Source organism: Acinetobacter sp. ANC 5378, from assembly GCF_013004315.1.
Classification (GTDB): Bacteria; Pseudomonadota; Gammaproteobacteria; order Pseudomonadales; family Moraxellaceae; genus Acinetobacter.
Genome location: NZ_JABERK010000044.1, coordinates 1 through 55085, shown reverse-complemented (window position 1 = coordinate 55085; position 55085 = coordinate 1). Strand labels below are relative to the sequence as shown.

The 55085-nt window shown below is 38.2% G+C and carries 54 protein-coding genes, 1 tRNA gene and 3 pseudogenes; 44 read left to right on the top strand and 14 right to left on the bottom strand.

What is annotated here, in order from left to right:
• Window positions 1-565: 565 nt before the first annotated feature.
• The gene (locus HLH16_RS09990; protein ID WP_171529196.1) at window positions 566-1138 is read left to right on the top strand and encodes a DedA family protein; all 573 of its coding nucleotides are present in this window, start codon (window positions 566-568) and stop codon (window positions 1136-1138) included.
• A 64-nt stretch (window positions 1139-1202) separates the two neighbouring features.
• Here the strand turns inward: HLH16_RS09990 and coq7 are convergent, their stop codons facing one another.
• Together coq7 and HLH16_RS09980 are read right to left on the bottom strand one after the other, a co-directional pair.
• Window positions 1203-1838 (bottom strand): 2-polyprenyl-3-methyl-6-methoxy-1,4-benzoquinone monooxygenase, encoded by a 636-nt coding sequence (gene coq7, locus HLH16_RS09985; protein ID WP_131292124.1) that lies wholly within the window; start codon window positions 1836-1838, stop codon window positions 1203-1205.
• A gap of 4 nt (window positions 1839-1842) precedes the next feature.
• Window positions 1843-3165 (bottom strand): MFS transporter, encoded by a 1323-nt coding sequence (locus HLH16_RS09980; RefSeq protein ID WP_171529195.1) that lies wholly within the window; start codon window positions 3163-3165, stop codon window positions 1843-1845.
• Between the two features lie 178 nt (window positions 3166-3343).
• Here HLH16_RS09980 and HLH16_RS09975 point away from each other — a divergent pair, with 178 nt between their 5' ends.
• The 16 genes and pseudogenes from HLH16_RS09975 to HLH16_RS09900 all read left to right on the top strand — a co-directional run bounded on the left by HLH16_RS09975 (window position 3344) and on the right by HLH16_RS09900 (window position 19394).
• Window positions 3344-6070 carry an autotransporter assembly complex protein TamA gene (locus tag HLH16_RS09975; protein WP_171529194.1) on the top strand — a complete coding sequence of 909 codons (2727 nt, stop codon included), beginning with the start codon at window positions 3344-3346 and terminating at the stop codon, window positions 6068-6070.
• A gap of 22 nt (window positions 6071-6092) precedes the next feature.
• Window positions 6093-10607 (top strand): translocation/assembly module TamB domain-containing protein, encoded by a 4515-nt coding sequence (locus tag HLH16_RS09970; protein ID WP_171529193.1) that lies wholly within the window; start codon window positions 6093-6095, stop codon window positions 10605-10607.
• Window positions 10608-10759: 152 nt separating this feature from the next.
• Window positions 10760-11965, top strand: a complete 1206-nt coding sequence (locus HLH16_RS09965) for a tyrosine-type recombinase/integrase (RefSeq protein ID WP_171529192.1) — start codon at window positions 10760-10762, stop codon at window positions 11963-11965.
• Between the two features lie 285 nt (window positions 11966-12250).
• Window positions 12251-12874 (top strand): hypothetical protein, encoded by a 624-nt coding sequence (locus tag HLH16_RS09960; RefSeq protein WP_350643871.1) that lies wholly within the window; start codon window positions 12251-12253, stop codon window positions 12872-12874.
• A 157-nt stretch (window positions 12875-13031) separates the two neighbouring features.
• Window positions 13032-13268 (top strand): hypothetical protein, encoded by a 237-nt coding sequence (locus HLH16_RS09955; RefSeq protein ID WP_171529191.1) that lies wholly within the window; start codon window positions 13032-13034, stop codon window positions 13266-13268.
• 1358 nt (window positions 13269-14626) lie between these two features.
• Complete coding sequence (locus tag HLH16_RS09950) at window positions 14627-14800, top strand: hypothetical protein (protein ID WP_171529190.1); 174 nt, start codon at window positions 14627-14629, stop codon at window positions 14798-14800.
• An 89-nt stretch (window positions 14801-14889) separates the two neighbouring features.
• The gene (locus HLH16_RS09945; protein WP_171529189.1) at window positions 14890-15114 is read left to right on the top strand and encodes a hypothetical protein; all 225 of its coding nucleotides are present in this window, start codon (window positions 14890-14892) and stop codon (window positions 15112-15114) included.
• Between the two features lie 40 nt (window positions 15115-15154).
• Window positions 15155-15594, top strand: a pseudogene (locus tag HLH16_RS09940) (hypothetical protein).
• Complete coding sequence (locus HLH16_RS09935) at window positions 15551-16195, top strand: putative metallopeptidase (protein WP_171529188.1); 645 nt, start codon at window positions 15551-15553, stop codon at window positions 16193-16195. The pseudogene HLH16_RS09940 and the gene HLH16_RS09935 overlap by 44 nt, the downstream one beginning before the upstream one ends.
• Window positions 16196-16253: 58 nt before the next feature.
• Entirely contained in the window at window positions 16254-16955 is a 702-nt protein-coding gene (locus HLH16_RS09930; RefSeq protein ID WP_214646673.1) for a phage tail tube protein, read from the top strand.
• 39 nt (window positions 16956-16994) lie between these two features.
• Window positions 16995-17498, top strand: a complete 504-nt coding sequence (locus HLH16_RS09925) for a hypothetical protein (protein WP_171529187.1) — start codon at window positions 16995-16997, stop codon at window positions 17496-17498.
• A 92-nt stretch (window positions 17499-17590) separates the two neighbouring features.
• Complete coding sequence (locus HLH16_RS09920) at window positions 17591-17752, top strand: hypothetical protein (protein WP_250850266.1); 162 nt, start codon at window positions 17591-17593, stop codon at window positions 17750-17752.
• Between the two features lie 160 nt (window positions 17753-17912).
• Window positions 17913-18212 carry a DUF4258 domain-containing protein gene (locus HLH16_RS09915; protein ID WP_171529186.1) on the top strand — a complete coding sequence of 100 codons (300 nt, stop codon included), beginning with the start codon at window positions 17913-17915 and terminating at the stop codon, window positions 18210-18212.
• Window positions 18213-18220: 8 nt separating this feature from the next.
• Entirely contained in the window at window positions 18221-18679 is a 459-nt protein-coding gene (locus tag HLH16_RS09910; RefSeq protein ID WP_171529185.1) for a helix-turn-helix domain-containing protein, read from the top strand.
• Between the two features lie 95 nt (window positions 18680-18774).
• Complete coding sequence (locus HLH16_RS09905; protein WP_171529184.1) at window positions 18775-18987, top strand: hypothetical protein; 213 nt, start codon at window positions 18775-18777, stop codon at window positions 18985-18987.
• 80 nt (window positions 18988-19067) lie between these two features.
• On the top strand, window positions 19068-19394 hold the full coding sequence (locus tag HLH16_RS09900; RefSeq protein ID WP_171529183.1) for a hypothetical protein: 327 nt from the start codon (window positions 19068-19070) through the stop codon (window positions 19392-19394).
• 111 nt (window positions 19395-19505) lie between these two features.
• Here HLH16_RS09900 and HLH16_RS09895 read toward each other — a convergent pair.
• Window positions 19506-20384, bottom strand: a pseudogene (locus HLH16_RS09895) (phage tail tape measure protein); the annotation flags it as partial.
• A gap of 122 nt (window positions 20385-20506) precedes the next feature.
• Between HLH16_RS09895 and HLH16_RS09890 the strand changes: the two are divergent.
• Genes HLH16_RS09890 through HLH16_RS09845 form a run of 10 tightly spaced genes read left to right on the top strand, consistent with a single transcriptional unit; the run spans window position 20507 to window position 27690 of the window.
• Window positions 20507-20851 carry a hypothetical protein gene (locus HLH16_RS09890; protein WP_171529182.1) on the top strand — a complete coding sequence of 115 codons (345 nt, stop codon included), beginning with the start codon at window positions 20507-20509 and terminating at the stop codon, window positions 20849-20851.
• Window positions 20852-20877: 26 nt separating this feature from the next.
• Window positions 20878-21468: a hypothetical protein gene (locus HLH16_RS09885; protein ID WP_214646671.1), complete on the top strand. Its 591-nt coding sequence runs from the start codon at window positions 20878-20880 to the stop codon at window positions 21466-21468.
• Between the two features lies 1 nt (window position 21469).
• A complete protein-coding gene (locus HLH16_RS09880; RefSeq protein ID WP_171529181.1) occupies window positions 21470-22519 on the top strand; it encodes a baseplate hub domain-containing protein in 1050 nt (349 codons plus the stop codon).
• Complete coding sequence (locus HLH16_RS09875; protein WP_171529180.1) at window positions 22519-22737, top strand: hypothetical protein; 219 nt, start codon at window positions 22519-22521, stop codon at window positions 22735-22737. Before HLH16_RS09880 ends, HLH16_RS09875 begins: the two co-directional genes overlap by 1 nt.
• Window positions 22738-22744: 7 nt before the next feature.
• Window positions 22745-22975, top strand: coding sequence for a hypothetical protein (locus tag HLH16_RS09870; RefSeq protein WP_171529179.1), 231 nt, complete (start codon window positions 22745-22747; stop codon window positions 22973-22975).
• On the top strand, window positions 22968-25673 hold the full coding sequence (locus HLH16_RS09865) for a phage tail protein (RefSeq protein WP_171529178.1): 2706 nt from the start codon (window positions 22968-22970) through the stop codon (window positions 25671-25673). Before HLH16_RS09870 ends, HLH16_RS09865 begins: the two co-directional genes overlap by 8 nt.
• Window positions 25666-26514 (top strand): LamG-like jellyroll fold domain-containing protein, encoded by an 849-nt coding sequence (locus tag HLH16_RS15650; protein WP_214646670.1) that lies wholly within the window; start codon window positions 25666-25668, stop codon window positions 26512-26514. The genes HLH16_RS09865 and HLH16_RS15650 overlap by 8 nt, the downstream gene beginning before the upstream one ends.
• 56 nt (window positions 26515-26570) lie before the next feature.
• Entirely contained in the window at window positions 26571-26831 is a 261-nt protein-coding gene (locus HLH16_RS09855) for a phage holin family protein (protein WP_171529177.1), read from the top strand.
• Window positions 26818-27321: a lysozyme gene (locus tag HLH16_RS09850; RefSeq protein WP_171529176.1), complete on the top strand. Its 504-nt coding sequence runs from the start codon at window positions 26818-26820 to the stop codon at window positions 27319-27321. Before HLH16_RS09855 ends, HLH16_RS09850 begins: the two co-directional genes overlap by 14 nt.
• Window positions 27322-27690: a hypothetical protein gene (locus tag HLH16_RS09845; RefSeq protein WP_171529175.1), complete on the top strand. Its 369-nt coding sequence runs from the start codon at window positions 27322-27324 to the stop codon at window positions 27688-27690.
• A 172-nt stretch (window positions 27691-27862) separates the two neighbouring features.
• On the opposite strand, the gene HLH16_RS09840 is transcribed toward HLH16_RS09845, so the two are convergent.
• Both HLH16_RS09840 and HLH16_RS09835 read right to left on the bottom strand, forming a co-directional pair.
• The gene (locus HLH16_RS09840; RefSeq protein ID WP_062034526.1) at window positions 27863-28696 is read right to left on the bottom strand and encodes a hypothetical protein; all 834 of its coding nucleotides are present in this window, start codon (window positions 28694-28696) and stop codon (window positions 27863-27865) included.
• A gap of 926 nt (window positions 28697-29622) precedes the next feature.
• On the bottom strand, window positions 29623-29832 hold the full coding sequence (locus HLH16_RS09835; RefSeq protein WP_053577989.1) for a cold-shock protein: 210 nt from the start codon (window positions 29830-29832) through the stop codon (window positions 29623-29625).
• Window positions 29833-30417: 585 nt separating this feature from the next.
• Here HLH16_RS09835 and HLH16_RS09830 point away from each other — a divergent pair.
• The 7 genes from HLH16_RS09830 (at window position 30418) to HLH16_RS09800 (ending at window position 37413) form a co-directional block, all read left to right on the top strand.
• Window positions 30418-30494 (top strand) — tRNA-Met (locus tag HLH16_RS09830).
• Between the two features lie 156 nt (window positions 30495-30650).
• Entirely contained in the window at window positions 30651-31010 is a 360-nt protein-coding gene (locus tag HLH16_RS09825; protein WP_171529174.1) for a hypothetical protein, read from the top strand.
• A gap of 156 nt (window positions 31011-31166) precedes the next feature.
• Window positions 31167-31436 carry a hypothetical protein gene (locus HLH16_RS09820; protein ID WP_067726239.1) on the top strand — a complete coding sequence of 90 codons (270 nt, stop codon included), beginning with the start codon at window positions 31167-31169 and terminating at the stop codon, window positions 31434-31436.
• A gap of 297 nt (window positions 31437-31733) precedes the next feature.
• Window positions 31734-34373 carry a bifunctional aconitate hydratase 2/2-methylisocitrate dehydratase gene (locus HLH16_RS09815; protein ID WP_171529173.1) on the top strand — a complete coding sequence of 880 codons (2640 nt, stop codon included), beginning with the start codon at window positions 31734-31736 and terminating at the stop codon, window positions 34371-34373.
• Between the two features lie 128 nt (window positions 34374-34501).
• Window positions 34502-35557 carry a putative phage abortive infection protein gene (locus tag HLH16_RS15930; protein ID WP_171529172.1) on the top strand — a complete coding sequence of 352 codons (1056 nt, stop codon included), beginning with the start codon at window positions 34502-34504 and terminating at the stop codon, window positions 35555-35557.
• Between the two features lie 122 nt (window positions 35558-35679).
• The gene (locus tag HLH16_RS09805; protein ID WP_171529171.1) at window positions 35680-35901 is read left to right on the top strand and encodes a hypothetical protein; all 222 of its coding nucleotides are present in this window, start codon (window positions 35680-35682) and stop codon (window positions 35899-35901) included.
• Between the two features lie 384 nt (window positions 35902-36285).
• Window positions 36286-37413: a hypothetical protein gene (locus HLH16_RS09800; protein ID WP_171529170.1), complete on the top strand. Its 1128-nt coding sequence runs from the start codon at window positions 36286-36288 to the stop codon at window positions 37411-37413.
• A gap of 322 nt (window positions 37414-37735) precedes the next feature.
• On the opposite strand, the gene HLH16_RS09795 is transcribed toward HLH16_RS09800, so the two are convergent.
• A complete protein-coding gene (locus HLH16_RS09795) occupies window positions 37736-38596 on the bottom strand; it encodes an alpha/beta hydrolase family protein (RefSeq protein WP_171529169.1) in 861 nt (286 codons plus the stop codon).
• A gap of 117 nt (window positions 38597-38713) precedes the next feature.
• Here HLH16_RS09795 and HLH16_RS09790 point away from each other — a divergent pair, with 117 nt between their 5' ends.
• Window positions 38714-39178 (top strand): hypothetical protein, encoded by a 465-nt coding sequence (locus HLH16_RS09790; protein WP_171529168.1) that lies wholly within the window; start codon window positions 38714-38716, stop codon window positions 39176-39178.
• 76 nt (window positions 39179-39254) lie between these two features.
• Here the strand turns inward: HLH16_RS09790 and HLH16_RS09785 are convergent, their stop codons facing one another.
• A complete protein-coding gene (locus HLH16_RS09785; protein WP_171529167.1) occupies window positions 39255-39497 on the bottom strand; it encodes a hypothetical protein in 243 nt (80 codons plus the stop codon).
• Between the two features lie 487 nt (window positions 39498-39984).
• On the bottom strand, window positions 39985-41271 hold the full coding sequence (gene brnQ, locus HLH16_RS09780) for a branched-chain amino acid transport system II carrier protein (protein ID WP_171529166.1): 1287 nt from the start codon (window positions 41269-41271) through the stop codon (window positions 39985-39987).
• Between the two features lie 359 nt (window positions 41272-41630).
• On the opposite strand from brnQ, the gene map reads away from it, so the two are divergent.
• Window positions 41631-42425: a type I methionyl aminopeptidase gene (map, locus tag HLH16_RS09775; protein WP_171529165.1), complete on the top strand. Its 795-nt coding sequence runs from the start codon at window positions 41631-41633 to the stop codon at window positions 42423-42425.
• Window positions 42426-42845: 420 nt separating this feature from the next.
• Here map and HLH16_RS09770 read toward each other — a convergent pair whose 3' ends face one another.
• Window positions 42846-43745: a LysR family transcriptional regulator gene (locus HLH16_RS09770; RefSeq protein ID WP_171529164.1), complete on the bottom strand. Its 900-nt coding sequence runs from the start codon at window positions 43743-43745 to the stop codon at window positions 42846-42848.
• Between the two features lie 252 nt (window positions 43746-43997).
• Here HLH16_RS09770 and HLH16_RS09765 point away from each other — a divergent pair, with 252 nt between their 5' ends.
• Window positions 43998-44912 (top strand): LysR family transcriptional regulator, encoded by a 915-nt coding sequence (locus HLH16_RS09765; RefSeq protein ID WP_171529163.1) that lies wholly within the window; start codon window positions 43998-44000, stop codon window positions 44910-44912.
• A gap of 26 nt (window positions 44913-44938) precedes the next feature.
• Here the strand turns inward: HLH16_RS09765 and HLH16_RS09760 are convergent, their stop codons facing one another.
• The gene (locus tag HLH16_RS09760) at window positions 44939-45847 is read right to left on the bottom strand and encodes an alpha/beta fold hydrolase (protein ID WP_171529162.1); all 909 of its coding nucleotides are present in this window, start codon (window positions 45845-45847) and stop codon (window positions 44939-44941) included.
• Window positions 45848-45865: 18 nt separating this feature from the next.
• Window positions 45866-46408, bottom strand: coding sequence for a PadR family transcriptional regulator (locus HLH16_RS09755; protein ID WP_171529161.1), 543 nt, complete (start codon window positions 46406-46408; stop codon window positions 45866-45868).
• A gap of 141 nt (window positions 46409-46549) precedes the next feature.
• Between HLH16_RS09755 and HLH16_RS09750 the strand changes: the two genes are divergently transcribed.
• From HLH16_RS09750 to HLH16_RS09735, 4 genes are all read left to right on the top strand, one after another.
• Window positions 46550-48574, top strand: coding sequence for an FAD-dependent oxidoreductase (locus HLH16_RS09750; protein ID WP_171529160.1), 2025 nt, complete (start codon window positions 46550-46552; stop codon window positions 48572-48574).
• Window positions 48575-48735: 161 nt separating this feature from the next.
• Entirely contained in the window at window positions 48736-49101 is a 366-nt protein-coding gene (locus HLH16_RS09745; protein WP_171529159.1) for a nuclear transport factor 2 family protein, read from the top strand.
• An 82-nt stretch (window positions 49102-49183) separates the two neighbouring features.
• Window positions 49184-50275 (top strand): YheT family hydrolase, encoded by a 1092-nt coding sequence (locus tag HLH16_RS09740; RefSeq protein ID WP_171529158.1) that lies wholly within the window; start codon window positions 49184-49186, stop codon window positions 50273-50275.
• A 255-nt stretch (window positions 50276-50530) separates the two neighbouring features.
• Window positions 50531-50761, top strand: coding sequence for a hypothetical protein (locus HLH16_RS09735; RefSeq protein ID WP_131292374.1), 231 nt, complete (start codon window positions 50531-50533; stop codon window positions 50759-50761).
• A gap of 525 nt (window positions 50762-51286) precedes the next feature.
• Here the strand turns inward: HLH16_RS09735 and HLH16_RS15925 are convergent.
• A pseudogene (locus HLH16_RS15925) lies at window positions 51287-51448 on the bottom strand (lipocalin family protein); the annotation flags it as partial.
• A 616-nt stretch (window positions 51449-52064) separates the two neighbouring features.
• On the opposite strand from HLH16_RS15925, the gene HLH16_RS09725 reads away from it, so the two are divergent.
• The 3 genes from HLH16_RS09725 (at window position 52065) to HLH16_RS09715 (ending at window position 53010) form a co-directional block, all read left to right on the top strand.
• Window positions 52065-52286 carry a hypothetical protein gene (locus tag HLH16_RS09725; RefSeq protein WP_171529157.1) on the top strand — a complete coding sequence of 74 codons (222 nt, stop codon included), beginning with the start codon at window positions 52065-52067 and terminating at the stop codon, window positions 52284-52286.
• A gap of 13 nt (window positions 52287-52299) precedes the next feature.
• The gene (locus HLH16_RS09720; protein ID WP_235942475.1) at window positions 52300-52509 is read left to right on the top strand and encodes a hypothetical protein; all 210 of its coding nucleotides are present in this window, start codon (window positions 52300-52302) and stop codon (window positions 52507-52509) included.
• A 132-nt stretch (window positions 52510-52641) separates the two neighbouring features.
• Window positions 52642-53010: a hypothetical protein gene (locus tag HLH16_RS09715; protein ID WP_250850263.1), complete on the top strand. Its 369-nt coding sequence runs from the start codon at window positions 52642-52644 to the stop codon at window positions 53008-53010.
• A 103-nt stretch (window positions 53011-53113) separates the two neighbouring features.
• On the opposite strand, the gene HLH16_RS09710 is transcribed toward HLH16_RS09715, so the two are convergent.
• Together HLH16_RS09710 and HLH16_RS09705 are read right to left on the bottom strand one after the other, a co-directional pair.
• Complete coding sequence (locus HLH16_RS09710; protein WP_171529156.1) at window positions 53114-53347, bottom strand: DUF2171 domain-containing protein; 234 nt, start codon at window positions 53345-53347, stop codon at window positions 53114-53116.
• A 375-nt stretch (window positions 53348-53722) separates the two neighbouring features.
• Window positions 53723-54352, bottom strand: coding sequence for an SOS response-associated peptidase (locus HLH16_RS09705; RefSeq protein ID WP_171529155.1), 630 nt, complete (start codon window positions 54350-54352; stop codon window positions 53723-53725).
• Between the last annotated feature and the right edge of the window lie 733 nt (window positions 54353-55085).

Below are 55085 nucleotides of genomic sequence, written 5' to 3'. Positions count from 1 at the left end.
ACATACAAGCGTGTCGAAATCATATAGTCAAAGGCTGATTCTGATTCACAGAAGCGTAAATGCTGCAATTTGCCTGTGGCATCATCGATAAAGACTAGCAGACAGCATTTAGCGGCTCTTCCTTGGACTGACCCCTGTTGAATACAGAAATCAGTCCTTAAAAACCGCCTAACTTACTGTCTAACTTTTGGGGGTCAGATCAGGAAGTTGGGCTTTTTTATGATTGATCAATTACTGTGTAATGCAGGTTGCAGACAATCTTAACGATCTTCCAGATGGTAAATATAATCGATTATGTTCTGACTCATGATTTTAAATTGAGTTTTTTTTAGGCACATAAAAAGATTCATCTGCATAACAGCTGACTCTGTCGATTATGCCTAATTTGAACCAGACATTTGTCTGAAACAATTTCTATGCATTGAGTAACTTGGGTTTCAAATAGGCAGAGAAATCACTTTATTTTACTGATGAAATATAAATGCTTAAAAAAGCAACCAGAGTTGTCTTGGCAATCAATAGTGATATGGCGAACATAGTAAAACTGTGATCAGACATATAAAAAATGATGAACTGGACCGATCTCATCCAACACTATGGTTATTTTGCCATTTTGATTGGCAGCTTCTTTGAAGGTGAAACTGTTCTTATGCTGGGAGCCTATGCTGTACATCAGCATGTCTTTAATTTCTGGTTATTAATTATCGTTGCCATGTTGGGTGGGTTTTTAGCTGATCAAATCTATTATCAGATCGGTAGGCACTATGGCATCGACTTTATTCAAAAAAAGCCAAAATTGGCGCAGAAGTTTGAGCAATCAAGCCAGTTTATTGAGCATTATCCTGTTTTGACTATTTTTCTGATGCGGTTTGCCTGGGGGTTGCGTACGATTTTACCCATTTCGATTGGGATTAAAGGCTATCCTTTATTGAAATATATATTGGTGAATATCGTTGCCTGTTTTATTTGGGCATTTGTGGTTGTGAGTGTTGGCTTGCAGCTAAGTCATTGGTTGCATGTGTTTTGGCAGAAAATTTTACCTTATCATCAAGATTTTTATATTGTAGGAAGTGTTATCGCTTGTATTTTCATATTGCGTATTACATACAGCATCTGTGTTTATTGCCACCAAAAATAATAATTTAAATAAACAGCATAAAAAAGCCCGCAATAATGCGGGTGGTTAATCATGTGAAAACCAGTTAAATATAGTAACTGGTCTTGGTCATCAGTTTGGAAATTGCCGTCATGGTAATACGCACAGGGGCAGGTAAATCCACACCGCCAGCATTTAATGCTGTATCTCTATGATGCAACTCATCTTCATTCATCTGTACCAAAATTTTACGCGAACGTTCATCTTGTTCAGGCAACTGTTTGATATGGTCTTGTAAATGCAGACTAACTTGACGTTCAGTTTCAGCCACGAAACCTAGGCTGTATTTATCGCCGGCAATTCCTGCAATGGCACCCATACCAAATGATAGACCATACCAGACCGGATTTAATAAGCTGGTATGGCTATCCAGTTCTTTTAAGCGGTCTTCACACCAGGCCAAATGATCTTGCTCTTCAATCGCAGCCTGTTCCATTTCACGGCGTACATTCGGGAGTTTTGCAGTCAGTGCCTGACCATGATAAAGCGCTTGTGCACATACTTCACCGCTATGATTCACCCGCATTAAGCCGGCAACATGACGTGCTTCACTGACACCAAGTTGGGTTTCCACAGCACGGCCGGGATTTTCACGATGTGAAGAGGTTGTTCCCGGAACCAAACTGCGAAGCGCCTGGTCAAACGAATGAATAAATTTGTCGATACCGGTATATTGACGCATAAAATTAATCCTCTAAAGCTTCGTGTTGATGTGCTGCAAGTATGGGCTTGAGTTTAAACAAAAGCCATGTAGTGAAAATGGCGCTGAGAATAGCTGTAATACTGAAAAGTATTTTAATATCAATATTGAATATACTTAAGATGATAATGGAAAATATAGCAGAGGATACCATGAATACGGCATTTAAGATGTTGTTTGCTGCTACTACACGCGCACGATGTGAGCGAGGAGAAAAGGCCTGCATCATGGCATATAGAGGTACGATGTAAAAACCGCCACTAATGCCGAGTAATGTCACGGCAAGCATCACATGATAATAGCTCCAGCCTTGGGTAAAGACATCTTTTAAACCCAACATTTCACCGCTACGTTCAGGTACAAAAGCCAAACTGGCGGCCAGATAAAAAGCAAAAACGGTTAGGCCGATTGCACCAATCGGTACCATCTTTAAATTAACCTCTGTACCGCCAATTCTACGGCACAATAATGAACCTACACCAATACCGACAGAGAAGAAAGTTAACAGCAGACTGACGACATTTTCAGAGGCATGCAAATTTTGTTGGGTGAGTTGTGGGATCTGGGTCAGATAGGTGGCGCCATAGAACCAGTACCAGGAATTACCCAATAAAATTAGAAAGATAATGGGTAAGCTTTTGGCATATATTAAAGTCTGAAAACTGGTTCTGAAAAAGTTCCAGTCAATTTGAATATCAGGTGAGGTTACATTTTGCTTTAATACAAAGCGACTGGAGGTGTATCCGAGAACAGCAATGGTGACCACCGTCAGGCTAATCCAGAACAGATTGCCGTCTGAAGCAGAAATCACTGCACCGCCTAAAATCATACCAACCAAAATGGCAATGGATGTGCCAGACTGAAACAAGGCATTTCCGGACATGAGCTCATTTGGCTTTAAAATTTCAGGTAAAATAGCGTATTTAATTGGCCCAAAGAAGGTCGAATGCACGCCCATCAAAAATAAAGCCGTTAACAATAGCCACAAATGACCCAGTAAAAAGCCAGCAGAGCCAATCAACATGATCACAATTTCAAGTATTTTAATCCCACGTACCAGTTGTGAACGTTCATACTTATCTGCAATCTGTCCGGCTGTCGCAGAGAAAATAAAATAGGGTAAAATAAACAATAAGGCCGCAAGATTATTCAGTGTACTGACGCTGGCATTTTGTTGATTGATCCAACCATAAGTAATGACCAGTAACAATGATTGTTTGTATACATTGTCATTCAGTGCACCGAAAAATTGAGTGATAAACATCGGTAAAAACCGACGTGTACCTAAAAGATGTTCATTTTTTTCCATGGTTTATGGGCTTCATTAAGTTTTATTAAGAAATGTGAGCATTTGGTAAAACACTATAAAAAATCATGTATTATGTTTTAAACCTATACTTTAGTGAAAATTCCAATAGATTTGAGTTTGTTAGCAAGCGATTATTGGGCATTTCCATTACAAATATTATATTAGTTTAGAGTTCTTTATGCTTTCAAAACTGAATTTTAAAAAGTCGACTCTTACACTAAGTGTCAATTCCTTCATAGCGTGGGAGGATCAACATAAACAATTTTGTTTAAGTCTCTTTTTAACATTACTGGCACAACAAGGTTTTGCACAAGTTGCACAGCCTGATACAAAGGTCACTCAAACAGAATTTGAACAACAACTCAAGAGTGAAGCTGTTAAACAAGGTATGGGCAGTACCGAAGAAATAGAAAAAATTGAAAATTTTCAAGAAAAACAAGCTGTACCTGATAGTTTGCAAATGCTACAACAACAAGAACATGCAGGACAGAATTTTGAAGAATTTAAGCCCATCGAATTTGATGATTTAGAAGAACTGCCCATCACGCCAGTCAGCCAAGCGATGGCAGATGAAATTTTTCGTGAGGCTGAAGATGCGAAAAATCAAGCCCAGCAATATCGTGCAGGACAAGTTACAGAAGTTGTAGTTTCTGATGCAACACAGCAAGAACTGGTTGAAATCAATCATGCGCCTGTAAATGTCGATCAATTGATGTCGAGCATTCAAGACGATAGCAAAATTGTGGTTGAAGCCAATGAATCAGGAAAAACATTACCTGAATTGAGTGTGGCGGATGAAATTGAAGAACCCAATTTCTTTAAACGCTGGCTCTATAAAATACGACCACCTCGTCAATTGAATACTGCGAAAGTTGCGCGTATTAGTGCGGATGTCGTGTTCACGTCAGCTCAAAACAGCAGTGATGTTTCAAACAAAGCTTATGCTCAAGCACTGCAAAATTTCCAAACTAATCTTAAGGGGAAGCTTTCCAGTTTTACCCAGGAATCCTTTGGTGATTTTCCTTCGGCGCTGCCACAATTAAGAACCATGTCGAATCAGGCAGCACAGGCAGTGGGCTTCTATAATGCTAGCTTTAAATTTGAAAAACTCAGTGAAAACCGTGTTCGCGTCAGAGTAACACCGAATGAACCTGTGCAAATTAAAGAACAGAATGTCGAGTTTAGTGGCGCAGGTGAAAAACAGGCACAGTTCCAGGTCATCAGTGTGTTACCCGATCAAGATGTCGGTGATGTTTTCAACCATGGTTTATATGAACAAACCAAAACCCGAATTAATGATGCCGCGAATAATAATGGGTACTTTGATGGATACTGGCGTTTACATGATGTAAAAGTTGCCCAACCGCAAAATACTGCAGATATCAATTTACGTTATGAAACAGGTGATCGTTATAAATTGGGACCTGCTGAATTTCGGATGAGTGATCCCTCAAAACCCTTGCCGATAGACTTGGATGTATTGCAAAGTATGGTGTCATGGGAAGATGGAGCCGATTATACTTTTTGGCGGGTCAACGGTTTAGCCAATAACTTAACCAACTCACGTTATTTTAATTACACCTTGGTGGATGCTGTACACCCCGATCCAATTGAAAAGCAGTTAGAACTTCCACCAGATATTCAAGCATTGGTCGATCAGCAAAAAATATCAGAAAATGAAGCGAGTGTTCAGGACAAAAAGCAGGTCGCTTCTTCAAAGGAAGTCACTCAATCAGTTGTGGATGAGACACAATTCGCAGGTAAAGCAGATACAGAAGGCGATCAAAATCTGCGTCAAATGAGTGTAGAGCAGGAAATCAAACAATCTGAAGAAGAACGCTTAAAAGCTCAAGCACGTGAAGAAAAGAAAATCCCGGTGATTGTGACTTTAAATGCAGATCGTCTAAATAGTGCAGAATTGGGTGCAGGTTATGGTAGTGATACCGGTGCACGTGTCCGTGGTCAGTATCGCCGAGCCATTGTAAACCGCCGTGGGCATTCATTTGATGCTAACGTAGAATTATCTCAAATTCGTCAGTCGATTGACGGTCATTATAATATTCCCTATAAGCATCCACTGAATGACTATATCAGTCTGGTGGGCGGTTATGAGCGTGAAGAACGTGATGACGTTGCACAAGGTAATGGATTAATGATTGAATCTGCTGTGGCGGGCGTGGATCGAATTATTAAAAGACCACGCGGAAGTTGGCAACATACTTTCGGTTTGCGTTATCGTCTAGATCGTCTTACACAAAATGGCGTGGTAGATTCTGGAGAAATTCCTGATACATTTTTAGCGAATTCGAATGAGCAGCAACAATCCTTATTATTGGGTTATGAGGTTGCTCGTACCACCAGTGATAAGCGGGTCAATCCAGGGAAAGGCTTTATGCAAACTTATAAAGTTGAACTGGGCAGTGAAACTTTATTATCCGATGCGGATATGGCTATTGTGAATGCGGGTTGGCGATTTATTTATTCATTAGGTGAAAATGATAACCATCAGTTTGTGGGACGCGGTGACGTAGGTTATATCTTTGCACAGGATTTTACTAAAGTTCCTTATAATCTGCGTTATTTTACCGGCGGTGACCAGACTGTTCGCGGTTTTGATTATAAAAGTTTATCACCTGAAGAAAATGGATTTAAAATTGGCGGACAAGCTTTAGCTGTAGGTTCTTTAGAATATAACTATCAATTTAAAGAAGGTTGGCGTGCAGCCGTATTTAGTGATGTAGGGAATGCGTACGACAAAGATTTTAATACACCCACCGCATATAGTGTCGGTTTAGGGCTTCGTTGGGCATCGCCAATTGGTCCAATTCGTATTGATGTCGCTTCAGGTATTTCTGATGACGATCATCCGATCCGTATCCATTTCTTTATTGGTTCACAATTATAAATTTTAGGTTTTAGAGAGCATTATGGCTGAAGTAGAACAGCAACCAGAGACGGAAACCCCTCAACCGAAAAAACGTCGTATTTTGAGGAGTGTATTATTTACACTGCTCATGGTGTTGGTTCTGCTTATTGCTTCCTTCGCTGTGATGTTTACTACTGATAAAGGCAGTAAATTCTTACTGGACCGTGTTTTACAAAGTCAAAAAATTATTCATTATGAATATGAAAGCGGTAATCTTTTACATGGCATTATTCTAAAAAATATCCTGGTCACCTTAAAACCTGTGGACGTTAAAATTGATCGTGCCGATGTGACTTTGGGTTGGCGCGCAATCTTAAAAAAAGAAATTCATTTGAATCGTGCCGATGTACGTAATCTGCAAATTATCACCAAAAATCCACCGAGTGATAAACCGTTTAAATTCAATGAAATCCGTTTACCTTTTGTTTTGCTCTTAGATACTGCTGATGTTGACCATCTATTGATTAAGACTTCATCTGCTAGCGTCAAATTCAATGATATTCACTTAAATAATGCACTTTGGTCGGGTACAGAACTTAAGTTTGAAGATTCTCGCATGAATATGGGGTATCTTTCAGTCAAAAATGCAACTGGAGATATGAAATTCGAAGGAAAATATCCTTTAAATGCTGTTGGTAATTTAAATATACCATCATTGAATAAAAGCCTGAATATCCATGATATTAAAGTGGTGGCTAAAGGTTCTCTAGATACCATTCAAGCAGGTGTGGCAACCAATACGCCTGATTTGTTAACCGGTTGGGTGGTGCTACATCCAGTGCGTAAACATGTGCCGATGTTTGGTGAGTTGCAGTTCAAGAAATATCACTGGCCATTAATCACTGAGCAAAAACTGTTTACTAAAAATGGTGTGGCTAAATTCAATGGGGATATCAAACGCTTAAATATCGATGTTGCGACGGATTTAACTGGCAAAAATATTCCACAAGGGCAATATAACGGTAGCATGCATACCGATTTGGTCCATCAGCTGGATATTAGCAATTTAAATGGTAAGCTGATGAGTGGCGCCGTGAATGTCGCAGGTGTAGTGAGCTGGAAAGACCATGTCACTTGGGATATGACGGGTCGCCTGGACAAAATTAATCCTAAAGACAAACTGATTCCACAAATGGTAAAAGATTTTCTGCCGCCCAGTCTGGATGGAAAAATTGCTTCTAAAGGTAGCCTCGAAAAAGGTCTGCATTTGACTGGATTGGTGGATTTTGACCGTTATGAAACATGGAACCTTAAACTCGATCAAGATGAGCAAAAAGGTAAAAAAACAAATCCGATGCTACTGGATGTTGCCTGGAAAAATATTGACCGCGCCGTACCCTATGTAGGCTGGTTAAGCAGTAAATCGGGTGATGTTCAACTGGCATTGGTAGAAGGTAAACAGGATATTCATGTCGCAACGGCTGTCTCTAAACATGATAAGGGCATGTTGCCTGAAGGCCTATATAAAGCACAGCTTAATCTTAAAAATAATAATTTAAATGTACCTAATTTTAGTGTTGTGGCCGGTAAGGGCAGCTTAAACGGAACTGCAAAAATCGAGTTGCCGACTGAAAAACGTCAATTAAAATGGAATGCCAGTGTTAATGCCAAAGATTTTAATCCGCAAACAGTGGTCGAGGCTGCACCTGTTAACTTATTGAATGGACAAGTCAAAGCCAATGGTTTTGCAAAACCAAATCAGCAGATTATTCATTTAGATGCCATTAACTTGACCGGTCGTCTGGCACAGCAAAACAACAATGAAACCGTTCGCTTAACTGGACGGAGCACCGCAGCCATTTTATTCAACGATCAAAAATCAGGTGGAGCGTTTAAAAGTTTTGCTGTGAATTATGATGGTGCACTAAATGCAAGTAATATTCAGGCCAGTGAAGGTTTGCTCAAGTTTAAAGTTTCAGGTACACCGGAACTGATTAAAATTGAGGAGTTGCAGCATTCAGGTATTGCAGGGAAAATTTTTGCCAGTGGTTTGGTCAATCTTAAAAATGGCATTGGCTGGAATGTAAATGCTTCCCTGGTTCGATTTAAGCCGCATTATTTTGTCTCATCTGTAAGTGGTGAATTATCCGGTAATGTGAAAACTGAAGGGGTTTGGTCAGATACCTTAAAACGCATTAATATCGAAAAATTAAATTTAGCCGGAATCATTAATAATAAACCTGTTCGCGGAACAGGCAATCTGGCAATGGTCATTGATTCAAATCAAAAAGGCTTCCTCCCTAAACAATTTGAAGCCAATAATTTGTATCTGTCCTATGCAAAAAACCAGATTCAAGCCACAGGCAATGCGCAAAACTTAAGATTAAAAGTTAATGCACCTGCCTTGTACGAAATTTATAGCGGACTTCGCGGTCGTGCTTATGGTTATTTAAATGTGCAATCACAGCCACGCTTGCAAGCTACTGCAAATCTGGCGGTCGACAACTTTGGTTTTAATAATTTATTCAGCGTTAAAAAGCTACGAGTTCAAGGTGAGTTACCAACTTCAGAACTCACTCCAGCGCTGATGACGGCGAAAATGGAAAGTTTACGTAGTGGTTCACGTGAAATTCAGCAAGGTGAAATTTCACTGGCAGGTACTCGTAAAGCTCACATATTGAAAGTTCAGGCAGAAAACAGAATTTCCAAATTTTATGTGCAATTGGCGGGTGGCTTTAATGCCCAGAATGATTGGCTGGGACAAATCCAGAAAGGTGATTTTGACTCTTTGCGTGCTCGATTAGTGCAACGTCAAAATGCCTCTGTGATTTACAGTACTGCAAAATCTGAATTATTTGTCGGTGCACATTGCTGGTCGAGTCAGCAAAGTCAATTGTGTTTCGATCAACCGATTCGTGTCAGCAAAACCAAAGGGAATGTGTCGTTTATTACCCAAAATGTCGATTTAAATGACTTCGCTGCATTTATGCCAGAAGGTTTGGCGATTACCGGTAAAGTCAATGGCTACACAAAAGTGGCATGGGTCCAAGGTGCTAAACCGAAAATTGATGCAAGACTGGTAACACGTAATGGTGTGATTGGCTTGGCAGCTGAAGATCCGCAAGATGTCGGTTCTACATTAAGTTATAACGAAATTGGCCTTATTGCGAAAAGTGTGGCAGAAGGTTTGCAAGTTCGTTTAGATGTAAAAACCCCTGACATTGGTACCGGTTATGCCAATGTCATTATTGATCCTTATAAAGACAGCAAGCCAATGCATGGTGAAGTGGCCTTTGACCAGGTACAACTCAAAGTCTTTAAGCCTTTTATTCAAGATGTTCGGTCACTTGCAGGAACCTTGTCTTTTGCAGGAAAAATCGCAGGAACGCTGACTCAACCTTTATTTAATGGTGAAATGCGCCTGAAAGATGGTGCAATCAGCATGATTTCATTGCCTGTGAACTTAACTAATATTCAGGTTTATTCATCTATTCGACAAGATCATGCCAGTATTAACGGGGCATTTAATAGTGGTCGAGGCGTAGGTGCATTAACGGGTAATGTGGACTGGAAAAATGATCCGCGTATTCAACTGCATTTAAAAGGCGAAAACTTACTGATTCGCCAAGCACCATTGATTACCGCTGTGGTTACACCAGATTTAACCTTGGATGTCTTGCCGTTCAAGAAGAAATTAAGCTTAAGTGGTAAGGTTGAAGTACCGCGTGCCTTAATTTCTATGCCTGAAGCTTCAGCACCCGTGATCAATGTGTCATCGGATGTACGTATTGTTCATGCAGGGCAAGATCAGCTCGCCATATTGCGAGCGGCTCGACCATGGGATATTCGTGCAGATGTCATGGTTGATTTAGGTAATCAAGTCATTTTCCAGGGTTTTGATAGCCGTATTCCAATGCTTGGGCGTTTATATTTATCACAACGAGGGCTTGAAACTGCTATGCGTGCCAATGGTGCAATTGGTGTTAGTCAAAAGGTGAAAATTGAAGCTTATGGACAAAGTCTGGATTTGAACCGTGCAATTGCGCGTTTTAATGGCCCTTTATATAACCCAACTCTAGATATTGATGCCAATAAGAGCGTGCAAGGCAGTACGGTAGGTGTGCGGGTTACCGGAACTGCAACCAGTCCGAATATTCAGGTCTATAACGATGCTGGTTTGTCTGAACAAGAGGCGTTAAATGCAATACTCACTGGTCGTATTAATGAGGGTACCAGTGGTATTAGTCAAACTGAGGGCTTTAAGTCTGACGTAAATAATACCATTGCTGCTGCAGGGATCAGTATGGGCTTGGGCGGTACGCGTGCCTTGACCAATCAGATTGGACGTACTTTTGGTTTAAGTAGCTTGGCGCTGGATGCTCAAGGAACAGGCGATGATACCCAAGTCAGTGTGACCGGTTATATTACGCCAGATCTGTTTATTCGTTACGGTGTAGGTGTGTTTACACCGGTGAACAAATTGACTTTGCGTTATCAAATGAACAAAAGACTGTATTTGGAAGCAAGCCAATCCTTAGAACGAGCAATAGATGTGTTCTATAACTGGCGGTTCTAGCAATACAAAAATACAATATTTGTTAAGTTATTGTTATTTTTAAAATTTTAATGGTATTTATCTGCACTTTAAATCGTGGTGTAGACTATGTGTAGACTGTTGAGTAATTTCAGGCTTAAAATGCAAGTGTCGAATTTGTATTAAAGCCTGAAATGAAACTCAACAAATCTAATGTTGATGCTATTGCATTGGCAGAAAAAGGACAAGCCATCCATCGCGATTCGGATTTGATCGGTTTTGCTGTACGTGTCACCACCAAAAGTAAATCGTATATTGTTGAGCGTCGTCACGAAGGTAAACTTTTTCGTGTGACGATTGGTAAGACAAATGAAATCACACCAGTTGAAGCAAGAAAAAAAGCTCAGGCTGTTTTGTCTGATATCTCCAATGGCGTTTATGAGAAAAAGAAAGATGCGCTTAATGGGATAATGACTTTAGATCAAGCATTCAAACTTTATCTTAGTCAGCGCAAACTTAAGCCCCTTTCAGTGGTTACATACAATCACTCGCTCGATACTTTTTTATCTGACTGGAAAGAGAAGCCAATTTTTGACATCACAAAAAAAGATGTGTTTGAGCGCTTTATTCAATTAACTGAATACAGCCCAACTCAAGCAAATCTAACTTTGAAAATGTTTGGTTCGATCTGGCGATTTGCACAGATCCATTGTTCATCCGATGAAAATCCAATCCTTAAACATAATCCTGTTGATGTAATCCCCGCAAAACGAGGGTGGAATAAAACCAAGCCGCGTACACGCCATCTAGACGAAAGCAATATCCACACTTATTACAATGCCGTACTAAATTATTTTACTGAACGCTCTCTTTATGAAGATGCTTCAAAAAATGCCACACGCGACCTTGTGCTGTTTATTATGTATACAGGCTGTCGTCGCAGTGAAGCACAAACATTAAAGTGGGAAAATGTAGATATAGAGAAGGGCTTATTTATCTTTAGAGACCCTAAAAACGGTGATGATCATTTATTGCCAATGGGCGACCACTTGTTTGAAATCATCAAACAGCGGTATGAATTAAGAGCAAATGATTATGTATTTCCAGGTTCTGCTTTAGCCTCATCAGCTAAACATGTATCTGGCGCTCAAGGCTTACTAAGAACGATAGGTGAGCAAACCGGTATTCAAATTTCACTTCATGATTTGCGAAGAACTTTTGCAACGATCTGCAATAACTTGGATTATGGACCATACACAATTAAGCGCTTACTTAATCATAAATCAGGTGCCAGAAACGATGTGACTGGTGGTTATGTTCAAGTATCTATAAAAAAATTACGGCTTGCAATGAATGATATTGAAGCCGTATATCAGGGTAAACTCAACTGCTTCGACTAGGAAGCAAGTTGAGCTGTATTCATGACTGTTTGCTGACTTTGGTACGCAAGCACATCTGACTTTTTATAAGTAACAGCTCTATTTTGGGTGCTCAATTGAAACAGCGAAATACTGGGTGAATCAAAGCAATGAGTATCACTCAAATCCAATTTTTTTTCCAAATATGAGCTGTCAAGTTGCTTATATTTTAGATGACCTTCGCACCGCAATTGCTGACCATGAACGTACAGATACATGCTCTGACATCCGCAATCACATTAGCCCAAATACAAAGGTGAGCGAGAGATGAAAAAGCAAGTTACAGAGCGCGATATTCGCCTCCCTCAATTTCAAGACGCAAAGCTTGAAGATTTGGAATTTGATGCATCTGGTGAAGTGGTTCGTAAAGATCGTTTTGAAAGAGCTATTCGAAAAATATCAAGCATGTTACATGGCGTAAATGGATTGTCACCACGTGATAGTTGGACGTGTGAGCAGGTAGAGGGGTGGTTATACCAATTCTATGCTTGGAGTGATGGACGCACAGCAACTGCTCGTTCGATGATCAAAGTCCCTAATTTTAAGAAAATGACACAGGCACAAAGAGAGGAAGCTCTTTCTGAATACATGCTGCTTCAAGAAGAAAGCAAGTCAAAGCATGTAAATACTATATGCAAGATTGATGATAATGAGGCGCGTGCTGTACAGCGTTTGGTTTTGGATATACAGGGACGATCCGAGATATTGGACGATTGGCTGAATGCTATTATTTATCGCTATTTTTTAAATATGAAATGGCCCGAAATGGTGAGTAGCAACCGAACCCAACATGATGCCAGAATGGATGTTAAGTGTGGACTGGCTGCACTTCATAGCCAGTATGGATTTATTCAATATGATCCAAAAAATAGAAAAGACGATACCGCTTGACCCTGCGCAGGCAATATGGCATATTTGTGTTACAGTAGACGCAGTGTAAGTAAATTGCTGTGTTAGATAAGAAGCTCATCGAAAGGTGGGCTTTTTTGACATTGTTTATTCATATAAATAAAGGATAATAACTTTTTTCTTTTGAGCTTTAATAGAAATGGCAATTCTAACTGTCAAGAAATTAGATGATACTCTTAGTGAGTTAGCAGTTGACGGCAAAAAACCTGAAAAGATTTTGTTAGGTTATAAAGCATATGGCGACCTAATGAATAATCGCAGTTTTTTTGAGGAAGTAGCAGGATCAGCAATGGATCCAAACAAACGAAAATATAAAAATATTAAAATTAAAGTTACCCAAGACGAATACCAGTTTGAAGTGAAGTGTTCAAAATAATAGATTGATATATCAAAGAAAGCTCGGTCATTTGATCGGGCTTTTTTGTTGCTTATTGAACAGTAACCATGTTATTAAAGGTTTATTGTTTTTAAACAATAGTTCTAATTCAGCGCAAATGGTTAGAAAGAAGCTCACTTAGTAATAGGTGGGCTTTTTTAATGTTTAGAATTTATTGTATGAAAAGAAAAATAACTCAAAGTAAACGAGTCAAAACAGTTTCTCTATATTTTCTATACTTTGTAGTCAAATTTTTGGTGATATTTTAATCTTGCGAATACAATAAAACGCATGTAAAACGAAGAAAATGACTGCAGCACCGGCCCACTTATTTGAAGGAGTAAGTGGGCTTTTTAATTGCCTGAAAGTTACCTGTCAAAGCGCGCCAGATTTTAATTAGGTTGAATCACACCAGAATCAGATCAGTTGTGAATTAAACGTGATATTTATCAAAAAATTACGAAATAAATTGATTGATTGAATAGCAAATACCTAGTAATTTTTCCATTAGGTTAAATGAGGTTATAGATCATCTAACTGAGCGAATCGATTGACACTCGGAAAGACGAGAATTACCACAAATGCTTACAGAAATGTGAGCATTTTTAATGCCCCGAGAAATGTTTTTTGTGTAAGCAATATCGGGGCGCCCAGATTCTAATTCCCTAGAATTCACGGGAATTTAATTATAAAAAGAAATTTACCCTGCTGATGGTACCTTCACAAATGAGGGGTAGCATATTGTTGAAGTCGCTAAAATGGTGAGCTTTTTTAATATTTAATAAATCATTAATTAAGTTTTTTTAATAATTTGATTTAATTAATATTGTTTTAATTTTTGGTATATTATGCCACTGGAAACTACTGGATTAGTGTACAAAATAGCAAACAGAAACTGCTGTAGTTTCTGAATGACCTTCCAAGGTCCTTAGTTTATAGGCCCACCTCGATCTTTCCCTGAGTGGGCTTTTTTTTGTCAGGAGAAAAGTATGTTCCGATTCTTAATGTGTTTATTTGGTCTTCATGGTGCAACTGAGGTTGAATACACAGTTAATGATGAAGAAATCAAAGAATGTCGGGATTGCCTAAAAGAAGTTAAGTGATTATTTATTAAGCCAAATATTAGATATATTAAACAAATAATTACATTCAGATGCACAAATCATCTGCTAGGATGTTTGCACATAAAAACAAGTAAATAGATTTTTAGGCATGACATGGGCCTGTTTAACTTGGGAGAGTTGAGCAGGTTTTTTTTATTAATATATTATCCAAACTTGCCGGACGTATTACGGCACATAAAACCCCGCTCAATATGCATTATTGGTGGGGTTTTTCTTTTCTTATTGGTGGTGACCATGACAGATACAGTACAAGCTAAAAAAGATTTGCAGTTCTGTTGTGATGAACTGAGTAAATATCAGAACTTGAGTCGAACTGGCTTAAGACATAGTGAGCTGGTCGCTATGGACAATATTATGATTCGCTTAAAAGAACGTATTGCTAATTTGCGTACGGTTTTGCATGCGTGATGCTAGATGATTTGAAGTAGTGTTATGAAGATGGGTTGAATTAAGTTTTGATGATAAATTATAGGGCTAAATTACCATAAGGCACTAGAATGAGAATTATAGCTAAAGATCAAGATACAGGTGAAATAATAGAGTTTATAGCTGAAGAGGATGTTAGCGATGGGTTTCTGAATTTCTTCTACCATGATCCAGAAGGAAATTTTTTACGTTCAACTACTCGTCCTTATAAAAAACTGCCTAGAAACTCAGTAGTGCCTAATATGAGTTTTATTATTGGTGACAGGACAATCTTGATCATTGAAATAATAGAATGAAATAAAGCCTCCTCCGGGAGGTTTTTTAATGGGTGGTGTCATGGATCTAAAACTCTATAAAGACTTAACTGACAAAGGCCCCATTAAAAATAAGCCTCGCAATAAGCCACTGCCTAAAGCTGGTGAAAAATACTTAGAAGCATTCGAGCGATTTAAAGAGATCCTTGATCGCATGGAAATCAAGTACGAAGAATATTTTCATTTCAAAAGTACTAAACATTGGCGCTTTGATTTTCATTTGATTGAGTATCGAATGCTGATTGAAATTGCTGGTGGTCCTTGGTCGGGTGGGCGAAAAGGGAAACTTAAAAATAAAGCTTGGAGCATAATCGCTACGATCATGCTGAAGAAATGGGTTATCGATATCATCGTTTTGAATGTGCTGATATTGATATGGGTCGTGCAACTACCTGGCTTAGAAATTTAAAGGCATCTTATGGAACAACAATTCAGACCATTCCCGCCGACGGATCTGATTGATCAGGCTGAGGAAGAAGAAGCAATACGCTTAGCGCCCGCCGTAGATCTAAAAGAATGGGTAATTAAGAACTGGCTAACGATTGGCGGTGAATTGCATAACCCTGATCATGATCATATTGCTGAGTTACTGCATGACAATGAAGAGTTTCTTGCATTCGCTTGGGCATCTTCTGCTGCCGTAGCTAAAAAACGTATGGTGCTTGGTCAATGTGAAAAGGTCATGTTTAACCAGGGCGGATGGAAAAAAGCACGGCAAGAACAACAGATGCGAGATTGGTTCGGCTTTATTCCTCAGTACTTAATCACTGTAGATGCGGCATTTTGCGAACAAACATCTGATCGTGAGTTTTGTCGTTTGATTGAACATGAGCTTTATCACATCGGTGTTGAACGTGATGCAGAGGGCGAAATCATTTACAGCGATCATACCGGTCTACCTAAGCATTATTTGGCTGGCCATGATGTGGAAGTGTTCTTTGGTGAAACAAAACGATGGGGTGCGGATGAGTTTGTAAAACGACTTTTAGAAATTGCGAAGAATGCGCCATTTGTTTCAGAAACTAATATTGCTGCGTGTTGTGGAACGTGTGTGATTAATTGAGCCTAAGGGCTCTTTTTTTTGCCTATTTTGTTTTACGTAGTTTTACAAAGAGGTAATTATGGCAACACTAGCGATGAATGCATGGGTGGTTGATGGAGTTGATGCTGAAAAATCTACACTTCAATTTGGTGGCGACACCACTAAAACATTCACTTTTGTAAAAGTGTTTGGTGATATTAATCAGGCTCACGTCTACAAAGGCATTCGTGTGGGTGAGCTTGGCTTAAGCATCGCGACCACTGGCAAAATTACAGCGACATTTGGTTTGGTGGGTACGGACTTCGAAAAAGCAGTCTCAAACCCTGTGGTCGACCCATTACCTGCAGACGATGCAGTTTTAGTATCAGCATTAAACGTCAACACAATGATGGTGAATGGTCAAAACACCGTTGGCACAGCATGCGTACAATCGGTTGAGCTAACAATCACAAACAACCTGTCACCTTATCGCTGTATTGGATCTGGCAAGCTGTCAGCTCAAGGCTATAACGACAAGATGGTTGATATCACTCTGGCTACTCAATTCATGTTTACAAGCCAGTCAGCGACATATATCCCATATGTGAAATCACGTGCAACCATGCCGCTTGAATTTGCAATTGAAGATCCGGCAGGCAATAAATATGATTTCAGCTTCCCCCAGTTAGAAGTGTCTGAATCATCTCATCCCGACGGTGGTGGTGATGATGACATCATGCTCGATGTGTCATTTGCTCATATCAAAACATCACCAGTCATCACTCGCACATTAAACGCATAACAATAGCCGCCTTCGGGCGGTTCTTTTTGGGATATAAAAATGGAAATCGTAATTTCAAAAGATTCTCTTGCCGCAGAAAAACATCCTTCAGAATGGGTTCCTCATCCTGATGGTGGTGAATATTTAATTGCAGGTATTGACCGTCCTAGCTTTCAATATATGCAAAGCGATTATCAGCAAAAAGAACAAATGATCCGAAGTAGCGGCATCCCAATCACGGATGATTTTGTGCATCAATCCAATATTGAATACAGTAGCTTGATTGGTAAATATTTAGTTCTTGGCTGGCGTGACACACCTATTAAACTCGAATACTCGGAAAAGAATGCCGCTGATTTGATGGCCTACGGCAAAACTGCTGACGATGAAAGCTATGGCATGAAATTGGCTTTATGGGTAACGAATCAAGCCAGTATTATTCAGGTTCGTGCCAGTCAGAAGAAAGCCGCAGTACTGGGAAAGTCATCGAACTCCACGAGTACAGCGAAAGATACGCAGGACTCAGCGACCACCAAAAAAAGCAAAGGCAAGCGCTCGGCTTAGAGATTCCAGATCAGCCAAAATATGACTATACAGCCTATGCAATACTGAGTGCTTATAACACCATTGCTCGCGCTAGAAAGTATGAGCAAGGTGTGCCATTGGCTTTGGGTGCCACCGAGATTGGTGCATATATTGAGCTGTATGAAGTGCCTTGTGAATTACATATTTTGGTTGAGTGTGTATTTGCCTTGGATAACAAGCATCTGGATAAGGCGCATAAGCGGTTGAATAGTCAGGTGAAGAAACCATCTTAGGGTGGTTTTTATAAATCAGCTTGACTATAAAGTTATTGGTATTACATATAAATATGTAGCACAGCGCTTGCAAAGCAAGCACAATTACTCAATAATACATGTACCGCTAATTATTAGCGGTCAAGTATTAGTCATCCATCCCTATTTAAAGTGTTAGTTTATGTGTTTAACTGAGATTGAAGCTAGGCATAAGCTTAGAGAATTTGCTGAAGACACTAGTAAAATCAAACTCTCGAAACATGTCAGGGAAAGGATGAAAGAACGATGTATCTCACTCAAGCAGATTATTTGCTGTTTTGAACATGGGGATATAACAGAAGGTCCATATCCAGATACTCGCGGTGATTGCAAGTTAAATGTAACAGTTCGTACTGCAGGCGAATACATTACAGCAACTGTAGTGATAAAAGGCGAGGAAGATGGGGATTTTTCAATCGTAGTTACTACATTTAAAGAATAGGTTCAATTATGTATCACTATGAAGAGTGTGGTTTGAGTAATGTTTGGCTACAAGATGGTTATAAAATTGAAGAAGATGAGCTGTATGGTGAATTAGTATCAATTTCATCAGTAAATAATCTTCACAATACTATCGGTTTGTATTTAATCAATGAAAAACCTGAGCTAAGTGGTGAAGAAATTCGTTTTTTACGAAAAGAATTAAATCTTTCGCAAAAAAATCTAGCTGGTCTGATTGGTGTTAACGAATCAAGTGTTCGCAACTGGGAAACTGACCGTGGCGATATGAGTAAACCTGCAGACCGTTTCTTGCGTGCTTTGTATAAAGAGCATGTTCATGGTGGTGGTGAACTTAAAGAGATGATTGAGAAACTTAATCATCAAGAGAGAGTTCATGCCTCTGATAGTATAAGTTTTTCATATAGTCATAATAGATCTTGGAAGCACAACGAGCGTGAAGCAAGATAAAAACAGACCTCCTCCGGGAGGTTTTTTAATGCTTGATAAATAACCTAATTAAGATATAAATGAAGCTTGTACTTTGAAATGAGAAAGTTTTAAAAATGATGGACTACAGCAAAATCGAAGAAGAAATCGAAAACATGGAATCAGGGCAGAAAAAGCCATTTGGTGCACACTATACTACTGAAGAGTTTCAAGGGGTTTATAAGTTCCTTTTAGAGTTGCAGAGTGAAGGTATTATTTATGTAAAACCTCATACAGAATCCCAGACAGGGCTTAGACAGGTTGATGCGGCTTTCGTGACAAAACTATAAAGTATTCAATAATAATTTAGTTATGTAAAAACAATAATTTATTATATAAGTTGAATATACAAATAAATTATGAGGTTGATATGCCTGAATGGTTGGAGTTTAGATTAAATAAGATAGATTGTGCTTTTAGAGAGTTCCCAAAGCTTAAATACCGATCATTATTTTATTTAGTGCTGGTGATTCTGGCTGCATTTTTCTATATGCCTATTTTGAAATTTGCGCATGGTTTTAATTATTTCGGGAACTATCCACTTCAAAATTTCATTGCTGAAAATGCAAGCTGGTTAGTTTGGGGGCGATTTGTTGTTCCATTAACCCTTGTCTTATTTTTTTATTGGGATATTTCAGATCGGCATGATGAGAAATATTTGAAGAAATATAGGCAGTTGCCAAAATGGATTAATTAAAAAAGCCTCCTTCGGGAGGTTTCTTTTTGCTCGATAAATTAGTATCTTGTCTCTAATAATTAAGGGGGTGGATATGTCTTTAAAACAATGTAAAGAATGTGGGAATCAGGTTCCAGCATCTTCCATTGCCTGCTGGTAGTCCTTCCATAGTTTGCCACCATCTACTAATAAAGGTGCAATCGCAGTTAAATCAGAACCCATAGATTCAAGATAGAATGACATTTCTTTTTGGTTTACGCCTGCTTCTTCTAGCTTATCAACATAGGTTTGCAGTGCATCAATGCCGTCCATTTTATTCATTTCTTCAGCGAGCTTTTTGGCACCTTCTGCGCCATTCTCAGTTTTGACTGCGATCTGCTCAAAGAAATCTACAGCACCGCCTGCACCAATCGCGTTAAATTCACCAATCTTCTCGTTAAAGTCTTTCAGCATGTCGGCTGTCTTTTCTTGCGACACACCAAAAGTTTGAGCGGCACCCGCCAATCCCTGAAAGTTGGCAATAGATGTATTTGCAATCGCTGAAAATTGTGCAAGCTCAACATTGCTTCTAGCAACCTCCATAGCCATGTTTGCAAGGTAGCCACTTGCCACAGCAACACCACCAACAAAAGCACCTGCAAGTGACGCACCAACAAGTAATGCACCACCACTTAAACCAGATAGTTTTGTAGATAGCCCTTGCACATGTGAGCCAAACTTCCCATCGTTTGCAGCTTGAGCCATTGTGTTTCTTAGCTCACTCATCTTCCCCGATGTGGTCTTTGCTTCATTTCCTGCTGTCGAAATACTTTTAGATAAATCATCGACTTTTTTCGCTGATGTTTTTGATGTGTCCCCCGCATCAGAAATTACTTTCGCTGTATCTTTTACCGATCTTTCAGTTTTATCACCTTGAGTCTCCACATCCTTTAATGACTTGGTGACATCATCCGTGCCTTTTTTTGCCTTGGTTGTATCAATGATAATTTCAAGGCGTGATGTTTCAGTCATGAGAGACTCCTAATTTTTAGGCAATAAAAAACCCCGCTTTCGCGAGGTCTGTTAATAAGTTCTAAACTTTACATAACGACTAAATCCTCACAAGCCAAGAGGCTATTGAGAAATCTATTGAATTGACCTCTCAAACAGAATCACTTCAAATGCAATTTGGCGCATTGAAAAATGAGCTGGCTTCGCAGGTGATGCCAATTCTAAGCACACTACTTTCATACTTTATGGATGGATCGACTGAAGGTGGACGCTTCACTGGCGTGATTCAAGGTATCGGGATTGCTGCACAAGGCGTTGGGATTGCAATTGTCGGGCTTGCAACCGGTATTAAAAACCTTGTTGAGTTGATGTCACTGGTTGTTAATCAGTTTAAAACTATTGGCACAACGGCAGTAAATTTTGCTAATGCTGATGGCATTAAAGCAAAAGGCTCTGCATTACACAATCATCTATCACTTTTATTGTGATTGATGAACCTGAAGTTGCTGAAAGTGTGCCGGAGCAGTTTCTTGCAAATGATCTACATAAATTTTGCTTGATGCTTGAAGGTAGCAGTCTTGAAGCCACAATCTCTCAACAGCAAAGCATCATCAATAACGAAGTTGGTGTGATCTACCAAAGCACAGATTGGAATTTTGCGCGATACAGTAAGCAATATCGAACCATCTTGCGTGGTCCGGAAGAGTTATATGCATACCGGCAATTTCTATTTCGTCGCCGTGGAAAATACCGCCCCTTCTGGTTGCCGACCTACGAAGCTAATATGCGCTGTAAAAGCACCGGGTTTATTTCGTCGGTACTGTTGATTGAGTCTGATCAATACAAACAGCTTGCAGATCAGCGCAAGCATATCGCGATCAAAAGCAATAATACCTGGACAGCTCACACGATCACTGCATCAGCCATAGTGTCGGGAAGTACTGTTCAGGTCACGATATCACCAGTATTAAATAAAAACGCATCCTCAATAGAGTTGATTTCATATCTAGGTTTGCATCGTCTTGATGCGGACTCGGTGGATATTAACTATCAAGGTGCCGGTATTGCAGAGGTATCTGTACCTATTTTAGAAATAGGAGTTTGAAATGGGCATAGCTAAATTTTTTCAATCACTCACCAACTCTGCTGTTCGCCGTGAGCTGTATGAGTTCACGCGGGGCGATGCAAAGTTTTACTACACATCAAGTGACAAGTCTGTTCAAGATGGTGAAATTATTTATGAAGCCATTACGCTGACACGCTCATCTATTGACTCAAGTAGTGATCTGGAAAAAAACTCGATTGATATTACCTTCGCTCTCAATAGCAAATTTGCTCAAGATTGCCTGCGTTCAGCACTTGAAGAAAATATCTTGGTCAAAGTGAGTAAATTGCAATTTGGAAATATTTCAACTTTGTGGCAAGGCCGTGTGACCGCTGTAAAACCTGATGGTGTAGAAATTACGCTTAAATGTGAAACGGACTATACAAGTTTGGGTCGTGCTGGTGCTCGATATAAATATCAGCGTACTTGTTGTCATGACTTGTATGGCAACGGTTGTAAGTTAGACAAGTCGCTTTGGGGTATTCAGACAACGATTAAATCTGTCGATAAATTGAATGTTGAACTCCGTGATCTAACTGAAGGCGATAATTATTTCAGACTTGGTATGTTGCAGAGCAATAATTGGGTAAATGTTGCGATTGAGTCAAGCTCAGGGCAATCAGTTACTCTGATTCGTCGCTTAGATACACTTGCAGATCAAGTCACCACCGATGAAGAATTGCTTGCATACAGCACTACCAAGCAAGCTTTAATTGATGCTCAAAATGCAGCATCTATTGCTCAAAGCGAATTAGCGCAAGCAATTTCAGATCGTGATGCTTTAGATCCACTAAGTCCGACTTATGAGCAGGACTTATTGGATGCTCAGGCATTGGTTGATCAAAAGCAGTTAGCACTTGATGCTGCAATTCAAAATACTGCAGATGCTCAGGTCTCATTTGATTTAGCAGCTCAATCAGTATTTTTTGTGATGGTCTATCCGGGATGTATGAAGTCTTTAAATGCATGTCATCGATTTAATAACACGGACAATTTTCTCGGCTTTTCATACATGCCAGAAGACAATCCAACGACCACGAGGATTGTGTAATGTGGAAGTATCTTAACGTCATAACACTGGTTACATCTTTATTCACATCGTTGCTAAGCTCGCTATACAAGACCAAGGCCGCATCCATGCAAGCTGGCGACCTAGTTGCGACAGCAGCCGATGAAGGTGGATCAATCCCTGTGATTTTTGGCACTTGTGATGTTGCACCAAACGTCACAGCATTTTTAGCCGGTACGCCACAGGCAATCAAAAAATAGGTGAGTCATGGAATCACAAAATAGCCCGCACAAAACGGGCTTTATTTTTGTTCATCATATACGTGCTTGCAGCATGTGTACGATCAAAGCAAGACGCTTTTTTTTGAATCACGGCTTAACCAATGCTGAGATACAAGATTTTTTCGATAACGGAATGCCAATAGCGCGTTTTGAGAAATTGTTTGGCCATGATGCGATGGCGCAGCAAGTGATTATGAGGGCTAAAGAAGATGGCTAAAAAGAAAAAGCAGACAATTGGTTATAAATATTTTGCCAGTGCTCATTTTGTTTTGTGTCATGGTCCAATTGATGCCATCACTAAGATTTCATTCAATGACAAAGATGCATACTTGAATGAAGAAAATGCAAATAAAACGATTTATATCAATAAGCCAAGCTTATTTGGCGGTGATGAACAATCAGGCGGTGTTCAGGGCAATATTGAGCTGTTATTTGGACGTGCAGATCAGCAAAAAAGCAGTACTTTACAGCGTATTTGCGCGAAAATTTCGAATGCCTTTGGTGGATTGATTTCTGCTTATCGAGGGGTGTGTTCTGTTGTTTTTGACAATGTTTATATCGGCACGGCACCAAACTTGCCTGATTCTAAGTGGCGTGTAAAACGTATTCATACTCGACACGATGGGCAGGTTCAATGGTATGACGAAAAAGCGGAAATTAATCCCAATATTTTTTCAGGAAAAATTGATTCTCAGTATAAATATGTCGTGAAAGATGGGTTTACAATGCTGTCTCAGCTTGCGCCATATTCTGCCATTGACTTTAATGACACTGAATGGAGCATAGCACAGGGCCCATTTGGCTATGTTTCAGGATCGGGGTTACCACAGGCAAATACATTTGTAAGTCCTTCGATAGGGCGAGCAATCATGATACGTGAATATTTTAATATTACGAATCCATTAGCTGTTGGTAATTTAATTGTAAGAATGAGACATGATGATGGCGGTGTATTATTTTGGAATGGTGAGCAAATAGCACTTTCAATTGATGATTACTACAACAGCACAGCAACTATTAGCACAGACAAGTTTCGGGCAGGTCGAAATATTCTTTTTGCAGCAGCTGTAGATTCAGTGCCTGCTGGTTCACCGTCTGGAATTTACTTAAATTTAAGTTATGAAGCAGAAACTAATAGTGCGACTGAATCTGACATCAATCCTTCACATATTATTCGTGAATGTTTAACCAACAGAGTATGGGGCATAGGCGTTGCAGAATCCAATATTGATGATGCATCTTTCAAGAAAGCAGCTGATATTCTCTATGACGAACAAATGGGCATATCTATTAAATGGACAGATTCAACTTCAATCAATGAATTTGTTGACAACATTAAAGAGCACATTAATGCGCAGCTGTATCTAGATCGAGTGACAAACAAATGGAAGCTTTATTTAATTCGTGATGACTATGATGTTGCAGATTTACTTTCACTTGATGAAAGTAATATTCGCAATCTTGATTTTGAGCGTCGAACTTTAGCGGAATGTGTTAATTCAGTCACTGTGACCTATTGGGATCGTGAACGTGCAAAAGATTCAACTGTGACAGTTCAAGATATTGCGCGGATTGCTCAACAAGGAGGTGTGATTTCACAGTCGATTGACTACAAAGGCTTCACAAATAGTTATCTGGCAAGCCGTGTTGCATTGCGTGACTTAAAAACACTTTCAAGCACGTTAGCATCAGTATCATTTGATGTAGATGAAAGTTTTTCGGAAGCCTGGCATGAGGGTATGCCATTTAAACTTTCTGATGAAAGTTATGGACTATCTGAATCTGTAATGCGTATTCGTACAATTAAGCGCGGGGATGGCATCAATAACACGGTTTATGTTGAGGCAATTGAGGACTCTTTTAGTAGTCCGATGCAAAGTGTCATTGAATATGTGCCGCCGATCACCAGTGGCGATAGTACTGCAAAAAATGCGACATCTATTGCATTTGAAGTGCCATACATCGAACTTGTTGAGCAATACGGTCAAGATGAAGTCGATGCAAAACTTTCCAATTATCCTGAACTTGGATATGTCGGAATGGCAGCAATACGTCCAAATAACCAACATATAAATGCAAGTTTATATGTGGATTCAGGCGCAGGCTATGATGAGAGAACAACCTTAGATTTTTGCCCTAGTGCTTCTTTGAAAAATGACATCGGGTATTTGGATTCGAGTTTTGAGCTTGAGAATGTTGCTGAGTTTGAACTACTTGAAGTAAATCATCGAATCCAAGTGAATGATGAAATCATAGCTTTTGTTAGCTTTGATGCAGCAACAAATGCGATTACTGTGAAGCGTGGATGTTTCGATACTGTGCCTCAAAAGCATGCTGCAAGTTCAAAAGTATTTGGATGGGATAACTATTCAGGTATTGATGGTTTAGAGTATTTAAGTGGTGAGGTTTTGTCGCTTAAAGCCCTTACTCTGACAGGATCTGATGTGCTTGAACTCAATGAAACTACTGCACATAGCCTGACTTTATCGAGTCGTGCGATTCGCCCATATCCACCTGCAAATGTGAAAATTAATGGTCAGTATTATCCACAAGATATTGAAACAGATTTTATTTTGACATGGACTGATCGCAATCGCTTGCAGCAAACAGGTGGTGTACCGCTGTCGTGGTTTGATGCAGCAATCTCTATTGAGCCAAATACGCAAACGCATTTAATCCTATCTCAGCTTGATGAAAATTTAATTGAGTCGGCAACATCAAATGCAAATGTGACAGGTGCAACGAGTTACACAATGCCGATTTCAAGTATGCAGGCCGATACTCGTTTCGTGAAAGTTACACTTAAAACGGTGCGAGATAGTTATGAATGCTTACAACCATTTGAATACATTGTTGAATTATCACAATTCTTCTCAGCTCCTTATGACCTAACAGTTGAGTTTAAAAATGACTAATCGCTTAGAATTGAATTGGAAATTGGATGGTTTTGTTGATGAGCAGCGTTATTACCGCTCAGAAATACTGATTGATCCTGAAAACTTGCCAGCGCCAAAAGCTGTTTTAGCCGGGGATACTAGGACCTATATTGATCCTGCGATTGAAATTGGGAAAACTTATTACACGCGGGTTAGCTCAGCAAAAAATGGAGTCGAGAAAATTAGCGATGCGCTAAAAATTTATGCTTTTAATCAAAATCTATTTAAGATCAATTCTGACTTTGATATTGATTTTACAGATAAAACAGGGAAAGTTTGGAAAAAATATGGAAATTCCGTCGTTTCAGGTGGGGTGTTGCGCCTTGATGGTAGTGGTGACTACTTAACAATACCAGAATCAGGTGACTATCATTTCGTAAATAGCGAGGATGTCACAATTCGCTTTAAAGTAAAGCTGAATGCGTTTAATAGCTCAGGTATTGCAACTGTTTTTTCAACATATAAATACACAACAGCAGACCTAAACTATAGCATTCGCATCACAACAAACTCGATTTTAATTGTGATGTGGTCAGCACAAAGCCCAACTTTCTCTTATGCAATTCCACTCGGTCAAGAAGTGGAAATATCTTTTGAGCGTAAAAATATGATTTGGCGGGCATATGTTAATGGCTCTCAAATAGGCACATCTTTCACGCAAACATCAAATTATACTAAGTATGAAGTTATGTCATATTTGGGCTCAGCAGTGGGAGAGGGGTATGGGTCAGGTCGAGATTTGAACGGAACAATTCGTAATTTTCAAATCATAAAAGGACTTGCTGTTGGTGGTGGCCAATCAATAACACCTCAGCTTTAATATCAACGGATAGCGCCTTCGGGTGCTTTTTTATTGCCAAAATTTAAGGGGGCGCAATGTCAAATGCGACACAAATAGCAGATGCTTCGGGGCCAGTAGCAACTACTGCAGGTACGGGAATCACAATTATTTCATGGTTTGCAACGTGGGATTGGGGGTTTCTAGTCGGTGTGGGGATAGGTTTGGCCGGTCTGCTGATTAGCTTTCTAAACTACTTATCTAATCGTCAATTTCAAAAGCGTAAAGATCAGCGTGAACAAGAGCTGCACGAAGTTCAAATGCGAAAAGCACTGGAGCAATGCAATGTCCAAAACTAAATATGCAGTCGTATTATTAGCAGCTTCGGCTGCTTTTTTTACGGGCCTAGAAAAGTACGAAGATAATGTGTCGGTGCCATATAAAGATATTGGCGGTGTTGTGACGCAAGGTATCGGCTCAACAACCAAACCAGATGGCACCAAGATCAAAATCACAGATCCGCCAATCACGCGAAAAACTGCACTTGAATGGGCAAAAGCACACGTATCAAAAGATGAGGTTGCTTTTCGTAAATCACTGCAGGGTGTGAAATTGTCTCAAGTTGAATATGACACCTATTTGGATTTTTCATACAACTTCGGTCAGGCCAACTGGAAGCAATCCTCTATGCTTCGCAATCTCAAAGCAGGGCAATACAAACAGGCATGTGATTCATTATTGAAATGGAAATATGTTGCTAAGCGTGATTGTTCAGTGCGATCTAACAATTGTTATGGCGTTTGGGTGAGACAGGCTGAGCGCCATTCAAAATGCATAGGGGCGCAATAAATGCCAATACTTTTAATACTATGGAAATTTAAAACATGGATCGCAATTGCGGTCCTTTCTCTTTTATGGCTTGGACAAATTGCATATACCAATCATTTGTCCGGGAAGCTGAAAGATGCCGAATCCAAATGCCAAGCGAAAATTCAAAAAATTGAACAGCAACATTTAAAAGCTTTGGCTGAAAAACAAAACCAAATTAACCAGGTGAGCGCAGATTATGAAACAGAAAAATCAGCACAGCATAGACAGGTCGAAACAGTTACACGTGAAGTGCAAAAGATCATTGAGCGTCCTATTTATCTCAACCATTGCATTGATGATTCTGGGCTGCAGCAACTCAATTCCCTTATCGCCAAAAGTCCCGGCTAATCTGCTTCAACCTTGCGATAATTTGCAGCAGCTGGAATCAGGTCAAGGCAAAGCTGTTATTTTATGGTCCATAGATACCGTGGCGAAATATAATGATTGCTCAGCCAAGGTTGATGCGTGGATAGAGATAGGAAAAGCCCTCAAGTGAGGGCTTATTTATGAGAGATATTGATTAATAATTGCACTTATACCAATCTTTCTTGTTATCCCATATTACACGTCCTGATTCCAAAGGGGTCTGATTGTAAACCACACCAGGACCTGAGCTTATGCCGCCATTATGATTTAACCATCCTTTAATATTAAGTTTAATATTTTGGTTACCATTACCCATACTTTCTAAATTAGCAATAACCCGAGCATTTTGAATTTCTCTATATTGTGGTTGACCTAATACAATCATTCCAGTGTATTCATTAACATTCGTGTCCTTACATACAGTAGCCCCAATATCACTAGCTTTAGGTGCATTCTTTAGCAAATGCTGTTGGTATTGCTGTTGAGCTGCAATTTCACGTGTTTTTTGTGCTTGAATTACTTTAAGTTTTTCTTTTTCATTATCTTCTTTAATCGATTTATATATACGTAATGTCGTGTTATCTAAAACATTTGATGATAAATATATTCCATCTGTAGTACGTGAAGTTTCCTCGATATTTACAGCCCATTGATTTTTATTATTTTGACATTCATAACTTCCAATATATGGAGAGTTCTTGATTAAAATTGGATAGAATCTTCCACCTTGCGCAATACATAATGACTGAAAATATTTATAAGGGATTATTACTTGATTTAAATTAGGTTTATATAATCGACCAACACCAGCCGAATCTCCATTAAGCCTTTCACCATTAATCAATTCTTGAGGTGAATTATATTTTTTTACACTTTCTGGGGTAATTGTTCTCTCAAGTGGCATTCCTAAAATTGCTTTATCTAATGTGGTGCATCCAGTCATTACAAGGCAAGTAGTTAGGCTTATTAAAGTAAATTTTATATTCATTCAGAAGCTCTTTAGTGTGTTGTCAAAGTCTTATAGAAAACGGTATTAGTGTACTAATTCTAATCAATTCTTTGTAGTTAATTTATAAACAAATTTTTTCGTCATTTATACTCAATATGCCAGTTCAGCTAAAATAATTCTGCGTTAAACTCATAGGGTCACCTGACATTCGATATTATTGAGTACACCATTACCAACAGTGAGCTACTCGAAGCTTGCACAGCAGAATATCGAAGCATGGCAGAAAAAGCAGATGGCCACGCAATTGATGTCGAAAGATTAAGTGAAGCTTGGCCAGAAGAAATAGCCCTCAAGTGAGGGCTGATTTTTTGCAAGGTAAACGGTGTCATTAAAAAAAATGTAGACTATATGTAGACTGTTGAATTGTATTTGTAGACTGATAGTATGAGTTAGTGCGAAGTATTGCAAATAATCATTATAATTAAAAACAGTCACTTATGCTTATTTATAGCCAAATAGAATGAAGTTGAAATAGTATTCTCAGAACTGGCGGTTTTAAAACTGATAATTATAAGAATTTCCCTATATTGTTTAATACCGCCTTCGGGCGGTTTTTAAAAGTTTGACTTAGATATAGATACACTCTTGCCTAAGCTAATCAGGCTAATAAAGAAATATAAATAAAAATTGATGAGAAGATTGTGAGCTTGAATGATTAAGATTGGATTGAGAATATGAGTTATTTGAATGATTAAAGATACTATTTACGAATTAAATGTTTATACAAAATTCATGTGTGAAAGCATACGCTAAAAGAATGATAAATCTAAAAGGGTAGAGTGATAATCAGGTTTTATTTATTGGTAGAAAAAAGTATTTTTATAATGTCCAGATGTGCAAAAGCGAGAGTGAACTCTCGCTTTTTACTCTTAAACTATCTTACTGATGTAAGAATAATTTTAGAATTATAGTGCTACGATGTTTACAGCATTCGGGCCTTTTTGACCTTGAGTGATGCTGAATTCAACTTGTTGGCCTTCAGCCAAAGTTTTGAAACCAGAGTTAGCGATTTCGCTGAAATGAGCAAAAACGTCAGGACCGTTTTCTTGTTGAATAAAACCGAAACCTTTAGTTTCGTTGAACCACTTAACAGTACCTTTAACAGTATTAGACATAATACAATCCTATAAACTTTAATATTTTTTGGTTTATTTAAAAACCGGGTGTTAACTTGAAAATATGAATGGAACTTTAAATCTGAAAAACGAAGGATTATGACTAAAACTGCGAAATACAAAAAGATTTACCAGAACAAAACTATTTTTCTAGTTGAGATAAAGAATACAGGCATCTTTAAGAATGTGCAAGTTAATATTTAACTATTGATGCTTTTTATACCTGGTATTTGTAAGTAAATAATTATTTTCAGTAAATCAATAATTTATCTTTTGGTTCTGATGATTTTTTTATCGCGTTAAAGTCATGCTTGGATACTATTTCATAGATTTAAACCACTTTATTTGAACTGCATTTGAAAAAATGACTTAAATTTTTCCAGATGGGTCATCTTACGCATTATAAAAAAATACCTACATCTACATACTGACTTTAAACAGTCCTTATTAATATTTTCATGGGTTTTATGATGGTGAATTTAGGACTTAAACAGGGCAATGAATGCCTACATGCGTTATTTTTCAATTAAAACTGAATAAAGTTTGCTTTGTAATGGCTTAAGGCGTATAAAGCTAACTCGTTGATGCGGGATGGAGCAGTCTGGTAGCTCGTCGGGCTCATAACCCGAAGGTCGTTGGTTCAAATCCAGCTCCCGCTACCAACGAAAGAATAAAGAGTTTATAGCCTAATCTACACAGATTAGGCTTTTTTTATGCCTTTTGTTTAAGTTTAAACTCGGGTTTTTCCCTATATAAAGGAAGCATTATTTCGTATTTCCCTTAACTTTGATTATGATAGAGGGAATAGGAGAAGGTTCATGAATAAGTTATTCACTTTAATGCTGTTGGTTGCTTTGGTGGGTTGTACTGAAAAAAAACCATTAACTGCTGAAGAGCAGTGGAAAGGCTATTGTACAAGTGTGGGAAATGCTGCAAATACAATTATGTATGATCGTCAAAATGCAATTGATAAAGCAGCTGCATTAGCACATGCCAATAAAATTGAAGATGCAACGACAAAAACATTCATCTTGGATATTATTGAACAAGTCTATGCATTGCCATTAGCTGAAATTACTGCAGATCCACAAGCAAGCCGCAATCAATTCAAGCAAAAAATCACAGAAAAATGTATCGCGACTCCGCACGATAAAATGCCAGACTACAAGCCGTTCTAAAGAACGGTTTTTTTATATTTATCGTTATTTAAACATCTGAAAATAGCCTAAGCATGGTCAGCATAAATTGTGACATTTAAGTAAATCATAAATATAGAAAAGCTTATATAAATAGTGAATAATGAAAATAACTACAAAAAAACTAAGGAGCGCTATATGGACGTTGTGGGTTATCTACATAATGCAGACTTGCTCTTAGAAGATGAACAGGGTGTTGTGGTGATGGGCGGAAGTCACTACGTACTCAGTTTGGGCGATAAAGTCTATCTTCGACATATGATTGATCAAGAAACGAAGCTTTATCAGGTTCATATTTCATTTGCCAGCGCAGAGCATGCTATGCTTCATGAGGATGAAATTCAGGTTAAATTTGAAGGCTGTCGCGATGATTTACGTGAATACATGAATGCAACGACAGTCCACTAAGGTTGAATGTTTTTCTTTAAAAAAAAAGGGCAACATTTAGGTTGCCTTTTTTATGTATGAGTTTTAGTCAAAAGTTAATTATTATCATCATTAAAGGTGTACATTGGGGTGGGCTTGATTATTGAGTGATCAATATGGGCATCATTTAGATACTAAATAATGGACATCATAAAGAAACACTCTACTTGCATTAACTTTTAACTGGAATTTTAGTAAAATTTTGCAGTCCATATTATTTGTGAAGCTTTATAGAAGCTGGAATTCACAGGTAATTTTTTAAAAAAGAGGAATAACACCGTGCTAGAAGCTTACCGCCAACACGTTGAAGAACGTGCCGCACTCGGAGTCCCACCGAAGCCACTTGACGATGCTCAAACAGCTGACTTGGTTGAACTATTAAAAAATCCCCCAGCTGGTGAAGAGGCATTTTTAGTTGATTTGCTAGAAAACCGTGTTCCTGCAGGTGTTGACCAAGCTGCTTATGTTAAAGCTGCTTTCTTGGCTGCTTTGGCAAAAGGTGAAGCAACTTCTCCACTTATTTCTAAAGAACGCGCAGTTTACTTGCTAGGTACTATGCTTGGTGGTTATAACGTTGCGCCTTTAGTTGCATTGCTTGATGATGCTGAACTTTCTGCACTTGCTGCTGAAGCGTTGAAAAAAACCCTTCTTGTATTTGATGCGTTCCATGACGTTGCAGATAAAGCGAAAGCAGGTAACGCAAACGCTCAAGCAGTTATGCAGTCTTGGGCTGATGCTGAATGGTTCACTACACGTCCAGACGTTCCATCTGAAATTAAATTGACAGTTTTTAAAGTAACTGGCGAAACAAATACAGATGACTTGTCTCCAGCTCAAGATGCTTGGAGCCGTCCAGACATCCCATTACACGCAAATGCGATGTTGAAAAACGAACGTGATGGTATCAACCCTGAAAAACCAGGTGAAGTTGGTCCATTAAACCAAATTAAAGCGCTTATCGCGAAAGGCAACCAAGTTGCTTACGTAGGTGACGTTGTTGGTACAGGTTCATCTCGTAAATCTGCAACTAACTCTGTACTTTGGTTCTTTGGTGATGACATCCCGCACATCCCGAACAAAAAAGACGGTGGTTACTGCCTAGGTTCTAAAATCGCTCCAATTTTCTTCAACACGATGGAAGATGCTGGTGCGTTACCGATCGAGATCGACGTTGCTAACATGAACATGGGCGATGAAATCGTTCTTAAGATTGATCATGCTGCTGCAAAAGTTACTGCGTCTAAAGACGGTGCGGTAATTGCTGAAGCTGACCTTAAAACTCCAGTTCTTCTTGACGAAGTTCGTGCGGGTGGTCGTATCAACCTAATCGTTGGTCGTGGTTTGACTACTAAAGCGCGTGAAGCTTTAGGTCTTCCAGTTTCTACTTTGTTCCGTACTCCGGTTCAACCTGCTGCAACTGGCAAAGGCTTTACTCAAGCACAGAAAATGGTGGGTCGCGCTTGTGGTCTTCCTGAAGGTCAAGGTGTACTTCCAGGTACTTACTGTGAACCACGTATGACAACTGTTGGTTCGCAAGATACAACAGGTCCAATGACTCGTGACGAATTGAAAGACTTGGCTTGCCTAGGTTTCTCTGCTGACCTTGTTATGCAATCTTTCTGTCATACAGCTGCGTATCCAAAACCAGTTGACGTTCAAATGCAACACTCGCTTCCTGATTTCATCATGAACCGTGGTGGTGTATCTTTACGTCCAGGTGACGGTATTATTCACTCTTGGTTAAACCGTATGCTTCTTCCAGATACCGTTGGTACTGGTGGTGACTCGCATACTCGTTTCCCAATTGGTATTTCATTCCCAGCGGGTTCTGGTCTTGTAGCGTTTGCTGCAGCGACTGGTGTTATGCCACTAGACATGCCTGAATCTGTTCTTGTTAAGTTCAAAGGTAAAATGCAGCCTGGTATCACTCTACGTGACCTTGTACATGCAATTCCTTACTACGCAATTCAAGCGGGTGACTTAACTGTAGAGAAGAAAGGTAAGAAAAACATCTTCTCTGGTCGTATCCTTGAGATCGACTTAACAGAAATGGAAACTGACTTAACTGTTGAGCAAGCATTCGAACTTTCTGATGCTTCTGCTGAACGTTCAGCTGCTGGTTGTTCTATCACGCTTTCTGAAGAGAAAGTTGCTGAATACCTTCGTTCAAACATCACTATGTTGAAGTGGATGATTTCTGAAGGTTATGGCGATGCGCGTACTATGGCTCGTCGTGTTGAGAACATGGAAAAATGGTTGGCTAACCCAAGCCTTCTTAAAGCTGATGCTGATGCTGAATACACTAAAGTGTATGAAATCGATCTTAACGACATCAAAGAACCTGTTCTTTGCTGCCCGAACGATCCAGATGACGCGAAACTTCTTTCTGACGTTCAAGGCGTGAAAATTGACGAAGTATTCGTTGGTTCATGTATGACGAACATCGGTCACTTCCGTGCAACTGGTAAGTTACTTGAGAAAGTTCCTGGTGGCGTATTGTCAACTCGTTTGTGGATTGCTCCACCTACGCGTATGGACGAACATCAGTTGATGGAAGAAGGTTTCTATAACATCTATGGTAAAGCTGGCGCGCGTACTGAAATGCCAGGTTGTTCATTATGTATGGGTAACCAAGCACGTGTAGCTCCGAACACTACTTGTGTATCGACTTCTACTCGTAACTTCCCGAACCGTTTAGGTCAAGGCGCTAACGTTTACTTGGCTTCTGCTGAACTTGCATCTGTTGCTGCTGTACTTGGTAAATTACCAACTCCAGAAGAATACCAACAGTACGCAGCTCAAATTGACAGCATGTCAGCTGACATCTATCAATACCTAAGCTTCGACAAAATGGGCGAATATACAGACGCTGCTAAAGACGTTGATACTAAGAAAATTGCTGCTGCTCAGTTAACTTAATTTATTGTTAATTAAGCAATAAGCGGTATAAGATAAGGGCTGATTAATCAGCCCTTATCTTTTATATAATGAATATGAATTTTAACAAGAACACCTTAAGGTTAGTTTGTTATTTAAGTTTTGTTGTTGTGTGTATTGCCTTACCATGGTTTCTTTTTTGTATTTTTTTGCAAAATTTTTCATTTGAAGTTTGGGATGAAAAAAGTGAATATATTGAAAACATTGGCTATTTAGGGAGTTTTTTTTCAGGCGCAACAGCAATAGCAGTTGTGGTATTAACTGCATTGGCTGTATTTTTTTCTAGTAAAGCATATAAACAAGAGCTTGATCGTGTAAAAAAACAAAGATTTGAAGATCACTTTTTTCATCTATTAAAAATTCATCGTGATAATGTTAAAATGATGGAAATAGAACATAAAAGTTTTGATTTTCGTTTAAGCGAAAATGGATCATATCAGTCAACAAAAGCGATTCTAAAAATGTTTCGTGAATTGATGCAAATGATTAAGGTAATAAAAAAAGCGGGTGAAAATTCAGAGAAACTCAGCTCTTCAAATATGAGAGCAGAGTTGGTTTACCTTTGTTTTTATTATGGTTTTGGAGGGCGTTCGGGTAATATTCTTGAAGAAACTTTAAGTAAATACCATTTAGATGCAAAAGAAATCGAAATTTTAAAAGATTATTTCAAAGATAGTGAAGACTCACGAGACAAAGTAAAAATATTAAAAAAAGAATATGATGAACTAAATAGTGTATTTTTCATTAGAAAAATAACTTTGAATAAGAAGATTGATGAGGCTTATAAATTAATACCAAGAAAAAATATTAGCGATAAAGCTGAAATAAAATACAAGGCTGCAGGTGGCCATCAGACCCGATTAGATCATTATTATGCAAACTTATTATTTTGTTTTGAATTAATTGAAGAACAAAAGAAAAATATGTTGGAAGAAGATTTAGAGATATATAAAAAGGAGTTGATGTCGCAATTGAACCTATATGAGAAAATCCTACTTATTTTTCATAGTAATACGAGTATAGGGCACAATTTTCAGAAATATTTACTGGATTATAATTTTAAAAAATATATTCCTGAAGGTATGCTTAAAAAAGAAGAATTTGATCTAGAAGCATATTTTAAAACTGCAACAGAAGTTTACTTAGAAAAAAGTAGATCATTATAATAAAGACAAGAATTTCTATCATTAATAGGGATTCTTTTAGTTTAGATTAATGCTTTACACCTAAAGAAATAAATCGTTTAATCACCGCATTATTCAGTGGTTTAAAAAGTTGATATCGTTAGATGGCAAAACAATCACGCTTCCTATGCATTGGCGGTTTCTTAAATGGAACGCAGGTTAAAGACCAAGGCGAAAACTTTGTTTGTGTTGAAAGAGGGAAACAAGTGACTTATCACAAACGTGAAATCTTCCATCCAGACGCTTGGGATCATGACTACTATGTTTGCGAAACCACGACTGAGAAACAAGCGCGAAATTGGGTGTATGACATTGAGACAAACTAATCTTTTATTGAGTAAATAGACTTTAAGCTAATGCTCAGATCGTAAAAATGATTTGGGCTCTACAATCTAAACAATATCAATGTAATACGTATCCATAAAATGCATCATAAGGTGCTTTACATTTCTCTGGTTGAACCTTATTCATACTTCTTTAAAAACTCAAATCGACGAACAAGGGGTTAAATTTTTTGAACTGGATTTTGATGTTATGTTCGTAAGAAAAGATACACTTTGTCATATATAAAAAGCGATGTAGATTTAAGATGAATGGTTAATTTTACTAATTTATAAATTTTATCAATATGATAGAATTTTGGCGTTTTTTAGAATAAAAAACTTTTTACATAAATTTATAAAAACAAAATAAAAATTAGGTTCATCATAATGTTCTCAAAATATACATATCAGGCAATGCTTAGCGCGATGCTTTCAGGATTCTTATTGTCTGCATGTGGCGGAAGCTCCGACAGTCAAAATTCATCGACATCCAATTTAACTACCAATCCAGCACAACAAACTTATGCAGAGATTTCAGGTACGGCTTTTTCAAACAAGCCTTTGGCTGACGCTAAAGTAAATGCCGTCTGTAAAAATGGTAGCGGTTTTAAATCTGATGTCGTGACTGATGAAGAAGGTCAATGGAAAGGAGAGATAGATCCTTTTCAGTTTCCATGTCGAATCGAAGTACAGGCTGATCGAAAATATTATGGTTATGCGCAAAAAGCAGGAAATGTGAATTTAAATCCCTTAACTACGATTATGCTTGCAAGTGCGACAGGGCTGTTACCGTCTGCATGGTATACAGCTGGTACAGATCTAGAAATCAGCCGACTACAAACAAGTATTCAAAACTTGATTTCTGAATTAAAACAAGAAGGTTATTCGGTTGATGAGAAGCGTGATTTACTAAATGCGATTAGTAATTTGAATTCGGCAGAGTTTAAAGTCGCACAAGAACTTTTGTCTGCAATCGAAGAAAATCCAAATATTGAGGATTTTGAAGCATTATTACTTTTGATTAAAGATGGTAATGTCAGCCAGATTCCTGCAAAACTTGCTAAGGATGATACTGCAACATGGAACATTAAACTTAATGCATGTGTTCCTGGCAACAAGTTATCTCCTTTGTATGATTTTTATTCTAACTGCTCTAAAGATGTATTAAATGATTTAGAAACTGCGAATCTTGTGCATGACACTTCCGATACTTATTGTTCACTAAAGAAAGATAATGAAACAATCACCTTAACAAAAGGTACGCAGTCACTTGAGGTTAAAATAGATCAAGAAGAAGCAGATGGTGTGGAAGTACAACTCAATGGTCTATATGACTATGAGGGTCCTGTTTACACGGTTTTGGCAAGTACAGGCATTTATGATATGAACTATAATTTTAACCAAGGTGCATTTCAGTTTAGTAATACTGGACAGTTAATATTGGCCTATATTAAAGGACCGACAGGTGAAATACGCTGTTATCATCCAGATTTGAAAAAATTGATAGAGCAATAGGACAGTGAGATTGACGAGTAATTTTTAATTTATTGCTCACAAAGAAAAACTCCTTACTTAAGGGTTTTTCTTTATTTAAATGTTGTATTCGATTGCTAAAAAGAGGTGCTGCGTAAATAGCTTGCGAACCTAAGGGCGCAATGAAAAATACAATTTATACTGACAAATAAAATATCTTTGTCGTGCAGTAAATTTCAGACATTAAAAAGCCCCATGGTTAGGGGCTAGTCGTATATAGGTCAAGCCCATACACTGTAAGAGGCTCATCTCAAACTGAGTGTATTAGAACACAGCAGCCTTTAAATAACCATCTAAATCTAATTTAAACAGTCAATTGCTGTGCAATCACCGGCCATAAATTCTGATGTGATTTTTTAAACATCAGCATATGACCAATCGTTTTATGGTCATAGCTTTTAGGCTTTAATTCAATCATTTGAGTGTCTGCATTGGGGTATAAGCGCAGTAAATCTTTCACGTTGGCAGCTGTTGCAATTTCATCATCCGATGACCAAAGCACCGTGATCGGACAATCAATTTTAGCGTGATAATCTTCAAATACCGTTTTACCCATCGCATTCATGACATAACCCGGTTTTCTACAAAATTGAGCCCATTGTTTAGCCACATCTTTAGGCAGATTTTCCCCCATACCAATCGCTTGGGTCGGGCCATAGCCTTTGGTAATACGTGCTAATGGGAAAATGACATTGAACATGACCGGCGCGAGCAGTTTAGTCTTGCCTTTTAGATCTTTCACATGTCCAGTTGAGCCGGAAACAGCAATAACTTTGGCAACTTTTTGATAATTTGGCACAATTCCTAAAAGCTGACCGCCTGCACTATGACCCAGTAAAATGACTTGCTCTGCTTGTGTCTTGCATAACAAGGTGTCAATTGCCGCAGGAATATCAAGCTGTCCCCAATGGACAATACTGGCCTCAGACTTACTCACAGGACCATGTAGAGAACGACCAATACCACGGAAGTCAAAACTTAAAACATCGTAACCTTGTGTGCTTAGCCATTCTGCAAAAGCTTGGTAAAAATGTTGGGTGATACCAGTTGCAGGACAAATTAAAATGGGGTGATTATTTTTACTTGAATTTTGTTTTTGGTAAAAACGTCCACTGAGGGAATATCCGTCTTTACAGCTGATTTCTAATGTTTCAAAAACACTCATATTTAGAACATGCATTGAATTTAACGTGCTACCACTGTACCCAAGTTCAAAAAAGAAACTTGCACAAATCATGACTTTAAAGTCAGAATGGCACTCTAAAAATAAGGATATAAATCAATGGATATTGGAAGTTTAAATCAGTCTGTTTCGCTGGCAATTATATTTAGCGGTGTTTTTCTTTGGGTCGGCATGCTGACTGGAGTATGGAAATATTATCAGATCCGTCATTCTGAACAGGCTCGGGCACATTATTATGTCGATATTGCGCATAGAAGCAGTTTACTTTATGCATCTGCCAGTTTAATTATTGCAGTTTTGGCATTTTTTTCAGTCTGGGCTGAGGGGCTTAACTTCATCTTTGTATTGATCAATCTATTCTTTTTTAGTTTTTCAATTTTAAGCTATGTATTGCATGGTTGGCTGAAAGATACCAACAACCAATTTAAGCAGCCGCATCAAATGGGGCGATGGCATTTGTCAAAATGGATGCTCAGCAGTGCGATGGTTTTTTTGGTGATTGGAGAATTGGGAGCGACAGCAGGGTTGTTGCTTGGAGCAATAAAGGGTTTGAAGGGATTTTGATTAAGAGAGTGTATAACTGAATAATATTTATAATTTTTCTTTGTTTTTTTAAAGATGGGTGAGAGTCACCCATCTTTTATTCTGTAGACTTGCTGTGTTTCTGCTGACGATACTTTTGATCGACCACAGCCCAAATATAAAAGGCCACTGAAACAATAAAAGCATACATAAAGTATTCAGGTTTTAAATTGCCTTGAATTAAACCATGAATAATGAGTGTCACAAGCAGAGCAACAGTCGTACTTAAATAGGTGACCATGTTCTTATTTGCTTTTAGAGTGTTAATGAAGATTTCTTTATTGAAATGTAATGATAACATCTCCACACCTCCTGTGGTTTTTTGACCTAAACCTAATTGTTTTAGTCAGATTAGTTTCTATTGTTGTACTGCTTATTTAATATTGTTTCAATAGAAAATGTCATTATTTTGTAATAAAACCATGTTAGCGCATAAATTCATCTACTGTTTTACTTCAAAATGTAAACATTAGGTAATTTTTAGTACATAAAGTGACCAAGATCTATGGTATCACTTTGCCATAAATAAGCTTTATTCAACAATAGTAGATAGAGATATAAGGAAGCAATATTGATGCCAGTCGCATACTGGTACGGCATATTGAAGAAAAAGATACTGCGGGAAATAACGATGAATCGTTAATCGTTTAGAATGGGGTATATACAGAAAACTGTGCCAATAAGAGATGTAAACAATAAAACTCTATTTGGGTAAAACAGGAGGTTTTATTGATCACGCTTAAAATCATGTTTGGATAAAACTTGATTTTAATGACCTCAGTTTTCAGTTATTTTTTAACTTTGTCGATCACAATAGCAATAATCAGCACAAGGGTAGATGGAATAAGCCATGCTAAATTTTGTGCATTTAAAGGTAAATGTTGAACGATTTCAGGCAAGTTAAAATCTGCAACTTTAAGTCCATCCAGGATGCCAAATAAAAATGCAATCGCGGTTACTGGCGCAACAACGTAAGCAGGTCTATTGAAAAACTTCCAGCAGAAGCTTAGTAGAATAACGACAATGGCTGGTGGATAAATTGCACTTAACACAGGTACAGACACTGCAATAAGTTTGGTTAAACCTAAGTTTGAAATGATGAACGAGAAGCCAACCAAAACAAAAACCAAGATTTTATAAGGAATTTTAGTCAGTTCAGAGAAGTATTCCGCACATGCACAGGTTAAACCAATGGCGGTAACCATACAGGCAAGGAAAATCATTCCGGTTAAGAACAGAGAGCCAACATCACCAAACGCATGTTGCACATATGCATGCAGGATCACTGCACCATTTGCTGCATTTGGAGCAACTTCGTGACTGCCTAAACCTAATTTGAACAGACTTAAATAAACGAGCGTTAAACCTACACCAGAAATCAAGCTTGCGATCACTGCATATTTAGTCACCAGTTTTTTGTCAGTTACACCACGTGAATGAATCGCGTGAATAATGACAATACCAAAGACCAATGCGCCTAAAGTGTCCATGGTTAAGTAACCATTAACGAAACCTTCAGAAATAGGAGCAGTTAGGTAGTTATCAATTGCAGGTGGAATGAATCCAGCAGGAATTGCAAACGCAGCGATACCCAACACGGCTAAAGAAACGATCTTTAAAGGTGCAAGGAAGTGACCTACAGTGTCGAGCAGTTTATTTGGGTATAAAGATACAACAGTCACCACGGCAAAATAAATTGCACTGTAAATGAGGAGGCTGCTACTTGATGTACCAAAATAAGAAGAAAAACCGATTTCATAAGAAACGGTTGCTGTACGTGGAGTTGCAAATAAAGGACCAACAGCTAAGTAACACACGATAGTTAAAATCAGACTGGCGATTTTACCTAAAGGTGAACTTAAATTTTGGATGGAGCCTTCTACACGCGATAACGCCATAATGGTGATAACAGGCAGACCAACTGCAGTAATTAGAAAACCTAAAGCAGCTAACCATACATGTTCACCCGCTTGTTGAGCGACAATCGGAGGAAAGATAATATTGCCGGCACCAATGAAAAGTGCAAAGGTCATAAAACCTAAGGCAATAATATCTCTTGTACGGAGACTTGTCATAGAGGGGAGATGGATTGAACAAAAGAGGCAATTTTAGAGGATAGAAAAGCATTTTGGTACTTTATTTCCTGCAGGTTATGATTTTTATTGATATGCATATACAAATATATGAACAACTGGATAAATTTCGGTAGATTTATATTGTTGATTATTTAATTAAAAATAAAAAATAAGGAAAAATATTCTTCTCTTTTTAAAATTTACCAAATGTTAAATTTTTTTGTAATGACAGTTTAAATGTATGTAAATCAGTCATTAAAACCTTAAAAAGCATAACTCTTTTTGCTTTATGCACTGTAATTAAACAAAAAAACAGTAAAAGGTCTATAATCATAAGCCTTATTTATGAGGATGATGCAATGAAAGCTTCCACTATTACCATTAAAACTGAGCAAGATCTCGAGAAACTGCGTATTTCGGGGCGTTTGGCTGCTCAGGTTTTAGAAATGATAGGGAAGTATGTCAAGCCGGGCGTGAGCACAGAATATCTGGATGACATTTGTAATGATTTCATTGTAAACACTTTAAAAGTGATTCCTGCCAATGTGGGCTATTATGGTTATACCAAAACCACCTGTATTTCACCCAATGAAGTGGTTTGTCACGGTATTCCATCGCCAAACACCATTTTGCAAGATGGTGACATTATCAATATTGACGTTGCGATTATTAAAGATGGTTATTTTGGCGATACCAGTCGTATGTATTACGTGGGTACGGTTAAGCCTGAAGCTAAAAAACTGGTTGAAACCACCTATGAAGCGATGGTTGCGGGGATTCATGCAGTGAAACCGGGTGCAACTTTAGGGGATATCGGTTTTGCCATTCAGTCGGTTGCACATCGTGAAGGCTATAGCATTGTGCGTGAATATTGCGGTCACGGTATTGGTAAGGTTTACCACGAACAACCGAATGTTTTGCATTATGGTCAACCGGGTCAGGGGCTTCAACTTAAAAAAGGCATGGTCTTTACCATTGAACCGATGGTCAATGCCGGTAAACCGCGTGTAAAAGAACTTAAAGATGGCTGGACAGTAGTGACAGCAGATCGTTCTTTAACTGCACAATGGGAACATATGGTGGTTGTGACTGATACTGGTTTTGAGCTTTTATCACCTTGGCCAGAAGGCACAGGTTCCTATCCTGAAATTTAACCAATAAGATTTAAATGAAATAGACTGTTTTATTTTTTAGTTTAAAGCAGTTTATTTTGTGTACTAATAAAGTTTTAAAAACGATTAATCAAAAAATTAAATATTTGTTTTGATTGAAAAAATAGTTTTTGAGATTTTTTTGTCAGATTAATTAAATATTATATTTAGCTGTATTTATTTCGTACTATATACATATAGATTCTAGCTGTAGTTTCTTTTTCAAAGTTTATAGGCTTACCCACCTCGGGTAAGCTTTTTTTTGTCTAAAATTTCCCACTATATTAAGTGATGTTTCATACTTTATTTATAAGCCTCGTTTTTTGTCGAGCGATGGCTGAAATGTCTATGCAGGTCACTTTAAATATTCAGCCATCCTCTTTTCACATCCAATCATCAAAAAAATCCAATCATCAAAAAAAACTAATGTTTGCTGAGCTGTTCTACTAAATAGTCGATAAAGACACGTACAGCAGGTAGTAGTCCACGGCGAGATGGATAAACGGCATGGAAAATACCATGCGGTGCTTTCCAATTCGGGAGCACACGAACCAGTTCACCACTTTGCACGTAGTCTTGGACAATGGTGTCAGGTAATAAGGCAATTCCGCAATTTTGTCTTGCGAGTTGCGCCAGCATCATTAAATCAGAACCCATTACTATGGGGTTCACCTTGATTTTTTTCTGTTGATTGTGTTCATCGTGTACCACAATATGCTGATCGAGATGTTCATCTGCCATACTCAGGATTTGATGCTGGCTTAAATCTTCCGGTTGTTTTAACTCGCCAAATTCATTTAAATAAGCCTGACTGGCAAATAAGTGCTGTTCGATGTTTTCAAATTTGCGTATTACCAGACTCGGATCGTCATCTAAATTTGAACGAACACGTAATGCGATATCAATCCCTTCATTGATGATATCCACACGGCGATTACTCACAATGAGCTGGACTTTGATTTCAGGATAGGTTTTGAGGAATTTAGGCAGAATTTTTGCAATTTCATTTTGCGCGATGGAGACAGGTAGACTGACCTTAATCACGCCACGGGGCTGGATACTCAGATGATCAACCAAGTCATGTGCAGCTTGGGCAGCATTCATCATGACCTGTGCATGGCGATAAATATTCATGCCAATGTCAGTGACTGCAAAATGGCGCGAACTGCGTTGAATTAACCGAACCCCCAAATGCTCTTCAAGATTATAAACGCGACGACTTAATTTTGATTTAGGGATATCGGTTGCCCGTTCTGCTGCGCTAAAGCCGCCATGTTCGACCACCAATGCAAAGCAATAAAAATCATCAAGATCAGACAGCATTTAAGAATTCCATTTATGCAACAATATTGCAGATTAAAGGTTTATCGTTTCAATTTGTCAATTTTAAATTTGTTTAATTTTTCAGATTTTACTTGGCTATCTTATTGAGATAGCAAGGCTAAAGTGGAATATCTATATAGAGGGCTTTTCTTTAATTTAATCCGTGGCTGCTTTGAGTTAAACAAGGTTAGATTTTTCCCTTCTTATTATGACTTTTTATAAATATATGGATTTAAATAAAGGAAAAATGTCATGGAATTAAGGCATTTACGCTATTTTGTTGCAGTGGTTGAGGAGCAGAGCTTTACCAAGGCTGCTGAAAAACTGTTTATTGCCCAGCCTCCTTTAAGTCGTCAAATTCAAAACCTTGAAACTGAGCTGGGTGCTTTGCTGTTTGAGCGTGGAAGTCGTCCATTAAAGCCCACCGCTGTAGGACATTTTTTTTATCAGCAAGCGGTGAAGCTGTTATCCAGTGCGGACCAGATGAAGTCGATCACCATGCGTGAGGGCATTATAAAAAAAACCATGACCATCGGCTTTGGTGGTTCATTGTTGTATGGATTATTGCCCCGAGTGGTTTATTTATTTCGCCAGCAACAGCCTTATTTGAAAATTAAATTAATTCAAATGAATGCGATGGAACAAATAGACGCGCTGAAAGAGGGTCGTATTGATGCCAGTTTTGGTCGGGTTCGAATTTCTGATCCTGCAATCAAGCGAATTTTGTTGCGTGAAGAACCATTGATGGTCGCTGTGCATTCTAGTCATCCTCTTGCCACAAAAAAACAAGGGGTCAAACTCGAGGAAATTGTTGAGGAACATGTGTTGTTGTATCCCAATCAACCCAAGCCGAGTTTTTCTACCCAGATGAAAGGTCTCTTTTCAGAGTATGGTTTAGAGCCTAAGAATTTAACCATAGTCGAGGATATTCAACTGGCTTTAGGTTTGGTGGCTGCAGGAGAAGGTCTGTGCATTGTTCCAGAGAGTGCGAAAACCATGCAGTTTAAGCATCTGAATTATATTCCTATATTGGATGATGATGCCGTAAGCCCGGTGTTTTTGATTATCCGGAACGCTGACGACAGTGATTATATACGTTCATTATTGGATAGTGTTTATCAAGTCTATGATCTGGAAGCCATCAAATATGATCGTCGGATTTTCTAAGATTGTTCGATATTGAATGACTTTATTTAATTGCCTTGTTTTAAAAATTGGGCAATTTCGCGAACGAATTTGATCGGTTCACTGATTAACGGCGTATGCCCAGACTTTTCAAAGATAATCTGTTTGGAATTTTTTACGCTATTGGCAATTATTTTTTGTCCTGATGCGGGATAGAGTTTGGATTCTGCACCAATGAAAAAAGTGCTTGGGCAAGCTAGCTGAGCAATAGCATCACGATAGTCTTCGTTATGATGTAAATAATTATTCACATACCAGGCCAAATAATCCAGACGTTGCATCGGTAAAACAAGGGGCTGTAATTTAGCTTGTTTTGATGCCGTTTTAAACAGTAAAGGAGTAACCCTGTTACTCGCTTGGAGTTGAAGAAACCCGAGCCAAAGTTCTAATAAATGTTGTCGGGATGCTGAATCTAGATCAGACAACTGAAGTGCATGAGGTTTGGATGCCAGCAGTTGCGAGATCTCCGCCAAGAGTTGTTTAAATTTGGGTTGTTGCTGGCTAAATAAACCGTATTGCCAAGTCTCATCCACCGAAATTTTGGGGGTTTGATCAATATGTAGATAACGGGTTAATTTTGCATTTAAATTACTGTAATGCATGCCATGCATGGCTGTTGTTGCACCCATGGAATAAGCAATCACTGAGAATTGATCTAATTGAAGTTGTTCAATTAAGCTGTCTATATCCCGCCAGTGACTGGAAATAGCATCCAGTTCAGGAATGCAGCAGCCCTGTGAGCCGCCAAAACCGCGCCAGTCTGGAATAATGAATTTATGGTTCTTGGCTTGGGGGTATAAGAAAGGAAGCCATTGCCAACTTTGCATACCCAAACCTGACAGGACTAAAACAGGCTGTCCTTGTCCAAATTCACGGACAAACAGTTGTTCACCATCTGGCATGCGGTAATGTGACATGGTTATTTCCTTGGTTTATTATTGTTCATCGAATGCTTTTAATTGTGGAATCATGCTTTCTAACCAGGTGATCCAGCCCATTTCCAAATCAATCCCAAGTTGTAGAATCATTTTATGAATAAACTGGGTTCGGTCTTGATCTTGCCCATTGGCAAAATCTTTTGCAAAAATTGTTTGGTAAATTTTTAGATTTTCTTTGTGTAAAATCAGATGCCGTTCCAGTTCAGGGAGTACAGTGTTGCCGCCCAGTTGAGCTTCGGCACGCAGACGTACCATCAACTCTTCACGTAATTGCGCAGGCGGACTCTGTTTGACCATCCAGTCTGCCAATTCAGTACGACCCAATTGTTCAACTTGATAGGTTTTTTTACGACTGGTCGCGTTATGCTCTTCAATGGTTGAAATCCAGTTTTTTTGCTGCATGCCGCTGAGTTCACGGTAAATCTGCTGATGCGTTGCATTCCAGAAGAAGCCCATGGAACGGTCAAAGCGACGTGCCAAATCAATCCCGGTACTGGGTTTTTCAATTAAGCTGGTCAATAAAACATGGGCTAAAGACATAGACGACTCAGTCAGTAAAAATTTACCCGATCATTATGCAACATGTTGCATAAAAATCAAATCTGGAATATAAATTGTGCAACAAGTTGCATTAAGCACCGTATTCGTTCGCTAGCTCAGATAGCACGCCAAGGAGATCATATGTCTAATTACCCTCATTTGTTAGCACCTTTAGATTTAGGCTTTACCACACTCAAAAACCGTGTCTTGATGGGCTCTATGCACGTGGGCCTGGAAGAAGCACCCGGTGGTTATGATCGTATGGCGGCATTTTATGCTGAACGTGCTCAAGGCGGTGTAGGGCTGATTGTGACTGGGGGGATTTCACCGAATGATGCAGGCTTGACGTTTGCCGGTGGAGCTAAATTAGACAGCCGTGAAGAAGCTGAAAAGCATCAAGTGATTACTAAAGCGGTGCATGATGCAGGTGGCAAAATTGCCATGCAGATTTTACATACTGGGCGTTATTCTTATCAGGCTGATCTGGTTGCACCGTCAGCTATTCAGGCACCTATTAATCCCACCAAACCGCATGCATTAAGCAGTGCTGAAGTACAGCAAACTATTGATGACTTTGCCCATTGTGCCAAGTGGGCACAATATGCAGGTTACGATGGTGTAGAAATCATGGGTTCGGAAGGTTATTTGATTAATGAGTTTATTGCTGCTCGTACCAACCATCGTGATGATGAATGGGGCGGTAGTTATGAAAACCGTATTCGTTTCCCGATTGAAATCGTAAAACGTACCCGTGAAGAAGTCGGTGAAAACTTTATCATCATTTACCGATTATCGATGCTGGATCTAGTCGAAGGCGGTTCAACTTTTGAAGAAGTGGTGCAACTGGCGAAAGAGATTGAAAAAGCCGGTGCAACTATTATTAATACCGGTATCGGTTGGCATGAAGCACGTATTCCGACCATTGCCACCAAAGTGCCGCGTGCTGCCTTTACCTGGGTGACAGAAAAACTCAAAGGTTTGGTCAATGTACCCCTCATTACTTCAAACCGTATTAATACCCCAGAAATGGCCGAACACGTATTGGCTTCTGGCCATGCCGACATGATTTCCATGGCGCGCCCAATGCTTGCCGATGCATTCTTTGTGCAGAAAGCGGAACAAGGTCGTAGTGATGAAATTAATACCTGTATTGGCTGTAACCAGGCCTGTCTCGATCATATTTTCTCGATGAAAATTGCCACTTGCCTGGTTAATCCACGAGCTTGTTATGAAACCGAACTGATCTTTAAAGAAACAGCCGTTGTTAAAAATATTGCGGTGATTGGGGCAGGTCCGGCAGGTTTAAGCTTTGCAACTTATGCTGCAGAACGTGGACATCAGGTCACTATCTTTGAAGCGGCCAATCAAATTGGTGGTCAGTTTAATATTGCCAAAACTATTCCGGGCAAAGAAGAATTTTATGAGACTTTACGTTACTTTAAACGCAAAATTGAATTACAACCCAATATTCAATTGAATCTAAATCATCAAGCGACTTATGAAGAACTGAGTGAATCAAACTTTGATGAGATTGTGGTTGCAACTGGTGTGACCCCACGTCATTTAGAGATTGAAGATATTGATCATCCCAAAGTACTGACCTATCTCGAAGTATTAAAAGAACGTAAACCAGTGGGTCAACGTGTCGCGATTATTGGCGCGGGGGGTATCGGTTTTGATACGGCTGAATATTTAACCCATGAGGGTGATAGCGCAAGCCTGAATCCTAAAAAATTCTATAATGAATGGGGCATTGATACCGCTTATGAAAATGTCGGTGGGTTGAAAGCACCAGAACTAGAACAGTCCAAGCGTGAAATTTATTTATTGCAACGTAAATCAAAATCAGTGGGTGCAGGCTTGGGTAAAACCACGGGCTGGATTCACCGTACCGGTTTAAAACACCGTAATGTGAAAATGGTGGCAGGTGCAAGCTATGAAAAGATTGATGATCAAGGCTTGCATATCGTAGTGAATGGTCAGCCCACAGTTCTAGAAGTCGATAACGTGGTGATCTGTGCCGGTCAGGAACCCTTTACCGCGATGTTTGATCAACTGAAAGCGGATGGCAAAAATGTACATTTGATTGGTGGCGCAAAAGAAGCAGGTGAACTGGATGCGAAACGTGCAATTCGTCAAGGTGCTGATTTGGCAGCCGTGATTTAATTTCTTTCAATGAAGTCCCCCTTTGTAAAAGGGGGATTTAGGGGGATTAAGTCATATAAATCCCTCCCAACCTCCCTTTAAAAAGGGAGGAGTTTTTCTAAATACCAAAATAAAAAAAAGGAAGCTTTAATGACCATCGACGTAACAAAACGAGCAATTAAATGCTGGCAACGGGTGATATGTCTATCTTGAATGAGCTACTTGCTGAAGATGTGGTGTTTCGTTCACCGGTGGCTTATAACCCTTATCCGGGTAAGCAAGTGGTATTTTTTATTTTGACCAATGTGATTCAGATCTTTGAGAATTTTACTTATCACCGCGAATTTTATTCGGAAGATGGATTGAACGTGGTACTGGAATTTTCAGTCCATGTCGGTGAAAAAAAACTTAAAGGCATAGACATGATTCAGTTTAATGAACAAGGTCAAATTATTGATTTTGAAGTGATGCTGCGACCAAAGAGTGGTCTGGAAGCATTGGCAGCACAGATGGGACAGCGTATGGCTGCTTTTATGCCAAAAGCATAAGGAGTATAGTAAAGATATAAACTGTTAATGGAATGACATGTACTAAGCATTTTGAGTTGCATCATTTTAAGGTGGAGCGAATATGAAATCTTTAGTCAAAAAAATCAGTCTGTTGGCACAAGAAATCGTCGATCAGATGACCGGTGCAGAATTCCCCACACTGTATTTCCATCCAGAAGGTGAAGCACGGCAAATGCTCGATGTTTTGCCTCAACTGAAGCAGAAATATCGTCCGACGCCGTGGTTGTCAAATACGCATTTGCATTTGATGTATTTTGACTTGATTAAAAAGAAAACCATTCAGCTTAAATATGATGCTATTGAACAGTTACAGATGCCTGATGGTGGTGTCACGGGTATTGCTTGGTATGGGCTTGATCTTCCCGCAGACACTCCGACCATTATATTAATGCATACCCTGACTGGCACACCTGAAAGCATGTCAGAATTGGTACGTGACTTGCATCGACATACAGGATGGCGTGTAGCATTGTGTTTGCGCCGTGGCCATGCCAATTTACCCATGCCGATACCGAAGATTTCTATATTCGGTTCAACCGATGATTTGCGTGAACAAATTCAGCATATCCAGACAAAATTTCCAGATTCTCCTTTATATGCGGTAGGTTCATCTGCAGGTACAGGATTGTTGGTGCGTTATTTGGGTGAAGAAGGAGAGCAAACCCCATTTAAAGCGGCTTTTGCACTTTGTCCTGGTTATGACACTGAACATGGCTTTAAAAATGTTCATCCTTTTTACAGTAAGGTCATGACCAAAAAGCTATTTAAGTCTTTTATTTACCCTTATACGACAACATGGGAAAAAACAGAATCGCTACCACAAGTACTGGCGAGCACAAGCCTGTTGGAATTTCAATATCAGTGTTTTGAACTGGCAGGCTATAGCAGTTTTGAAGACTATAATCAGGCAACCAACCCGATCTTGGTATTTGAAAATGTCACAATTCCACTGATGATTTTAAATGCAGAGGATGATCCAGTTTGCCATATTCGGAATTTTGACCCCTATAAAGAAGCCATTCAACAAATGTCAAATATTATGGTGGTAACTACGAAAAAGGGTAGCCATTGCGGTTTTTATGAAGGTGTAAACCACACGCAATCATGGTCAGCACGGTTGATTGCAGACTATTTAATTGCGCAACATCAGTAAATTTAAGAATATATCAATTGATTTATCAAAATACTTTTTGAAATATTTTGATGCAATCACCATAGGCCTGACTGATAAATAATTAGTCTTTGAATCAGTATTTCTGTTATAATCGATTCAACAATAAAAATGACATGAAAGTGTTCTTTTTTTAAAATTGATATAAGTCTATTTAATCTGCGTTATCAAAGTTAAGGTTGTTATTTTGAAATGCCAATGGTGGCGTTTCTGTATGTGTTGAAAAAATTGGTGTAAATGTTGAATATAATTGAAAATTTAGTAGCAAAATCTGTAAATGGTAGTGAAATTGTTGTATCGCTGGTTCCTTCAAAAAAAATGCAAAGTACTCGCGATGGGTTTAAATGGGTTGAAGTTGGAAAGAAAGTTTTGCTTCAGTCTGGTGTTGAAATTGATTTGAACCTTGATGGTCGTAGCTTCTATACAGGTGTTAATGAGATGTTCCGATTCACCTCACGTGTGAATTAAACATATAAATAATCACTGATCTAAATTAAAAACCGCCTTGATGGCGGTTTTTTGCTATCTAATTAACCATTTACAGTTGCTGTTTTGTATCAATAAAAACTCTCACTCAACGTGCCATTTTTATAACAATAAACATTGTTTCTTATGCGCAAAAGTTGGTGTGCCTTAGTAATTAAAGGATTTGGGATTCTATTCATATCCTTTTTATTCGAGAAGAAATTTTTTCTTAGAGAAGTCTAAAGAAATCAATTTTTACAATTTTGTATGATTGTGAGTACTTTTTGTCACTTTTTGTCATTTGTTGGTGAGTATTATAGGGGTATAAAAAGTAATCCACTTTATATAGGGGAGTGGGATATGATGAGCACACTAGAATTATTATTAACTTCCTCATCCGTTCTGATGCTGATGCTGGTAATTTATGCTTTCGGGCAAATGTTTAATTAGTCAGTAATATGTTGTATAAAAAAGCACCTTAGGGTGCTTTTTTATTGATCTGAATTTAAATATTTTTTTGGTCGCTTCATCTAAGCAGCCATTTTGGACCCACATTGTGCCATTTTCATTAAGCTATAAACAGCAGAGATATCAGTGCTATCTTCAGGCTGATGCTTCATGGGCAAGCGAGCTATTTCATAGCAAGTACCTGAGATAACGATTTAATTCAAAATTAGAAAAGGTTGGAATTCTTTCAAACTTCTCTTTCCCTTATTCATGTTTTTTTCATTGACTTAACAGGTGTTATTGATAAATAACATACTGAATATATAGCCCTTGTTTAATTGTGTGATTCTAGATTTTTTAAATAATTTATTTTTTTAAATGTGATTTATATATTTATTTGTAAATAATTTTAAAAACTACTTTATAAATATTTAATTGAAGATTCATTAATTTTTATATTAATTTATTATCTAATGGATTGTTTAATAATAATAGTTTTTTTATAAGTATGCTTTTATTTGAGTATTATATTTTGATACATCATTGCTATTTTTATTGAGTTAACTTCGGTATATGCTGATATTATGATTAATAATTGGACTGATATTGTCATTAAGTGGAATGGTCAGCAGGAATACTATTATGTCTAAATCGAAATCTCAACAAAATCAAACAGAGTCTAATCAACGGAATCAACCCATAAAACAACCCCACCACCTACCAGAGCATGATCATAGGAATAATGAGAAAAGATCGCCCGAAAGGCCATCACAGAAAGAAAAATAAGATCCGTTCATTATGTCAATGCTATGTTGAAAGGGGTTTAGGCCCCTTTAAACAGAATTAAGAGGAGTAAAGTATGCATATTAAGCCAGTGAAAGTGTATAAAATGAATGAGGATTTTAAAATTTCCCCCAAGCTTGTTTATACGGGCGAGTATGATGATGAGTATAATTTAATGAATGTATATAACTCATCTCAAGAAAAATTAACCAGAATTATGGGGACTTATCAATGGATTTTAAATTCTACCGGGGAGATTTTTTTTATAGAAGAAGATCTTCCTGATCTAACAGATTAAAGGATTATGTAAGATGAACATGACAACAACATATCCACAGAAATTGGTCACATTTTATAAATTGGACAGTCCTGATATTCAGAGAGGTGTTTGGGCTAATTATGACAAGAATGGAAATTTTATAAATCTTACCAATTATTATGGTAAAAAATTAGAATTAATTGGACCTGATCGTGTCCGGATAGATGGAGAAGTATGGGTATGTAAAGATCATTTTAAATAGGTATTTGATCTGTCTTAATTTAGGTCGTTGTAACCCATATGAGTGTGAAAAATTTAGATATAATTTAATGAATAAAAACTGAATAAAAATGAGAATGAATACTGAATTTTTTATAAAAATATAACTATGTTTTTGAATTTAAAAGAACAAAATTATGGGTTAATAAACGATAAAATATTAAAGAAAAATTTAAGAAAATCATATATATTTATATCCCTTATGAAAGCGAATATGGCAAGTAAAATGATAGCAAAACAATTAAGAATAATTAGCTCTGTTTTAGCCATTCTTGGTATCTCTGCATTTTTCGCATTTCAGTATTTTTTACAAGAAGAAGAGCTTGGTGGCTTTAAAGAAGGGACTGAACAATACAATGGTTATCGCTATGCCCAAGACAATCAACTGAAGTCTGTAGATCAGTGTGATGATGAAAAAGATGATCCAGCACTGAATTTTAATCCTGATTTTTTCCAAGGCTGTAAGCAGTACTTTAATCAATAGGATTGGCGAGTATTTTTGTTTATCAAAATTAAAAAATGAGATTGCAAACTAAAAATAAGCCCTTTCAAATAAAGGGCTTATTCTGTGGAGGATTAGCTTTAATTTAAACAGCGACCCACTTATTTTTTACTTCTTCAGAGTCTACATTGAGAAGAACTTGATTATCTTTAATCTCACTCACCCAGGAAAGTGGAATAAGGTGATGACTACCTTCTTCATTTCTTGTTAACTTAAGTTTATCCGAACCGTCAAGATGGTCAACTGTTCCCACTTTTGTGCCACACAATGCAATTACATCTGCATGTTTGGTAATGTCATTTACATTGATAGTCGCCATTTCATACCTCTCCTATAATAGCGGTAATCTTGCCTTATCTAATTTAAGGCATTCTCAGATCTTTATCGCTATATGTATGCAAAAGGGAACAAAATGTTAAGTAAGTTTACTTGAGAAGATCAGTATAATTTCCCGAACCAAAATTTTTAAGTTTTAGCTCGTTAAGCTATGAGTGGATATATCTGTTTAATTTATTAAATTATTGAAAATAAAATATTTATTTTTAAAAGTGATTGTTGGTGTGATGAGCTGATTCTGAAATTTTATAGACGAAGGCTTTTATGGCAATGAAGTATTATTCATTGAATCAACAGCATGCTTTATATAACTAAAATGACAAACTTTTCAGTATTTTGTAGATCAAAAAATATTCTACTATGGTCGTTTTTCTGTACCCTTTTTGGGCTTTGCTAAATATTCATCTTTCATTTCAAAGAAGAATTGATTTGCTTCGCTAGCGTTGCAATTTAGCCAGTCCATTCTTTTGTCTTCAGGTATCACAATAATGGAACGCTTTTCATCATAAGGTTTATGGAATTGTTTCATAAATGGATGATGATCTGCATTGATGGTTAACAAGCTCATTGATCTGACATGCTCATTATTGATTACCGCATCTTCATAGATCGCTGCAAGGGTGAAAGGCAATCCATCTTCACGAGAAATTCCATACCAGTGCGGCTTTCCATCTATATATTTGGGTTCAAAGATCGTTTCAACGGGAACTAAGCTAAACTGGTTTTTATGCCAAGCATGTCGAAAACTTGGCTTTTCAGCAACACTTTCAGTTCTGGCGTTATAGGTATGACGACCGTATTTTAATTCTTTGGCCCAAAAAGGAATGAGACCAAATTTGGCGAGATCCCATTCAGGTTGATCCGCACCCTGCATTAAAATGGGTGCGTTGTATAAAGGGAAAATATCGTCAGGAAATTCAAATGGAGGCTCTAGAAGATTCAGAAGGAATGCTCTATTTCTTTTGATTGCTTCAAAATTTGCACACATGAGCGGTCTCTTTATTTTTATTCATGCTCATTAAATCAAAAATAATCAACAAAAATAATGAATCTTACAAATCTAGAACCATTCCTATTAAATCCAGTCATTGCAAGGGCTTTAATGACATTGTGCGTATGTAAATCATAAGTATGGAGCGATATGGATTTTGCACTGTAGTACAAAGTCTGGTTTTTAGATGGGAATAGTATTGAGGTGAAAAGTAGAGCTTAAAATAACTTTATATTTCAAGTTTATTTTTTCTTTAGCTTCAAAATAAGATATAGTTTATTTTTATAATATGATCATTTATTTAGATAAATTAATATAAGGAATTTTTTGCCAATGAGTTTGATTGATTGTATCTGGAAAATATGGAATAGAAATTAGTTGAAATTTATATGACCTCATCCTGAGGTATGTTTTAGTCAAATGATTGTGAAGTCATATTATAGAGGGGACACCCGCTATAATTTAGTGGAGACAACGGTATGCTTAATTCCATTCGTAAACTATTCTGCTTTCATGTTTATGAATTCAATTGGGATCATCAGCATGGTTACACTCACGAATGCCGCAAATGTGGTAAAGCTGATTAAGTCGTTTTTCTCTATTCAGTGAATAGATCTCTTGCGAAAGTCATTATTGAAAATTTATCCGGTTTACCAGTGCAGCGATTAAGTTAATGCGTAAACCGAATCTTTTCCGTCTATTTCGATAGCGTTCACTTAATATTCTAAAT

Excerpts from the sequence above, each read along its gene's own strand:
- HLH16_RS09960 (WP_350643871.1), top strand. The coding sequence starts at position 12,251 with ATGAAAAAGCAAGTTACAGAGCGCGATATTCGCCTCCCTCAATTTCAA.
- HLH16_RS09925 (WP_171529187.1), top strand. The coding sequence starts at position 16,995 with ATGGAAATCGTAATTTCAAAAGATTCTCTTGCCGCAGAAAAACATCCT.
- HLH16_RS09945 (WP_171529189.1), top strand. The coding sequence starts at position 14,890 with ATGAGAATTATAGCTAAAGATCAAGATACAGGTGAAATAATAGAGTTT.
- map (WP_171529165.1), top strand. The coding sequence starts at position 41,631 with ATGAAAGCTTCCACTATTACCATTAAAACTGAGCAAGATCTCGAGAAA.
- HLH16_RS09975 (WP_171529194.1), top strand. The coding sequence starts at position 3,344 with ATGCTTTCAAAACTGAATTTTAAAAAGTCGACTCTTACACTAAGTGTC.
- HLH16_RS09950 (WP_171529190.1), top strand. The coding sequence starts at position 14,627 with ATGACAGATACAGTACAAGCTAAAAAAGATTTGCAGTTCTGTTGTGAT.
- HLH16_RS09990 (WP_171529196.1), top strand. The coding sequence starts at position 566 with ATGATGAACTGGACCGATCTCATCCAACACTATGGTTATTTTGCCATT.
- HLH16_RS09955 (WP_171529191.1), top strand. The coding sequence starts at position 13,032 with ATGGCAATTCTAACTGTCAAGAAATTAGATGATACTCTTAGTGAGTTA.
- HLH16_RS09850 (WP_171529176.1), top strand. The coding sequence starts at position 26,818 with ATGTCCAAAACTAAATATGCAGTCGTATTATTAGCAGCTTCGGCTGCT.
- HLH16_RS09935 (WP_171529188.1), top strand. The coding sequence starts at position 15,551 with ATGGAACAACAATTCAGACCATTCCCGCCGACGGATCTGATTGATCAG.
- HLH16_RS09745 (WP_171529159.1), top strand. The coding sequence starts at position 48,736 with ATGCTGGCAACGGGTGATATGTCTATCTTGAATGAGCTACTTGCTGAA.
- HLH16_RS09820 (WP_067726239.1), top strand. The coding sequence starts at position 31,167 with ATGGACGTTGTGGGTTATCTACATAATGCAGACTTGCTCTTAGAAGAT.
- HLH16_RS09725 (WP_171529157.1), top strand. The coding sequence starts at position 52,065 with ATGCATATTAAGCCAGTGAAAGTGTATAAAATGAATGAGGATTTTAAA.
- HLH16_RS09750 (WP_171529160.1), top strand. The coding sequence starts at position 46,550 with ATGTCTAATTACCCTCATTTGTTAGCACCTTTAGATTTAGGCTTTACC.
- HLH16_RS09735 (WP_131292374.1), top strand. The coding sequence starts at position 50,531 with ATGTTGAATATAATTGAAAATTTAGTAGCAAAATCTGTAAATGGTAGT.
- HLH16_RS09795 (WP_171529169.1), bottom strand. The coding sequence starts at position 38,596 with ATGAGTGTTTTTGAAACATTAGAAATCAGCTGTAAAGACGGATATTCC.
- HLH16_RS09980 (WP_171529195.1), bottom strand. The coding sequence starts at position 3,165 with ATGGAAAAAAATGAACATCTTTTAGGTACACGTCGGTTTTTACCGATG.
- HLH16_RS09870 (WP_171529179.1), top strand. The coding sequence starts at position 22,745 with ATGGAATCACAAAATAGCCCGCACAAAACGGGCTTTATTTTTGTTCAT.
- HLH16_RS09840 (WP_062034526.1), bottom strand. The coding sequence starts at position 28,696 with ATGAATATAAAATTTACTTTAATAAGCCTAACTACTTGCCTTGTAATG.
- HLH16_RS09855 (WP_171529177.1), top strand. The coding sequence starts at position 26,571 with ATGTCAAATGCGACACAAATAGCAGATGCTTCGGGGCCAGTAGCAACT.
- HLH16_RS09910 (WP_171529185.1), top strand. The coding sequence starts at position 18,221 with ATGTATCACTATGAAGAGTGTGGTTTGAGTAATGTTTGGCTACAAGAT.
- HLH16_RS09835 (WP_053577989.1), bottom strand. The coding sequence starts at position 29,832 with ATGTCTAATACTGTTAAAGGTACTGTTAAGTGGTTCAACGAAACTAAA.
- HLH16_RS09905 (WP_171529184.1), top strand. The coding sequence starts at position 18,775 with ATGATGGACTACAGCAAAATCGAAGAAGAAATCGAAAACATGGAATCA.
- HLH16_RS09965 (WP_171529192.1), top strand. The coding sequence starts at position 10,760 with ATGAAACTCAACAAATCTAATGTTGATGCTATTGCATTGGCAGAAAAA.
- HLH16_RS09875 (WP_171529180.1), top strand. The coding sequence starts at position 22,519 with ATGTGGAAGTATCTTAACGTCATAACACTGGTTACATCTTTATTCACA.
- HLH16_RS09785 (WP_171529167.1), bottom strand. The coding sequence starts at position 39,497 with ATGTTATCATTACATTTCAATAAAGAAATCTTCATTAACACTCTAAAA.
- HLH16_RS09790 (WP_171529168.1), top strand. The coding sequence starts at position 38,714 with ATGGATATTGGAAGTTTAAATCAGTCTGTTTCGCTGGCAATTATATTT.
- HLH16_RS09740 (WP_171529158.1), top strand. The coding sequence starts at position 49,184 with ATGAAATCTTTAGTCAAAAAAATCAGTCTGTTGGCACAAGAAATCGTC.
- HLH16_RS09900 (WP_171529183.1), top strand. The coding sequence starts at position 19,068 with ATGCCTGAATGGTTGGAGTTTAGATTAAATAAGATAGATTGTGCTTTT.
- HLH16_RS09805 (WP_171529171.1), top strand. The coding sequence starts at position 35,680 with ATGGCAAAACAATCACGCTTCCTATGCATTGGCGGTTTCTTAAATGGA.
- HLH16_RS09930 (WP_214646673.1), top strand. The coding sequence starts at position 16,254 with ATGGCAACACTAGCGATGAATGCATGGGTGGTTGATGGAGTTGATGCT.
- HLH16_RS09880 (WP_171529181.1), top strand. The coding sequence starts at position 21,470 with ATGGGCATAGCTAAATTTTTTCAATCACTCACCAACTCTGCTGTTCGC.
- HLH16_RS09865 (WP_171529178.1), top strand. The coding sequence starts at position 22,968 with ATGGCTAAAAAGAAAAAGCAGACAATTGGTTATAAATATTTTGCCAGT.
- HLH16_RS09705 (WP_171529155.1), bottom strand. The coding sequence starts at position 54,352 with ATGTGTGCAAATTTTGAAGCAATCAAAAGAAATAGAGCATTCCTTCTG.
- HLH16_RS09755 (WP_171529161.1), bottom strand. The coding sequence starts at position 46,408 with ATGTCTTTAGCCCATGTTTTATTGACCAGCTTAATTGAAAAACCCAGT.
- HLH16_RS09765 (WP_171529163.1), top strand. The coding sequence starts at position 43,998 with ATGGAATTAAGGCATTTACGCTATTTTGTTGCAGTGGTTGAGGAGCAG.
- HLH16_RS09720 (WP_235942475.1), top strand. The coding sequence starts at position 52,300 with ATGAACATGACAACAACATATCCACAGAAATTGGTCACATTTTATAAA.
- HLH16_RS09825 (WP_171529174.1), top strand. The coding sequence starts at position 30,651 with ATGAATAAGTTATTCACTTTAATGCTGTTGGTTGCTTTGGTGGGTTGT.
- HLH16_RS09845 (WP_171529175.1), top strand. The coding sequence starts at position 27,322 with ATGCCAATACTTTTAATACTATGGAAATTTAAAACATGGATCGCAATT.
- HLH16_RS09970 (WP_171529193.1), top strand. The coding sequence starts at position 6,093 with ATGGCTGAAGTAGAACAGCAACCAGAGACGGAAACCCCTCAACCGAAA.
- HLH16_RS15650 (WP_214646670.1), top strand. The coding sequence starts at position 25,666 with ATGACTAATCGCTTAGAATTGAATTGGAAATTGGATGGTTTTGTTGAT.
- brnQ (WP_171529166.1), bottom strand. The coding sequence starts at position 41,271 with ATGACAAGTCTCCGTACAAGAGATATTATTGCCTTAGGTTTTATGACC.
- HLH16_RS09915 (WP_171529186.1), top strand. The coding sequence starts at position 17,913 with ATGTGTTTAACTGAGATTGAAGCTAGGCATAAGCTTAGAGAATTTGCT.
- HLH16_RS09710 (WP_171529156.1), bottom strand. The coding sequence starts at position 53,347 with ATGGCGACTATCAATGTAAATGACATTACCAAACATGCAGATGTAATT.
- HLH16_RS09760 (WP_171529162.1), bottom strand. The coding sequence starts at position 45,847 with ATGTCACATTACCGCATGCCAGATGGTGAACAACTGTTTGTCCGTGAA.
- coq7 (WP_131292124.1), bottom strand. The coding sequence starts at position 1,838 with ATGCGTCAATATACCGGTATCGACAAATTTATTCATTCGTTTGACCAG.
- HLH16_RS09770 (WP_171529164.1), bottom strand. The coding sequence starts at position 43,745 with ATGCTGTCTGATCTTGATGATTTTTATTGCTTTGCATTGGTGGTCGAA.
- HLH16_RS09800 (WP_171529170.1), top strand. The coding sequence starts at position 36,286 with ATGTTCTCAAAATATACATATCAGGCAATGCTTAGCGCGATGCTTTCA.